Source organism: Acidobacteriota bacterium (assembly GCA_040754075.1).
Taxonomy (GTDB): domain Bacteria; phylum Acidobacteriota; class Blastocatellia; order UBA7656; family UBA7656; genus JBFMDH01.
The window spans coordinates 115344-169534 of the sequence record JBFMDH010000015.1 but is presented as its reverse complement, the minus strand read 5'-3'; the positions used below and the strand labels follow the sequence as shown (position 1 = coordinate 169534).

Annotated in this window: 48 protein-coding genes (1 of these 48 only partly in view); 29 read left to right on the top strand and 19 right to left on the bottom strand. The window is 49.8% G+C overall.

All coding sequences use genetic code 11. The features are described 5' to 3' along the window. The first annotated feature begins 380 nt into the window (after positions 1–380). Positions 381–2456 carry a response regulator gene (locus tag AB1757_17415; GenBank protein MEW6128820.1) on the top strand — a complete coding sequence of 692 codons (2076 nt, stop codon included), beginning with the start codon at positions 381–383 and terminating at the stop codon, positions 2454–2456. A gap of 170 nt (positions 2457–2626) precedes the next feature. Here AB1757_17415 and AB1757_17410 read toward each other — a convergent pair whose 3' ends face one another. After that, positions 2627–3004, bottom strand: coding sequence for a DUF4189 domain-containing protein (locus AB1757_17410; protein MEW6128819.1), 378 nt, complete (start codon positions 3002–3004; stop codon positions 2627–2629). Between the two features lie 304 nt (positions 3005–3308). Between AB1757_17410 and AB1757_17405 the strand changes: the two genes are divergently transcribed. The 8 genes from AB1757_17405 to AB1757_17370 all read left to right on the top strand — a co-directional run bounded on the left by AB1757_17405 (position 3309) and on the right by AB1757_17370 (position 11918). Continuing rightward, positions 3309–5987, top strand: coding sequence for a valine--tRNA ligase (locus AB1757_17405; protein ID MEW6128818.1), 2679 nt, complete (start codon positions 3309–3311; stop codon positions 5985–5987). A 288-nt stretch (positions 5988–6275) separates the two neighbouring features. Beyond that, the gene (gene nadC, locus AB1757_17400) at positions 6276–7127 is read left to right on the top strand and encodes a carboxylating nicotinate-nucleotide diphosphorylase (GenBank protein ID MEW6128817.1); all 852 of its coding nucleotides are present in this window, start codon (positions 6276–6278) and stop codon (positions 7125–7127) included. A 50-nt stretch (positions 7128–7177) separates the two neighbouring features. Next, positions 7178–7582 carry a hypothetical protein gene (locus AB1757_17395; protein MEW6128816.1) on the top strand — a complete coding sequence of 135 codons (405 nt, stop codon included), beginning with the start codon at positions 7178–7180 and terminating at the stop codon, positions 7580–7582. Positions 7583–7591: 9 nt separating this feature from the next. Next, positions 7592–8401: a biotin--[acetyl-CoA-carboxylase] ligase gene (locus AB1757_17390; protein MEW6128815.1), complete on the top strand. Its 810-nt coding sequence runs from the start codon at positions 7592–7594 to the stop codon at positions 8399–8401. A 149-nt stretch (positions 8402–8550) separates the two neighbouring features. After that, on the top strand, positions 8551–9321 hold the full coding sequence (locus tag AB1757_17385) for a type III pantothenate kinase (protein MEW6128814.1): 771 nt from the start codon (positions 8551–8553) through the stop codon (positions 9319–9321). 55 nt (positions 9322–9376) lie between these two features. Then, positions 9377–10060 (top strand): hypothetical protein, encoded by a 684-nt coding sequence (locus tag AB1757_17380; GenBank protein MEW6128813.1) that lies wholly within the window; start codon positions 9377–9379, stop codon positions 10058–10060. Positions 10061–10126: 66 nt separating this feature from the next. Beyond that, complete coding sequence (locus AB1757_17375; protein MEW6128812.1) at positions 10127–10708, top strand: YdeI/OmpD-associated family protein; 582 nt, start codon at positions 10127–10129, stop codon at positions 10706–10708. A 97-nt stretch (positions 10709–10805) separates the two neighbouring features. Continuing rightward, positions 10806–11918, top strand: coding sequence for an aminotransferase class I/II-fold pyridoxal phosphate-dependent enzyme (locus tag AB1757_17370; GenBank protein MEW6128811.1), 1113 nt, complete (start codon positions 10806–10808; stop codon positions 11916–11918). Positions 11919–12047: 129 nt separating this feature from the next. On the opposite strand, the gene AB1757_17365 is transcribed toward AB1757_17370, so the two are convergent. From AB1757_17365 to AB1757_17345, 5 genes are all read right to left on the bottom strand, one after another. Then, a complete protein-coding gene (locus tag AB1757_17365; protein MEW6128810.1) occupies positions 12048–12671 on the bottom strand; it encodes a hypothetical protein in 624 nt (207 codons plus the stop codon). A 341-nt stretch (positions 12672–13012) separates the two neighbouring features. Further along, positions 13013–13282: a hypothetical protein gene (locus AB1757_17360; protein MEW6128809.1), complete on the bottom strand. Its 270-nt coding sequence runs from the start codon at positions 13280–13282 to the stop codon at positions 13013–13015. Positions 13283–13286: 4 nt separating this feature from the next. After that, on the bottom strand, positions 13287–13478 hold the full coding sequence (locus AB1757_17355) for a hypothetical protein (GenBank protein ID MEW6128808.1): 192 nt from the start codon (positions 13476–13478) through the stop codon (positions 13287–13289). An 88-nt stretch (positions 13479–13566) separates the two neighbouring features. After that, positions 13567–14715 carry a hypothetical protein gene (locus tag AB1757_17350; GenBank protein MEW6128807.1) on the bottom strand — a complete coding sequence of 383 codons (1149 nt, stop codon included), beginning with the start codon at positions 14713–14715 and terminating at the stop codon, positions 13567–13569. Next, positions 14715–16106 carry a tetratricopeptide repeat protein gene (locus AB1757_17345; protein MEW6128806.1) on the bottom strand — a complete coding sequence of 464 codons (1392 nt, stop codon included), beginning with the start codon at positions 16104–16106 and terminating at the stop codon, positions 14715–14717. The genes AB1757_17350 and AB1757_17345 overlap by 1 nt, the downstream gene beginning before the upstream one ends. 924 nt (positions 16107–17030) lie before the next feature. On the opposite strand from AB1757_17345, the gene AB1757_17340 reads away from it, so the two are divergent. From AB1757_17340 to AB1757_17290, 11 genes are all read left to right on the top strand, one after another. Next, on the top strand, positions 17031–17945 hold the full coding sequence (locus AB1757_17340; GenBank protein ID MEW6128805.1) for a cytochrome c3 family protein: 915 nt from the start codon (positions 17031–17033) through the stop codon (positions 17943–17945). 4 nt (positions 17946–17949) lie between these two features. Continuing rightward, positions 17950–19038 (top strand): SBBP repeat-containing protein, encoded by a 1089-nt coding sequence (locus AB1757_17335; protein MEW6128804.1) that lies wholly within the window; start codon positions 17950–17952, stop codon positions 19036–19038. Between the two features lie 138 nt (positions 19039–19176). Next, positions 19177–19881, top strand: coding sequence for a cytochrome c3 family protein (locus AB1757_17330; GenBank protein ID MEW6128803.1), 705 nt, complete (start codon positions 19177–19179; stop codon positions 19879–19881). A 70-nt stretch (positions 19882–19951) separates the two neighbouring features. Beyond that, complete coding sequence (locus AB1757_17325) at positions 19952–21082, top strand: peptidylprolyl isomerase (protein ID MEW6128802.1); 1131 nt, start codon at positions 19952–19954, stop codon at positions 21080–21082. Positions 21083–21093: 11 nt separating this feature from the next. Then, positions 21094–23181: a hypothetical protein gene (locus tag AB1757_17320; protein ID MEW6128801.1), complete on the top strand. Its 2088-nt coding sequence runs from the start codon at positions 21094–21096 to the stop codon at positions 23179–23181. A gap of 14 nt (positions 23182–23195) precedes the next feature. Next, positions 23196–24278 (top strand): 6-bladed beta-propeller, encoded by a 1083-nt coding sequence (locus AB1757_17315; protein MEW6128800.1) that lies wholly within the window; start codon positions 23196–23198, stop codon positions 24276–24278. A gap of 9 nt (positions 24279–24287) precedes the next feature. Beyond that, positions 24288–26198, top strand: coding sequence for a cytochrome c3 family protein (locus tag AB1757_17310; GenBank protein ID MEW6128799.1), 1911 nt, complete (start codon positions 24288–24290; stop codon positions 26196–26198). Positions 26199–26234: 36 nt separating this feature from the next. Then, complete coding sequence (locus tag AB1757_17305) at positions 26235–26576, top strand: cytochrome c (GenBank protein ID MEW6128798.1); 342 nt, start codon at positions 26235–26237, stop codon at positions 26574–26576. Positions 26577–26713: 137 nt separating this feature from the next. Further along, a complete protein-coding gene (locus tag AB1757_17300; protein ID MEW6128797.1) occupies positions 26714–27220 on the top strand; it encodes a Rieske (2Fe-2S) protein in 507 nt (168 codons plus the stop codon). Between the two features lie 3 nt (positions 27221–27223). Beyond that, positions 27224–28297: a cytochrome bc complex cytochrome b subunit gene (locus tag AB1757_17295; protein MEW6128796.1), complete on the top strand. Its 1074-nt coding sequence runs from the start codon at positions 27224–27226 to the stop codon at positions 28295–28297. Positions 28298–28305: 8 nt separating this feature from the next. Next, positions 28306–29649 carry a cytochrome c3 family protein gene (locus AB1757_17290; GenBank protein MEW6128795.1) on the top strand — a complete coding sequence of 448 codons (1344 nt, stop codon included), beginning with the start codon at positions 28306–28308 and terminating at the stop codon, positions 29647–29649. Positions 29650–29799: 150 nt separating this feature from the next. On the opposite strand, the gene AB1757_17285 is transcribed toward AB1757_17290, so the two are convergent. Both AB1757_17285 and AB1757_17280 read right to left on the bottom strand, forming a co-directional pair. Continuing rightward, positions 29800–30402 (bottom strand): hypothetical protein, encoded by a 603-nt coding sequence (locus tag AB1757_17285; GenBank protein ID MEW6128794.1) that lies wholly within the window; start codon positions 30400–30402, stop codon positions 29800–29802. A 65-nt stretch (positions 30403–30467) separates the two neighbouring features. Next, on the bottom strand, positions 30468–31643 hold the full coding sequence (locus AB1757_17280; GenBank protein MEW6128793.1) for a phosphopentomutase: 1176 nt from the start codon (positions 31641–31643) through the stop codon (positions 30468–30470). Between the two features lie 339 nt (positions 31644–31982). Between AB1757_17280 and AB1757_17275 the strand changes: the two genes are divergently transcribed. From AB1757_17275 to AB1757_17245, 7 genes are all read left to right on the top strand, one after another. Continuing rightward, on the top strand, positions 31983–33062 hold the full coding sequence (locus tag AB1757_17275; protein MEW6128792.1) for an alpha/beta fold hydrolase: 1080 nt from the start codon (positions 31983–31985) through the stop codon (positions 33060–33062). 100 nt (positions 33063–33162) lie between these two features. Beyond that, complete coding sequence (locus AB1757_17270) at positions 33163–33933, top strand: inositol monophosphatase family protein (GenBank protein ID MEW6128791.1); 771 nt, start codon at positions 33163–33165, stop codon at positions 33931–33933. A gap of 210 nt (positions 33934–34143) precedes the next feature. Next, positions 34144–35088 (top strand): hypothetical protein, encoded by a 945-nt coding sequence (locus tag AB1757_17265; protein MEW6128790.1) that lies wholly within the window; start codon positions 34144–34146, stop codon positions 35086–35088. Between the two features lie 192 nt (positions 35089–35280). Next, on the top strand, positions 35281–36720 hold the full coding sequence (locus AB1757_17260) for a clostripain-related cysteine peptidase (GenBank protein ID MEW6128789.1): 1440 nt from the start codon (positions 35281–35283) through the stop codon (positions 36718–36720). A 98-nt stretch (positions 36721–36818) separates the two neighbouring features. After that, positions 36819–40352 (top strand): CHAT domain-containing protein, encoded by a 3534-nt coding sequence (locus AB1757_17255; GenBank protein ID MEW6128788.1) that lies wholly within the window; start codon positions 36819–36821, stop codon positions 40350–40352. 230 nt (positions 40353–40582) lie between these two features. After that, the gene (locus AB1757_17250) at positions 40583–41275 is read left to right on the top strand and encodes a sigma-70 family RNA polymerase sigma factor (GenBank protein ID MEW6128787.1); all 693 of its coding nucleotides are present in this window, start codon (positions 40583–40585) and stop codon (positions 41273–41275) included. Positions 41276–41316: 41 nt separating this feature from the next. Further along, complete coding sequence (locus tag AB1757_17245) at positions 41317–42243, top strand: hypothetical protein (GenBank protein MEW6128786.1); 927 nt, start codon at positions 41317–41319, stop codon at positions 42241–42243. 215 nt (positions 42244–42458) lie between these two features. Here the strand turns inward: AB1757_17245 and AB1757_17240 are convergent, their stop codons facing one another. After that, complete coding sequence (locus AB1757_17240) at positions 42459–43166, bottom strand: lysophospholipid acyltransferase family protein (GenBank protein ID MEW6128785.1); 708 nt, start codon at positions 43164–43166, stop codon at positions 42459–42461. A gap of 169 nt (positions 43167–43335) precedes the next feature. Here AB1757_17240 and AB1757_17235 point away from each other — a divergent pair, with 169 nt between their 5' ends. Beyond that, entirely contained in the window at positions 43336–43773 is a 438-nt protein-coding gene (locus AB1757_17235) for a peroxiredoxin (protein ID MEW6128784.1), read from the top strand. Between the two features lie 75 nt (positions 43774–43848). Here AB1757_17235 and AB1757_17230 read toward each other — a convergent pair whose 3' ends face one another. The 6 genes from AB1757_17230 to AB1757_17205 all read right to left on the bottom strand — a co-directional run bounded on the left by AB1757_17230 (position 43849) and on the right by AB1757_17205 (position 49646). Continuing rightward, positions 43849–45633: a vanadium-dependent haloperoxidase gene (locus AB1757_17230; protein MEW6128783.1), complete on the bottom strand. Its 1785-nt coding sequence runs from the start codon at positions 45631–45633 to the stop codon at positions 43849–43851. A gap of 188 nt (positions 45634–45821) precedes the next feature. Beyond that, positions 45822–47024: a hypothetical protein gene (locus AB1757_17225; GenBank protein MEW6128782.1), complete on the bottom strand. Its 1203-nt coding sequence runs from the start codon at positions 47022–47024 to the stop codon at positions 45822–45824. A gap of 227 nt (positions 47025–47251) precedes the next feature. Further along, positions 47252–47737 (bottom strand): hypothetical protein, encoded by a 486-nt coding sequence (locus AB1757_17220; GenBank protein ID MEW6128781.1) that lies wholly within the window; start codon positions 47735–47737, stop codon positions 47252–47254. A gap of 205 nt (positions 47738–47942) precedes the next feature. Further along, entirely contained in the window at positions 47943–49016 is a 1074-nt protein-coding gene (locus tag AB1757_17215; GenBank protein ID MEW6128780.1) for a WD40 repeat domain-containing protein, read from the bottom strand. A gap of 112 nt (positions 49017–49128) precedes the next feature. Then, on the bottom strand, positions 49129–49305 hold the full coding sequence (locus tag AB1757_17210) for a hypothetical protein (GenBank protein MEW6128779.1): 177 nt from the start codon (positions 49303–49305) through the stop codon (positions 49129–49131). A gap of 110 nt (positions 49306–49415) precedes the next feature. Next, a complete protein-coding gene (locus tag AB1757_17205) occupies positions 49416–49646 on the bottom strand; it encodes a hypothetical protein (protein MEW6128778.1) in 231 nt (76 codons plus the stop codon). A 215-nt stretch (positions 49647–49861) separates the two neighbouring features. On the opposite strand from AB1757_17205, the gene AB1757_17200 reads away from it, so the two are divergent. Beyond that, a complete protein-coding gene (locus AB1757_17200; protein MEW6128777.1) occupies positions 49862–52120 on the top strand; it encodes a winged helix-turn-helix domain-containing protein in 2259 nt (752 codons plus the stop codon). A 249-nt stretch (positions 52121–52369) separates the two neighbouring features. On the opposite strand, the gene AB1757_17195 is transcribed toward AB1757_17200, so the two are convergent. The 4 genes from AB1757_17195 to AB1757_17180 form a co-directional block, all read right to left on the bottom strand. Further along, a complete protein-coding gene (locus tag AB1757_17195; GenBank protein ID MEW6128776.1) occupies positions 52370–52549 on the bottom strand; it encodes a DUF5678 domain-containing protein in 180 nt (59 codons plus the stop codon). A gap of 245 nt (positions 52550–52794) precedes the next feature. Next, on the bottom strand, positions 52795–53238 hold the full coding sequence (locus AB1757_17190) for a cysteine peptidase family C39 domain-containing protein (protein MEW6128775.1): 444 nt from the start codon (positions 53236–53238) through the stop codon (positions 52795–52797). After that, positions 53195–53530: a hypothetical protein gene (locus AB1757_17185; protein MEW6128774.1), complete on the bottom strand. Its 336-nt coding sequence runs from the start codon at positions 53528–53530 to the stop codon at positions 53195–53197. The genes AB1757_17190 and AB1757_17185 overlap by 44 nt, the downstream gene beginning before the upstream one ends. A 71-nt stretch (positions 53531–53601) precedes the next feature. Beyond that, positions 53602–54191, bottom strand: the final stretch of a protein-coding gene (locus AB1757_17180; protein ID MEW6128773.1) for a M14 family zinc carboxypeptidase. It continues 2407 nt past the right edge of the window; only the last 590 of its 2997 coding nucleotides appear in the window; its start codon lies beyond the right edge, outside the window; the stop codon is at positions 53602–53604.

Here is a 54191-nt window from a genome sequence, read left to right as displayed (position 1 = left end):
CATCGGCTTAGTCATAAGGCAAGGCTTCAAGTACCTGCCGGATGCGAGAAGAAAGTATAGTGCGCAACCGCTTGAAGGGCTCAAGCTCATCTTGCGGCGCTAATTCAGACTTTGTTACAGCCGTGGCAATTCCCATTAAAGTAGAGACATCCATAAAACGTCTATGGTATGATGCCGCGTGGGATTTATCGCAATCATCAAATAAAGTAAATGCCCTTACGATTGATTGGCACTTCTGAGTTGTTAGCCCCTAAGGAAAATTTTATTATTGCGAATTGAGCGAGCGCATCTCGGCTTGACGCAAACGAATCAACAGTCCTTAGGTTTTCAATCTTCGTTCAATTGCATTTGCCTGTAAGGGCACGGAGGGAAAGAGTGTGATGGGAAGCAGAATCTTATTAGCCGACGACAGCATTACGATTCAAAAGGTCGTCAATCTAACCTTTCAAGATGAAGGGATAGAGGTGGTCTCGGTCAGCAATGGCGATATGGCGGAACGGCGTTTAAAAGAGGTTCATCCAGACCTCGTTCTGGCGGACATTTTCATGCCCGGTAAAAACGGTTATGAACTATGCGAAACCATTAAACAAGACCCCGAACTTAATTCCGTTCCGGTGGTTTTGCTGGTCGGCGCTTTTGAGCCGTTTAACGAAGCCGAAGCGCGGCGTGTGCATGCCGATGCACACCTCACCAAACCGTTTGAATCCCGCGTGCTGGTTGAAACCGTCAAATCCTTGATTGACAAACATCCGAAAGCCGCTTCATCGGTCAACCACACCCAACCGGTAACGCCTCAGGCATCGCCATATCAAACCAAACCGGAAATGAATGCCTTTCCCCCTCAGCCAAGCATTCCGGTTCCGCCGTTCAATCTGGATACGGCATTAATGGGCGACCCTTTTCCACCGGCGTTGACGCATCAGGAAGTTCCGCCGCTCGCGCCGCAACCGCTGCCACAGGAAGCGACCTTTACGCCGACCGCCGTCACCAATTTCACCGAAGCCGCGCCGTTGACCGAGGCTTTTCCGCCGGTATTCGTGAATGAACCGATGCAGGAACAGCCGGAATTTTCTCTGACCGCGCCATCACAACCGGCGCAGTGGGAAACCACGAATCAAGCGGAAACCACGTTTCAGATTGATGAGCCTATCAATCTCGACCCGATGCTTTCAACGTTCGCCGAGCAACAGAACTCGGTTGATTCGACGCTTGTGCTTGGCAGCTATATGCCTGAAACCGCAAACATCAATCCAGACACCAACCCGCTTGATGACCGTTCAGCCGATTTCGAGCCGGTTGAAGCTCCGCAACCATCTGCTGCAAACGGCGGGTTTGATTTTGAGGTTGAATATCCACAACCATCGACATCCATTGCCGACACATTCGTTACCGAACCGCTTAACCAGCCGGTTGCGGTTGCCGAATCGAAATTCACCACCAATGAATTGGAACCCACTCCGGTTGAATCTGACGGGCTTCATCACCAAGCCGCAACCCTGCCCGAACCGACATTCACCACCGAAAACGATTTATCTGCGGTTGCGGCGAATTCAGAACTTCTCGCTACGGATGAACCACTCGGCGATATTCTGGATAATCCCCTGCCGGTGGATGCGACACTCAGTGCGTCCTCGCCACTGGAACTCGAAGATGCCTATGTTGAAACGGCATCAGCGCAGATGGATGCGACACCCGAACCGCAAACCGTTCCCGCACCGGTTACTGAAATTGAACTCGGTAATACTCAGGCTACACCGATAGAAATGACGGTTGATGCCGATTCCGTTCAACCTTCGGTTGAGCCAACCACGAAGACGATGCCGGCATTCAATGAATTCAATTTTACAACTCAGGAACCGGAAACTTTTGAATCCGCACCGGCAGCAGGCGAGCCGATTGCAACTGCGGATGCCCTGCAAGATTCGCCAGTGACCACAGCTTATGAAATCGTTCAACCAGCGGACGCGCCGGTTGCTGAATTGCCGCCGCAGGTATTTCAATCCGCAACCGAAGCGGCGGTAGCAGAGAATCATTTGACCGAGACCCCTTCATCCTTTAACGGGCTTGATCAAGCGGTCACCGAACCGGTTGCGATGATGACCGATTTCACGCCGGTCAATCTGGAAACCGCCGCCCCGCTGCAACCGGTAGTAGAAGCGGTCGCGCCGGTCGCAGCGCCCAAAGAAACTCATGTGGTAAATCAGGATGCACCCCAGGCTTTAGCTATTCAGCAAGATTCCGTTCAGGAACTCCCTTCTTCAACCTCACCGAAAGAAGTAACTCATCAAGGAGGAGCAATGTCACAAGAACTGATTGATGAAATTGTCCGTCGCGTCGTCGCTCAATTGAGCGACCGTGTGGTACGCGAAATCGCGTGGGAAGTCGTGCCCGATTGTGTTGAACGCGTCGTCAGTAATTTGACTAAAGAAGGTTTGACCAGCAAATTGGCTAACTAGAGCCGGGCGCTACAAATTATTAAACCGCTTTAGCATAAAAAAAGATGAAGCAAGAATCGCTGGTTCTTGCTTCATCTTTTTTATTTGCAGGGCAATGATTTTTTGTAGAGAAAATCATTGCGCGCTTTTTGCAAATTTTTTATCGGGGGTGAACTCGAAGATGGTTCGCCTCATCTTGAGGTGCAAGCCCATTGCACAATCCGGCAACCGCCGCCGCGTTTACGGCATTCTGCAAGCGCCTTGCCTTCGGCTTCACTTCTTGAAGCGCCAATTGCCCAGCCATATCCTTTGTCGCCTTTTGCCAATGCGCCGCACCCATTGACGAACCAGACGACTGCCTGACAATCGCGCACCCCGCATCTTTCAACCGCCGAATTGATAGCCTGCGCTTCGGTTGCATAGTCGTATGAATAGCCGATTCTTCCTGATGATTTTGAATAAGCAATCGCTCCCCAGTTGTTGCGCCTGCTGCTATGCAAACCGCCGCTTGCCAGAACAACCGATACCCACCACAAAGCCAGAAATACCGCCAAGAGAATTTTTTTCACTTTCACGCTCCCAAAGTTTTGATGCACTGCCGAACTGATTTTTTTCAGTCGGGCGATTGTACCCGATTCATTCAAACTTTTCGCCTCTAATTTTTATCGCACAGGTTTCAAGAGGTTCACATACATTCACCTATCGCTTTTATCAATGAAAATAATTTATCCCCGGATTAAACGGATTGGGCGGATTACTTTGTACGTCTCATCTCTTCAATCCCAAGCGCAAGGTTGACCATCGCTCATTCATCCTTTTTAATTTGAGGTTTAATCATTAAATCACTTTACAGAGAGAATATACTTAAACCATATGATTGAAATTCCGAAAGCTTACGAACCGCATAGCGTTGAACAGAAGTGGTATCCCATCTGGAAAGATAAAGGCTATTTCAAGCCGACGGGCGACGGCAAAACCTACACCATCACCATCCCGCCGCCTAATGTCACGGGATCGCTGCACATCGGGCACGCGCTCTGTTACACGATTCACGACACCTTGATTCGCTGGAAACGCATGCAGGGGTTTAAAACCCTTTGTCTGCCGGGCACCGACCACGCAGGCATCGCCACGCAAAATGTGGTTGAAAGAAAAATCAAAAACGAACAGCACAAATCACGTCACGATTTGGGTCGTGAAAAACTGGTCGAACAAATCTGGGACTGGGTCAACGAATACGGCAATGTCATCATCGAGCAGATGTACAGGCTCGGTTGTTCATTCGATTGGAGCCGTTTGCGCTTCACGCTGGATGACGCTTATGTTGACGCGGTGTTGGAATGTTTCGTTGACTGGTGGAACAAAGGCTACATCTATCGCGGCAACCGCATCACCAACTGGTGCCCGCGATGTATGACCGCTATCTCCGACATCGAAATTGACCGTCAAGACCGCAAAGGTCATCTCTATCACTTGCGTTACCCTTATAAAGACGGCTCTGGGTTCGTCGTGGTCGCCACCACCCGCCCCGAAACCATGCTTGGCGATACAGGCGTTGCGGTAAACCCCAAAGACGAACGCTACGCGGAGCATATCGGCAAAACCCTTATCCTGCCGCTTGTCGGGCGCGAAATTCCTTTGGTCGCCGATGAGTTTGTGGAAAAAGAATTCGGCACCGGCGCAGTGAAAGTCACGCCCGCGCACGACGCCAACGACTACGAGTGCGGATTGCGCCACAATCTCGCGCAGGTTGTGGTGATTGATGAACACGCGAAGATGACCGCAGATGCAGGCGCGGCTTACGCAGGGCTTGACCGTTTCGAGGCGCGCAAAAAAGTCGTGGCTGACCTCGAAGCCCAAGGCTTGGTCGAAAAAATCGAAGATTACACGGTGCCCACGGCGCTTTGCGACCGCTGTAAAACGGTCATCGAACCGCGTCTTTCCGAGCAGTGGTATGTGAAGATGAAAGAACTCGCGCAACCGGCAATCGATTGCGTAAAAGATGGACGTGTGCGTTTTGTGCCTGAACGCTATACGCGCATTTATCTCAACTGGATGGAAAACATCAAAGACTGGTGCATCTCGCGGCAGTTGTGGTGGGGGCATCGCATACCGGTCTGGTACACCGAAGACGGCGAACAATTTGCCGCTAAAAACGAAGCCGAAGCCCGCGAGAAAGCCGGTGGCAAAGCGGTGCGGCAAGATGAAGACGTACTCGACACCTGGTTTTCATCTGCGCTCTGGCCCCATGCGACGCTCGGTTGGCCCGATAAAACCGCCCCTGACCTGAAAGAGTTTTACCCGACCGATGTGTTGATTACGGCGCAGGAGATTCTTTACCTGTGGGTGGCGCGAATGATAATGACCGGGCTTTATTTTGAGCAGCAGATTCCCTTTCAAGACGTTTACATTTACGCGACCGTGCTCGACCACAAAGGCGAACGCATGAGCAAAAACAAAGGCAACGGCGTTGACCCGCTCGAAGTGATTGAACTCTACGGCGCGGATGCTTTGCGTTTTGCTTTGCTGGCGCGTTGCGCCAAAGGTCAGGATATACGCTTTGCGCCGCTTGAACGCGACAAAGAAACCGATAAACCCGTGCGCCATAAACAGGTCGAAGAGGCGCGCAATTTCGCCAATAAAATCTGGAACGCCTCGCGTTTCGTGATGATGAATCTCGGTTCGGGCGCGGGCATCGAAGCCAAATGGATTGCCTCCGATGGGTTGGCTGACCGCTGGATTCTTGACCGTTTGAATGAAACGACTAAAGAAGTGACCGCCGCGCTCGATGATTATCGAATGAATGATGCGGCGCAAACGCTTTATCGTTTCTTCTGGGATGATTTCTGCGATTGGTACATCGAACTCTCGAAGTCGGCAGTCACCTCGCAAGAAGACACCGACGAAGTGCGCGCCGCGCGTTGTCGCATTGTTTATATTCTCGAAAAGAGTTTGCGATTACTGCATCCGTTGATGCCGTTTGTCACCGAAGAAATCTGGCAGCGTCTGCCGCACGAAGGCGAGTCGGTTTCCATCAGCAGTTTCCCGACTGCTGACGCCGCGCACGAAGATGAGGAAGCGCGCGCGCGCATGGGTGTGTTAATCGGCGTGATTAGCAAGTTGCGTAATATTCGTTCGGAGGTCAATATTGCGGCTTCCGCGAAAATCAATGTAACGTTGGCGACCGCAGACGCTGTGACCAAACAGTTAATCAATGGCAACGCTGAAAACATCAAGCGTCTGGTTCGCATTGAAGAATTGACCATTGCCGATGCTTTGCCGGAGATAAAAAATTCGGCGCGGGGGATTGTCGCAAATGTCGATTTGCTCGTTCCGCTCGAAGGTTTGATTGACGTCGAAAAAGAGAAAGACCGCATCAACAAAGAGATTGCCAAACGTGAGAAGGAACTTGGCGGACTGGCAGGTCGTTTAAACAATCCGTCGTTTGTTGAACGCGCCGCCGCCGATGTTGTCCAACAGGCACGCGACCGGCAAGCGGAACTTACGGACGAAATCGAAAAATTACAGGCGAGTTTGAAAAATTTCAGTTAAACATAACGACAACCAATGTCCAGAGATGGAATTGAAAGATGTTTAAAAGCCCCGAAGGGACAATGGCATTAAGTTAAGACTGGGAGCGCGGACATCCACGTCCGCTCCGGTTACTACCGAGACTTGCGGACGTGGACGTCTGCGCTCCCAGTAAGAGATTTTCTTTAACTTAATGCCATTGCCTTTCGGGGTTGAGCGAATTCAGAACTAAATAGTTTCAAACAACTCACTAGACTGACAAAACTCGCTGGACTGGCAAGACTCGCCGGACTCGCTAGACTAGAAAATATGCAACTCGACCAATCAATCATCTACGCTTACGTTTCCGATTTTTTAAAAGAAGACTTGGGGCGCGGCGACATCACTTCGCAAGCCACCGTGCGCGGCGGCACACGCGGGCGCGGAAAGTTTTTAGCCAAACAGGATTTGGTGCTTTGCGGCATCGAACTCGCCGAAGCCGTATTCATCGCGCTCGACCCGGACATTCGCCTGGAATCATTTGCTTTTGATGGCGACACGATTAACAAAGGCACGGTCTTTGCGCAGGTCGAAGGCTTGGCGACCACGCTGCTTGCGGGCGAACGCACGGCACTCAATCTACTGCAACGCTTATCGGGCATTGCAACCTTGACACGCGCTTTTGTTGAAAAAATCGCCGGCACCAGAGCCAGAGTCGCCGATACGCGAAAGACCACGCCGGGGCTTCGTCTGCTTGAAAAATACGCGGTGAGCGTCGGCGGCGGCACTAATCATCGTTTCGGATTGGACGATGGCGTGTTAATCAAAGATAATCACATCGCGCTTGCCGGAGGTGTTCGTCGGGCAATTGAATACGCCAGAGAGACGGCGCATCATTTGCTCAAAATCGAAGTCGAAATTGCTCACCAAACGCAACTCGCGGAGGCGCTCGCGGCACGAGCCGATGTCATCATGCTCGACAACATGAACCCGGATGAATTGCGTGAATGTGTGAAGATGATTCGCGATGCCGCGCCCAATGTTTTGATCGAAGCTTCAGGCGGCGTCAATTTGAACACCGTGCGCGAGATTGCCGAAACCGGCGTGGATTTAATTTCGGTTGGCGCGATGACCCATTCGGCAACCGCGATGGACATCAGTTTAAAAATCGCGCCAATATAAATTTTTGTTTATAGTCCGAGGAAAAAAATCAGGAGAGAAAGTTTTTAACCATGATTAATGGAACCGAAAGACTGCGTTTCGACCATGTAAAGGTTACAGATGAAACGGACAGCGAGTGCCTGATTGAAGTCGGTCTCACCTTTACCAGTCGCGCCATTCAAAAGACCGGCAACAGCAGCAAAGAGGCGATGCAGCAGTTGAAAGTCGTCGCCAGCCTCACGCTCGATGCCGTCAAGGAGGCTGTTGAAAATCGCTTCAATTGCCGCCTCGGCGATTTAGACCACGTTCACGCGCTCGGCAAAAATCTCATCGCCTTACTGGTCGATATTGATTTCGAGAACAAACAGGTGCAGGTCTTCGGCAGTTGTCCGATTACCACCAACGAACTGGATGCCACCGCAAAAGCGGCGCTCAATGCCACCAATCGTTTCGTCGAACTGGCAATGCGAAAATAACTTTCCGGCATGACAACCGAAGTTCCATCCCCTGTAAATATCTCCACGCGCCCGGATCATGAAAAGATTTTAGGCGCAACCACCCTTCATTTTGACACCCTCGATTCGACCAACACCGAGGCGCGCAAACTCGCAAACCAAGGCGCAGCCGAAGGGGTTTGCGTGGTCGCCCGCGAACAGACTGCCGGTAGAGGTCGCCTGGGGCGCAACTGGAATTCACCGGCAGGCGCAGGGCTTTACCTGTCAATCATCCTCAGACCCAACGCATCGCCGGCGCGCGCCGCGTTTATCACGCTCGCCGCCGCCATCGCGGTCGCCGAAACCTTGATACAGGATTTTCACACTCCAGCCGACATCAAATATCCGAATGACATTCTGGTAAACGGCAAAAAAATCTGCGGCATATTGGTCGAATCGTCCATCACCGAAAATAAATTGGAATATGCCATTCTCGGCATCGGCGTAAACATCGCGCAACCGGATTTTCCCGATGAATTAAAAACCATCGCCACATCGCTTCGCATCGAAGCGAACCTCGGCATCACGCCCGACGAGTTTCTTGAACCGTTACTCGTAAAATTAAATCACTGGTACATAGAGGCGCTCGCCAACCCAGCGGCAATCATCGAAGGTTGGCAAACACTTTCAAGTTACGCGCGCGACGCGAAAATCCGCGTCATCTCAAACGATTCGATAATCGAAGGCACGACGCGCGGTTTAACCGCTAGCGGCGCATTACTCGTCGAACTTGACGATGGTCAAATACGCGAGATCGTTTCAGGCGACATCACAATAAGAAGTCTGGAGTCTGGAGTCTGAAGTCTGGAGTCGAAAACGATGAACGATGAAGTAGGAACGATGAACAATAGAGCGTTAGTAATACATACTCTGAACCTCTATTGTTCATCGTTCATCGTACCTACTTCATACTTTCTTACAGACTCCAGACTCTCGACTCATGAGGATTTATGTTACTGGTTCTTGATGTAGGAAATTCCAATACCACACTTGGTTTGTATGACGGCAACACGTTGGCGCAAAGCTGGCGACTCACCAGCGAACGTCAACGCACAGTCGATGAATACGGCATGATGTGCCGGTCGCTTCTGCACCTTTGCGATTTGCCTTCGACAACCATCACCGACATGGCGATTTCATCGGTGGTGCCGCCGCTTGATTTCACGCTGTTCAAGATGGCGGAAAAGTTTTTCAATTTGAAGCCGCTGTTTGTCAACACGGCGAATGCCGGAATGCCGGTGTTGATTGATAACCCATCGGAAGCCGGTTCGGATAGAATCGTCAACGCCGTAGCCGCTTATGAAAAATACGGTGGTCCCTGCATTATCGTTGATTTCGGCACAGGGACGAATTTCGATGTGGTGTCCGGGCAGGGCGAATTCATCGGCGGCGTCATCTGTCCCGGCATACAGATTTCGGCAGACGCGCTCTTTCAACGCGCCGCGCGACTTTATCGTGTAGACATTCGCCATCCCGAAAAAGTCATCGGCACCAGCACGACTGCGTGTTTGCAATCGGGATTGTATTTCGGCAGCATCGGTCTGGTTGACGGCATCCTTGAGCGAATGATTGATGAACTCGGCGAAAAGCCGCATATCCTGGCGACCGGCGGCTTGGCATCGTTAATCGGCAAAGGCTCACGTTTGATTGAAACCATCGATCAGGATTTAACTCTCGAAGGCTTGCGAATGATTTACCAGCGCAATCAATCAGCGGAGTAGTGAAACTACTATGAATCAAGATCAAATTAGTTAGGGTGAATTTTTCATCGGATGGGTGCCGCCAAAAGCTATATTCGATGGCAACGTATCTGATCTCATTGAAATTGCAGATGCCTCAAAAGACCGTATTTTAGGTAACAGAGTGCTCACAAATAAAACTGTGGCGGTTTGTTTTATTGGATTAGCCTCCTACTTTGAAGCTTTCTGCAAACATCAATTTGCTGCAGCCATAAATATATGTCCTCAGATTCTAAGCAACTTCATAAAAAAAAGAGGCGATGACTCTAATTCTCTAAAAGATGTGTTTAAAATCAAAGAGACAATTAATTTTACACTGGGGTCACTTTTATCAGAGAAATATGATTTCGGCTCAGCCAAAGCTATTAACAGCTTATACTTTGATCTTTTAGGTATAACACCTTTTACAAGTACCGAGGTCAAGAAGTATGCCGAGTTTTTAAAAGATAGAAATTTACTTGTTCACGATGGGGGGATTTACACATATAAATACCACGAGCAGAAACTCAATTCAACGCCCCCCAGAGGCTTAGTTCATGCTCAGTCGCTCGGTGTAACGAAAACTGATTTTAATAACTGGGCGGGTTTTCTCCAAAAAATTGCAGAAAAGATGGCGAAAGCAACAAACAAATCAATGAAAGATTTTATCAATCGCCAAAATATTGTATTACATGAGGAACAAGAGCGAGCTATCGAATATATATCTTGGGAATCATCTTAGTTAAGAAACAGCGAGTTTAATCTCTCAAAAATTTTCAACGCAATCCAAGATTACAAATTTATCGCTATGAGCGCAAAGTTTTTTAAAACCTTGGAAGAATTTCGCAAATGGTTGGCAAAGCATCACGCCAGCGAAACCGAATTATGGGTCGGGTATTATAAAAAAGGCACTGGCAAAGCCACACTCACCTGGCAGCAATCCGTGGACGCGGCGCTTTGTTATGGCTGGATTGACGGACTCAAACGCACCGTTGATGAAGCGCGTTATATGATTCGCTTCACGCCGCGAAAAGCGACCAGCGCCTGGAGCGCGATTAACATTGCCCGCGTCGGTGAACTCACGAAAATGGGACTGATGAGGGAGGCGGGACGCAAAGCTTTCGCGGCGCGAAAAGACCATAAATCGGTCATCTATTCTTACGAACAAAAAAATGTCGAACTGCCTATCGAATACGTTGAACAGTTCAAAGCGCGAACGAAAGCCTGGGCGTTTTTTCAATCGCAACCGGCTGCCTATCGCAAAGCGGCAAACTGGTGGGTCGCAAGCGCCAAACGCGAAGAAACACAAGTGAAGCGATTTGAAAAATTGCTGGCGTGTTCGGAAAACTCTGCGAGGCTTCCTCAATTCACGCGCCCCAAAAAGAGATAGTCAAACCTCGAAATCTCGCATAAAATTTTCCCACTTCAAAACCAGCCGGTTCGCAAAGAGAGGAAAATAACAACTCATAATTTCTCAAAGGAAACCGATGAACATTGCACCATTTAAAATCGAACGCTATTTCGCCAAATATGAATTCAACGTCGAGTATCTGTTGTGCAGTTCCGATTGCCAATCAATGACCATCGAAGATTTGCTTGCGTTTGAACCGCAGGCTAAAGATGCCTTGCAAAAACACTGGCTCGGTTATACGGAATCAATGGGCGCGCCCGCTTTGCGCCGCGAAATCTCGCGCATTTATTCCACTATTCAACCCGATGAAGTGCTGGTGCACACTGGCGCGGAAGAAGCGATTTTTTTATTCATGCACGCAACCCTTGAGCGCGGCGACCACCTCATCGTTCACACCCCTTGTTATCAATCGCTCGTTGAAGTGGCGCGCAGCATCGGTTGTGAAATTACCGCGTGGCAGGCGCGGGAAACCAACGGTTGGGCGCTTGATGTTGATGACCTCAAACGCGCCCTGCGTCCGAATACCAAAGCCGTGGTTCTCAACACGCCACACAACCCGACGGGCTTTTTGATGGCGCAGGAAGATTTCCGTGAAGTAAGTCGCCTCACCGAAGAACGTGGCATCATTCTGTTTTCCGATGAAGTCTATCGCGAGAGCGAATATCAAATCAGTGACCGCTTGCCTGCGGCTTGCGACATCAATCAACAGGCGGTGTCGCTTGGCGTGCTCTCGAAAACTTACGGACTTCCGGGACTGAAAATCGGTTGGGTCGCCACGCACAACGCCGAAATCTATAGGCGCATGGCAAAGCTCAAAGATTACACGACGATTTGCAACAGCGCGCCGAGCGAATTTCTTGCTGAACTTGCCTTGCGTCACCGAGAAAAACTTGCAAGGCGCAACCTCGACATCATCGCTCACAATTTGTCGTTGTTAGATGATTTCTTCACTCGCTATCCAGAGCAATTCAACTGGGTGCGCCCCAAGGCAGGACCGATTGCTTTTCCGCGATTGCTTCGTGGAGAGATTGATGCGTTTTGCGAAGAATTGGTAACGAAAGCCGGTGTATTACTCTTACCGGGCAGCGTCTATGACGACCGGGGCAATCATTTCCGAATTGGCTTCGGGCGAAAAAATTTACCGGAAGCTCTCGCTCGCGTCGAAGCGTTTTTGCGAACACCGCGCTAGCGCCATTGCAATCCAATTGACCGAACTGAGGAAGCGACCAACGACCACAATTTAACTAAACGCCACTCCTGGTTTCGGCATTCGCTTCTCCCACCGAAGCACGCCTGATTTTTGCTGGTCAGTATGTTTTTATTTTCGCTCGCTTTCTCCCTGTGGTCCTACCGCTGCGCCGATGACAGTCATTTGCATGCCGCACTGTCCATCGTCTCCGCCATCGCTGTCAAACTTATCAAATTTAATCAGTATCGTGTACATACGACTATCTCCGGGGCCAACCCAGGGACGGTAAATTGCGGTGCTACCGGTAATCGTTTTTGGCGAACTGACCTGCTGGGCATAATTGTATGCCACCAACAATGGGCCGGATGCGGAACCTTGACGGACTTCGAGTTTCAAATCATTCATCTTGCTGCGCCAGATACCCAGCGTTTTAACTCCCGCCACCCTCGCCGTAAACTTCACATTGAAATTGCCCCAGGGAGTGCGAATAGCATTCTTTGACCAGAGGTGTGAAGACGGGCAATCATAAGTAGCGGTACAATCGAAATTCAGCGGCAGTTTGACCACCGTTGATTTGCCGCTGTTTCCGTCCGCCCAGAGAATGGTGCCAAGATCAATGGTGCTTTCGCTGCCACTGTCCGCAATAATTTTGCCGGTAACGGAACTGGTAATGTCACAACTGAAGCTTCCGGCAAAAGCTACGCAAACCGCCAAAAATATCATCGTCATCGTGATGATTAATTTTCTGTACATAGGAGTATCCTCCTTAATTTTTTGCGGATCTAATCGAAGATAGTTAATTCAAACGCAAAAAACATACCAGTCGAGGGGGGTTTGAAACGACGTAATTTTGGCAGATTAAGGTTATTTTTTCAGTTTATCGCAGGAAAAGCATAAGCAAATTTCCTGACCTGCGAATAATTCCCTAGCCTGTGGGAAAATTCGCTTTCAGGGGTTGTCGCCGGAGCATTGTTTTTAAGGATTCAGGTAGCGTAAACCTATGCCGGATTTTTAATGCTTTCTATTCGGTTGAACTACCGGTTTTTTTCAAACCTTCGTTGGCGCCTTTGATGGCGAGTTCGGCTTTACAAAGGTTAATCCATCTCTTTGTCTATCGGAGGCGGGGAAGTCGAAGATAATCGTCGCTCGAATTTAAGCAGTTGATTTTCTAATCGTAATTCTATTTTTTCACGTTCGGCGGTTTCGCGTTCATTGAGGCGTTGGAGTTCAAAAGCAAGGCGTTGAACCGCAACCGTCAAAGTTTTCAATTCCTGGCGAATCGCTTCCAACTCTTTTTCATGCTTATCAACCTTTTGTGTCAGGGCGAAGAGCCTGGACAAAACTTCATAGAGTTTCTTCCACATTCAATCAACCTACCTTTAGCGATTCACAAATTTGCTCAAGCATGGCTTGCGTTTCGACTCGCATGTCGGAAATATGCGCCCAGCGCTTCTCATGCTCTTCATCCAGCTTTCTCAAACTGTTCAGCAGGTTATCAATCGCCGACTCAAAGTTGGCAGCTTCGGATTCGGGAATCTCTAAAGTAATGGTTTTATTCATGGCTGTTCGCTCCACGAAAAGTCTAGCATACCGCTCAGGCGAAACCCATTCTTTCATTAAATTCGCAACCCTATCGAGTTGTTGGCTATCAACTACCGGCTTTTTTCAAACCTTCGTTGGCGCCTTTGATGGCAAGTTCGGCTTTTTCAATGGCGTCGCCGAGGGCTTCCTTTTCTTTATCATTTTTCATTTCGGCTTCGAGGTTATGCAGCATCTTCAAATGCTCTTCGGTGGCGTCGCGTAAAACCTTCAACGCTTTGACAACGAATGAAGCTTTGGGATTGCGTTCATAAGCGTCATCGAGTTTCGCCATTGCTTCATCGACGGTTCGCGCATAATCGTTCAAATAACCGGCGCGCGTGCGTTCAGGGAGTTTGCCCCATTTGCGCTCTTCTTCTTCCGCCTGCTTTTGCGCCTTTTTATCGTCCGTTGTCATGGGCGGTTTGGTAATCGCATTCAAGCGGCGGTCAGCGATTTTCATAAACACCTTCATGCGTAAATCCGGTTGTTGCGCTTCGCGAACATAGCCATCCTCTTCTTCGGTCAGGTAATCGTTGGCAAGTTGGGTCGCATTGATTAAATAATCGCGATTCATCGCGCCTTGACGATGAGCAAAATTTCCCTCGACGCGCATCGGTGAAAAAAAGAAAAAGGCACCGCTATCGGATGGTTTTTTGGGTTTATTTTTTTCCGGGTCGGTGATGACTTCGCCGGCATCGAACGAAGCGTTCAAAGCGTCGGCGCGAATCTGTTTGGCGTGTTTAACCGCGACTTGTGAAAACGGCAGGATTTCACGGGTCGAATAACGTTCAATCAAATCGAGGGTTCGTAATTGTTTTAAAATTGCCTGCTCGACCTTTTTGGCGAGTTTACGTTTTTCACCGGATTGCGAAAAAGCCCGCTCTTTCGCGGCATCCAGCGCTTTGTTGTAAATGTCGAGTTCGCGCAGACTATCTTCATATTTTTCGCCCATCACCGCATTGTAAGCCAGATTGAGGTGCGCATCGCTGATTTTCAAATAAATTTCAACCAGTTTTTTCGCGCTATTCTCTTTATCAATCATCGTCTTTTCGGCAGGCGCGAGCAGTTGCGCGAGCGGCGTGGGGTCAACCGGAATCGGCGGCTCATCCTGCGCCTGCGCCGGCAATCCGAAAATCACCGAAACCAATGCCAGCAATAAAATTTTAATGGCGAGAAATTTCAACAATGTAGCCGGATTGTTTAATCTCTTCTTCATTATGATTTTCCTTTTGCAGGAGATTTGCACTTCCCTTCCTTACTCATTTTTTGCAACAAACTTAAACGCAGATTCGCGTCCTTAATCTCTTCGGCGTTGGTTTTGGCATCGGCGCGACGCGCGAATTCCTGATAGGCGCGCGTCGCCTGTGGACAATCACCGATGCGGTCAAAACAGATGCCCAGGAAAAAATAGCTCGCGGCAATTTCCGGTTTGGTGCTGATTAACCAGATGAATGCCTGCGCGGCTTGCGGATATTGATTCAACTTAAAAAGCGCCGTCGCCAGGCTCGCATGTGCCGGATAATTTTTCGGTTCGCGTTGAATCGCTTCGCTCAAGACCGACAACGCCTCCTGATATTTCATCGAACGCACCAGAGCAGCGCCCAGTTGAACGCGCGCCCGGTTGTTTGCCGCATCGATTTGCAAAGCGCGACGGTAAAACCCTGCGGCTTTTTCCGGTTCGCTTTCAAACAGGTCGCCTGCAACCTCCAGCAATTTCGCGTTGTTTGGCTGCACCTTGAGCAGTTTATCGATTTCCGTTGCCGCCTCATCCGCCTGATTATTTTTCACCAGCGCCTGCGCCAGTTCAATGCGCACATTCAGGTCATCGGGTTTTTCGCGCAGTAAACCGCGATAGATAGTGATGGCTGCTACCATTTGTCCGGCGCGCAGATTCAACCCTGCCATTTGCAGCGCGAGTTCACGTGACGGTTGCAACTGGTAAGCGGCGGAATAATCGGCAAGCGCTTTAGCGAAATCGCCGCGTTTTTCGTAGAGCCGGGCGCGGCCTTCGAGCGCCGTCGGGTGATTGGCTTGCAATTCCAATGCGCGGGAAAAACTCGCAAGCGCCTCGTCCAATTTATTCTGGCGTTCTTCAGCAATGCCGAGCAGCGCATAGGTCAAGGCGGTCGCTTCACCTTGTTCAATGGCGGCGCGAAGCTCAGTCGCAGCGCCGGCAAAATCGTGGGTTTTGATTAAAGCGCTGGCGTACATCATGCGCACCTCGCGCATTTTGGGGTCGAGTTCGACAGCGCGGGCGAACTGGCGCTTGGCATCTTCGTTGCGGTCTTTGTCCAGGTAAATTTGCCCGAGCAAGCGATAGGCGCGGGCAAAATCCGCTTTGAGTTCAATAACTTTTTTTAAGTCGCTTTCGCTTTCATCCGCCCGACCAAGTTGCAGTAAAGCTGTGGCGCGCTGGTAATAGATTTGAAAGACTGCGGGTTCGGCTTTGATGGCTTCGGTATAAAACCGCACCGCCGAAGTGAAATCGCCGCGTTCCTGGGCGTTTTGTCCGTTTTCAAAAGCCTGCGCGGCAATCTGCCGGGAATCTTGCGCGAAGACACCTATGATACATAAAAATAAAATTGCAATGGTTTGGATAGACCGCATGGAGTTTGAGAACCTCTCAGAAATCATAGCATCTGATGGTTAGCTATTCATAGTCTGTTGCACGGGAAGCAAACGCGGATGATTTTACCGCCGGATAGACCAGAGGAAAAGCCTGTACGTCAACTTGCGCAGGTGACGATTCAACGCTCAGTAGTTGCGAGGGAATTTATCTCAGCCGAGAAGAGATGGAATCAAACCCTATATGCAATCCGTCTTTTTTCATCTTGAAAAGTTTTTTCTATAACCTCGACTGGCATAATTTTTTCCTCACCGTGCAAGTAAAAATTCCTCAGTTCAGTAATTCTGCAAGTAAAAATTCCTCAACTTTGAGAAAAATTTACACCCATTTCCTGATAAACCTGTGGGCAGGTGTGAACTGCCATCAGCATGAAAATTTGTCTTCCACAATTTTTTTAATGCCGAATTACTCCCTAAATGATTGGTTGTTTATGAAATTTCGAGAGTTTTTTTCGCACCCCCACATCGGTTTGTAGGGGGGCGCATAGAAGTTGGCATGAGATTTGCAGAAAATCATTTGGCTGGTTGCTTGAGTTATACGGCAACACCAGGAAGTTGCTGCACAAAAAGTTCATTGATTAAAAAAATAATAGAGATCGCGAAGAGCAGAAGTAGAGTGAATGGACGTGCTGTAGTTCGGGGCAGAAGCGTAAGAACAAACATCAGTAGCGCTCCAAAAATTCCTACATTATCACCTCAAAGTTTGGTTGACTCTGCAAAAAAGCGACCGCTCCCTTAAAGCCTTATTCAGCCACAACCTGAAAATTAAGGCACATTACCGAGACAGATTTACCCGCACACGAGCCTGCCGGATGGCAGTAGGTTCGTAGTTTATCCACACCTTATTTCACCAAGAAGGCAATGCCGGATTTTGCCGAGTAAGAAGGGGTGTGTCTAAGAGGGGTTATGTCTGTCTTCAAATATATCAAAGCCACGCTGATTGGCATTTGGTTCATTAGCGCACTGGGGTGGATAACCATCGGTGCGCTGTCAAAAGCCTCTGCCATCAATGCCGCGTCAACCATTCGAGCCTTCGTCCGCGTCGCTGCTACTTCGACTGCTAAACATAAAAAAATCGGCAAAGCTGATTGCCAGGCTTGTCACGCCGCGTTAATCAAACACGCGAATGTTCATCCGGTCGCCGAAGGTTGCGACACCTGTCACGAATTCAAAGAGAATCAGGACACCGCCGAAGTCAAACTCATCGCCGAGGGTAATGAACTCTGTTACACCTGTCACAGCGAACAAAAAGAGGCGCTGGCAAATAAAAAAATCAAACACCTCGCTGCCGAGACCGATTGCCTCAGTTGTCATAATCCGCACGCTTCGGAAAACCCCAGGCTGTTAAACGACAAGAGTCCCGATTTATGCTTCACCTGTCACGCGGATAAACAGGAAGACTTTAGCAAAAAGAAATTTGCCCACGCGCCGATAAACGATTTGGGTTGTCAAATCTGTCACAATCCGCACGCTGCGGATTTTCCGACCTTGTTGAAAACCGATAAAGACGCGCTCTGCGTTGCCTGTCACAAAGCCAATTTCAAACATAAAGCGCAAGCCAACGGCGATTTACTGATTTTCGCAGACACGACGATTAACCCCGATTATCTGAGTAAGGCGAAAAAAATCATGTTGAATAGCGAAGGCAAGGGACACCCTTATATCGGGCATCCGACGATGAATGTCGCTGACCCTTCGCAAAAAGATAAAAAGATGTCCTGCACCAGTTGTCACAATCCGCATTTCGGCAACCATCAGCAAATGTTTCAACAAGACCTGCGCGGGCAACAGCTTTGCGACAAATGTCATAAGGAGAGATGACGAGATGAATCATCGAAATTCTATTTTTCCAAAAGTCGGTTTCTGTGGGCTGAGCGTTTTTCTATCGCTGATTTTTGCGTTCACTCCCCTGGCAGCGCAAAAGAAAGCCGTTGAATCATCAAAGAAAGCCGAGCCTAAAGTCGCAGAGATGGTTTGGCCGCTGCCGCCGGAAAAACCCCGCGTCAAATATCTCGGCGCGATTGCCAGCAACGAAGACGTTGAACCGCCCAAGAAAAAAGGCTGGCTAAAAAAACTCATCAACGAAGAAGAGGCGCGCAATGTCATGGCAATGACCAGACCTTCGGCGATTGCCGTCGATTCCAAAGGGCGCATCTATGTGGTCGATACCCTGAAAGCCTCGGTTTTTATCTTCGATTTGCAAACCAAAAAAATGAACCTGTTGGGCACTCAGGGGCGCGGCAGACTCATAATCCCTTACGGCATTGCCATCGATAAAAACGACAACGTTTATGTCTCAGACACCAAATTGAAACGGGTCATGGTCTATAACCCGGCAGGCGAGTTGATCGGCGCGGTCAGTCGCATCGGTAACGAAACCCTCATCAATCCCGCAGGCTTGGCGATTGATGATATGCGCAATCGTTTGTTCATCGTTGATTCGCAGGGCCACAAAGTTTTTGCCTGCGAATTGAATCAATTGGATAACGGCGTGGCTTTTGGCAAACGCGGCGAAGCGGAAGGCACCTTCAATTTCCCGACCGCCGTCGCTATCGATAAACAAGGTCGCGTCTATGTCACCGATACTTTGAATTTCTGCATAAAAATTTTTGACAAAGATTTCAAGTTCATCAAGCGCATCGGCGAACACGGAACCGGGTACGGAATGTTTGACCGCCCGAAAGGCATCGCGCTCGACAGCGAAGGAAACATTTATGTCGTTGATGCTTCATTCAGCAATTTCCAGATATTCAATAGTGAGGGACAACTGTTGTTGTTTGTCGGCGGCTATGGCGCGGAGCCGGGTTTTTTTCGCTTACCGACGGGGGTTTTCATCGATAAATCCGACCGCATTTATGTCGCCGACAGCATCAATCGCCGGATTCAGATGTTCCAGTTTTTAGGTGGGAAATAAATGCATCGCCCGAATTTTCCGATGCGGATTTGCAACTCAAGAGGAGGTGATGCTTGGAGTTAACCCGAATTCCCGACGATAGCTGATTTTTGTTCCTAGTATTTTTTCAATAATAACCCCCAATCAGGAGGTAATTCTATGAGGGCGAAAAAAGCTCTGTTAGTAGTTTTCATGTTCATGTTCTGCGGATACGTTTACGGACAATTTGCCGGTGACGGGGGCAAACAAACCGTCGTCGGCACCGACCACGATCTGCATACCGAATTCGCAGGGGGCACAGCGGTCTGCGATTATTGCCACGTTCCACATAAATTCAACGTCATTGCCAATCAACCGCCGTTGTTATGGAACGTGCAGGTCAAACCCGGACCTTATGCCACCTACAGCAGTTCATCTTTTGATGGCGCTGGCACGATACGCGACCCCAGCGCCGCCAGCGGCACCAAAGACGCTGCCTACATGACCCTGCTTTGTCTGAGTTGTCACGACGGAACCATTACCCAGGCATCTTTCTATCAGGTTACACCTGCGATGGGAGGAGCCGGTTCGGTTACTGCGCCGGTCATCGGCGGGCCGGGAGGTCTTTCCAATGACCATCCGGTTGATTTCGTTTACAGCGTCACTTTGGCAACCGCAGATGGCGGCTTAAAGTCGCCAACCGAAGGAACCGGCGTGAGAATTCCTTATGTTGGCACCTTGCCGCTGTTCAAAGATCAACCGTCAGATGTCAGCGGACGGTTGGAATGCGCCACCTGTCACAATCCGCACAATGATTCCCGAGGCAAATTTCTGCGTATCACCGATAACGCCAGTTCTTTGTGTCTGACTTGTCACGGATTGTAATCAACCCAAAGAGGCATAAATGCCGTTTGTTTATGCCTCTATTGGCAAACCTGAATTCGGGAGTTTGGTTATGAATAAAATGAAAACCGTTTCAATGATCATCGTGGCGCTAATTTTCGGAATGGTCGGCGCATTCTTTCTGGTAAGCGAAATCACCCGCGCCAAAAGCGAACCGCCTGAAGAAGCCAGTGTCACCAAACCTTTCGCGCCGCGCTCGCCTGATAACCCCGATACCGAAAAATCGGCTTTTTCCTTTCCGGCAAGCAAACGCGAAACCGCCGCGCCAATCGCTGCGCCCTCCAAGATGCTGTCCGAAGGCGAAGCCCAAGCGGTCATTGCGACGGTCAACGGGGTGAGCATTACCGCAGGCGAGCTTGAAGAAGAACTCGACAAAGTTCTGATTTCGCCAACCGCGCATTCAAGCATGAACGGCAAGAAACGCGATGACCTCAGAAACACTGCACTCGATGAATTGATTGTCCGCGAACTCGCTTATCAAAAAGCCAAAGCCCTGGGGTTGCGCGTCGCTAAAAAAGATTTGGCTGAGGCAATCCAGAAAATCAAAACCCGCTATAAAACCGAGAAAAATTTTCAAGAAGCCTTACAAGCCGACCACATCAGCGAAAGCGAATTTACCCAACGCATCGAAAAAGATTTATTGCTTAGAAAAATTCATCAGGTAGCAATCGAAGACAAAGCCAAAGTTGCTGACCTTGAAGTAAAAAAGTATTACGAAGCGAACAAAAACAAATTCACCGTGCCGCCTTCGCTTCATCTCAATGACATCGTCATCAAACATCGTCCGAACAACGAAGCGGCAGCCAAACAGAAAATTGATGAGGCTTACGAATCCATTAAAAGCGGCAAAACCTTTTCCGAAGTCGCTTACAAATATTCAGAAGATGATTACCGCGTCATGGGCGGCGATTACGGGCAAATTCACCGGGGGCAATTGAATGCCGAATTAGAAACTATCGTTTTCGCAGCGCCAGTCGGAGAACTGCTGACGCCGGTATTTATCGCTCAGGAATGGCACCTCATCAAAGTTGAAAACCGCCAGAGTGAACGGTTGCTGAAATTCGATGAAGTGAAAGACAAGATAAGAAATGCCCTCGTTGAAAAACGCCGCAAAGATACGCTGGTGCAATTTATCAACGACCTCAAAGCCGCCGCAAAAATCGAATATGTCAACGAGCAATGAACGAGGTGATTATGCAAAGCCGATTATCCAAAACCTTTTTCATATTTTTAATCTTTGGGATGACCACAACCATTTATGCGCAGGAGCAAAAAGTGGAACTTAGCGGCACGTTGAATTTGAGTTACTCAAAATCCAAGGTTCACGCGCAAACCCAAAATGTCACATCGTCCGACAACGACGTTCGCAATCAATCGCGCGATTTAGGATTCGGGTTGGATTTACATCTCGGCACCTACATTATTGACCCGCGTTTTTTGAAGCTGTCATTCGATGGCGGGTTCACGCGCAACAAAGGCGCGTTCGATGAATTCGATACGCGCTATGGCATCACCGGTCTCGGCGTGAACGTCGATTTTTTGCCGACTTCGCCTTATCCGTTTCGCTTTCATTTCAATAAGCAAGACAGCAACTATCTCGAAAAACAGATTACCAATGCATCATCGGGGCGCAAAAGTATCGGATTCGATTGGCAACTGCGACTAGCGAAATATCCGCGTTTGTTTGTCAATTTTGATGACACCGATTATGACACACGGTTTTTAACCAGTTCGGCATTTAAAAGCCACGCCAGAAATTTCACCACAAACGTAGCCGATAAACTCAAAGGGTGGGATGTCAATTCAAGTTACCATCGCCAGTCTTCGGACGAAGGGATTACCGATTTGCGAACCAATTTGCATTTGTTGCGTTTCGATGCGCGGCGACCGGTGGCAAAAAAATCCAACCTCTATATCAATTCGTCATTTGAAAATCTGCATTTTTTAGAAAACCCGACGCGCCCGAAACAAGGTTTCTCATTTTTCAATATGCAAAGCGATTTACTGACCGCGCATACGGAAAAACTGAGCACCCGAATTTATCATCAGTATTATCGCAACAACAGTTATGCAAGCGCCCTTACCGCAAGCGCGACCATTGCCGAACTTTCTACAGACCGACAAGTTGTCGCAGCCAATCGCGATGCTGCCAAATCGCCGAACCTGTCGCCGATGGAAGCCCAACGCCTTGAACGACAAAAAATCGAAACCAATTTTCTCGAAGCCGAAAGACAACGGGTTATCGAAGAAGGCAGGCGTTTACAACAAGCTTTGCAAAACCGCTTGGATTCACAGTCGACCTTCAGTGCAGCAAATAATTTTCGCGATTTAACGAGCGCCGCGCGTTTGCAACCGACTGAAAACTTCACCAATTCTTTTCATGCGATTGGCACGCAGGCGACCTATCGTCTGCGACCCGAAATTACCGTGAGCGGCGCGACCGGCGCGAGTTTCATTCAATCGCCGCATCCGTTGAATGAATTTGCCACTCGCCTGCTCGATGTTTCAGGAACCGTCAGTTGGAACAAGCGCGTGAAATTCATCGACACCCGCGCCAGCGTGCTCGAAGGCTTGGCATATGCCAAATCGAATTTCAATCATGACCGCAATATTGAATTTCATAATTATTCAGCAGGCGTGAGCGTCGGCGATATGAAATATATTCTGGTTTCCGCCGATTACAACTATTCGTTTCGACCGGACACTTTTCAGATTGGCGGTTTTTTTGCCGACCAGTATCTTAACGGAAAAATCGAAACGCAACCGCGTGGCAGTTTGCGACTCTACGCCACCATCGGCAAAAACACCGTGACCTATTTGACCAATCGCGGGCGCGAAGATTTTCGCAAACTGACCTATTCAGCCGGGCTTGACCATCGAATTTTCACCCTGCTCTATTCGCGCAACCACCATCTAGGATTGCGCGATGTGTTCACTTCAACGCTTGTCGTTGATCCCAGCCGGATGTTCATCGTGTTGCCGACCGATACCTTGATTCGTGACCCGTTTTTGAAAACCTCGGGAACCTTCACCCTGGGGCTTGCTCGTGTCAAACCCGCGCGTGACCTCGATATCGAAGTCCGCTATCTCAAAGATCAGGCATATTTCATCGTCACCAACAATGTTTTCGGCGAGCAGTTGGATGTCATTATCACTTACAAACTCGGCAAATTTACGGTCATGGCAGGGGCGTTGATTCAACAACAGGACACCCAGAATTTATTGATGCGCGACCGCACGTATTACTTTTTCCGGGTCTCGCGTCCGTTCAGAATTTTTTAATTAAAGGCAGGCAGATGAAATTCGATAACGTAAAAAAAGCGAAGGCGCTCATCACGCTGATTTTTCTTGGCGCGCTGCTTTTAATCTTTTTTTCAGGTTCGCTGGCAAATATTGTTGCGGACAACCGCGATAGCAGTGAGTTGTATTGGCCCGCTGCGCCCGATACGCCGCGCATTAAATATTTAAACAGCATCGCTTCACCCAAGGATTTGAAACTCAAACAATCATCGTTTCTCAAACGCCTGGTGAAAAAAATTGTCGGCTTCGAGGAAACCGATGCCTTTCTGGTTTCACCTTACGGAGTCACAACAGACAGTCACAATCGTTTAATCGTCGCTGACCCCAAAGCGCGATGCGTACACGTTTTTGATGCGCAGGAAAAAAAATATTTCTCTATCAAAGAACCCTCCAACAAAGACCCATTTATTTCCGTGGTCGCCGTCGCAATTGACGCCGAAGACAATATCTACGCAGCCGATTCGGCTAGCGGAAAAATTTTCATCTTCAACCGCGACGGCAAATTTCAAAAACGACTTGGCGCAGATGAAGGCATGTTCAACAGACCTTCGGGAATTGCCATCGATAAACAGACCCGGCGGCTCTATGTTGTCGAAACCGTCAAAGGCGAAGTCGATGTCTTGACGCTTGAAGGCACCGGGTTATTCAAATTCGGCAAACGCGGCGCAGGCGAAGGCGAATTCAATTATCCAACTCACATCTGTATCAAAGGCGATAGAGTTTTGATTACCGATACTTTCAATGCCCGCATTCAGATTTTCAATAAAGATGGAAAATTCATTTCGACCCTTGGACGCCGCGGCGACGGTTATGGCGATTTGGATAAACCGAAAGGTGTTGCGATGGACAGCGCAGGGCACATTTATGTCGTCGAAGGCTTGCACGATGTTGTGAATATTTATGACCGGGACGGCAGTTTTCTGATGGCATTTGGCGAGACCGGTTCGCATAGAGGCGAATTCTATTTACCAACCGCCATACACATCGATGCCGACGACAATGTCTATGTTGCGGATTCCTACAATCGCCGCATACAGGTTTTCAAATACTTAAAAGAGAGCAACGCTACGCGAAAATAACCAACGACTATGGAAAAACGAAAATTGCTTCAACTTTGCGTCATACTGAGCGTCGGCGTCGGGCTATTTTTTGCGTTCGACGGAACGGTTCATAGTCAAAACTCGAAATCGCTCATCTTCAATTCCAAACATGATTTTACGGTGCAGAGCGCGGCGACCATTCGTTCGACAACTGAAGACAAAGCCTGCATTTTTTGCCACACGCCGCACAACGCCAATCCGGCAACGCCGTTGTGGAATCACCAGAATTCCAACGTCCCGGCTTATCAACTCTATAGCAGCACGACTTTGCGCGCGACCATGAGTCAGATGACCAATGCCGATTCATCGAAACTCTGTTTAAGCTGTCACGACGGCACGATTGCCATGGGCGACACGATAAATAACGGCTTGATTCCTTTCGTGCAAGGCAGCAACTACACCCTGCCGCCATCTTCGGCGTCCAACATTCACAAAGGCACAGGCTTTGCCGACGATCATCCGTTTTCCTTTACGCCCGTCGTGGGTTCCGAAGTGCAGAACCCGCCGCCAAACGACCGTGTGCGTTTGGACAGACTTGGCAAAGTGCAGTGCTCGTCCTGTCACGACCCGCACGTCGAAAATCTCGATGCAACGATGGGCAAATTTCTGGTTAAAGCCAATCTGCGTTCGGCGCTTTGTCTGAGTTGCCACACCAACACCGGCTGGAACACTTCGTCGCATTATCAACCGGCGAGCGCGCTTGATGACGCGCGATACACCGCAACGCAAGGCGCGCACACCGGCTATACGGGGGTTGCGAATAACGGTTGCGAAAGCTGTCACCGTCCGCACACATCGGCTTTTGCCGGGCGTTTGCAGAAATTCAATGAAGAGAATGCCTGTTACAAATGTCATAACGGCACGGTTGCCGACAGCAACAAAAATATTCAAGCGGAATTTCAGAATAAAATTTATCGCCATCCGGTGAACCTCACGCCATCCGTTCACGATGCTTCCGAAGGGAGAAATTCGGCGAGTTTCCCGCTTCCCGAAACCGCAGCGGGCGCGGCGCGGCACGTCGAATGTGCCGATTGTCACAATTCACATTCGGCAAACGCGCAAACCGCTTCGCCGCCATCGGTGAGCGGCGCTTTATTTAATGTGAAGGGGTTTACGTCATCGGGGCTTGGCACCAACAGCGCGCAGTTCGAGTATGAAATCTGTTTGAAATGCCACGCTGACAGCGCCAACAAACCGCAAGCCATGAGTTCCGACATCGGTTTCGGGCGCGCGCCTGACCGTTTGGTAAATCAAAACAATCCAAGCGTAGCCAATAAACGTCTGGAATTTTTATCAAGCGTCTCTTTTCATCCGGTCATCAATCCGCGAGGACTTTCCACCGGAACCAATGGCGAAGTGCCGAGTTTGCGAACGGCTGTGATTGGCAGCAACGGACAGCCGCTTCCCGGACGACCGCTGTCGCCCGGCAGTTTAATTTATTGTTCGGATTGTCATAACAATAATCTCGGAAGAAATCTCGGAACCGGAACCGCGCCCGCAGGCACGCACGGCTCGAACCTCGTTCATCTGTTGGAGCGCAATTATTCTTACAACACGCCGCCTGCAACGCCCGGCGGCGATTTTCCGAGAATCACTTATTCGACCGCCGCTTATGCGCTTTGCGATAAATGTCATGACTTGAACAGCATCGTCAATGACCGCAGTTTCAGCGAACACCGCAAACACATTGTTGAAGTCGGCGCGTCGTGTTCGGTCTGTCACGATGCCCACGGTATCAATGGCGGCAACACGGTCAACAATTCACATTTGATCAATTTCGATTTGAGCATTGTCGCCCCCAATTCCAGAGGCTTATTGGAATACCGGGCAACCGGATTCAGGAATGGCAGTTGTAGCTTGAACTGTCACGGAGAAAATCACAACGCATTCAGCTATTAAGCAAAACGCCAATTCAAATTTTTCGGAGGAAGTTCAATGAATAAAAAAACGATAGTCACATTCGCAGCCCTACTTGCTTTAACCGTCGACATATTTTTTCCGCATCAATCGCAGGCGGTAAATCCTGTGGTGAGTGAAGGCGCAAGTCTTTTCAAAGCGAAATGCGCCGCCTGTCATGCAGCCGACGGCAGCGGCACCGAAATGGGTAAAAAGATGGGCGCGCATGATTTAGGCGCAGCCGAAGTGCAAAAGCAGAGCGACGCGCAAATCAACACCATCATTGCCAATGGCAAAGCCAAAATGCCGGGGTTCGCTAAAAGTTTAGACGCCGGACAGATTCAACAACTGGTCGCGCATATTCGCACCTTAAAAAAATAATCAGCCGCTATTTTTGAAATTTGGCTAAAGCCTTTGCTTCCCTGCTTCCTCTGGCTTTAGCCAAATTCGAGGCATTCCTCAATGTGAGGTAAGGCGAACACGAGATACCCCTAATATTTTTTCAGGAGCCTATTTGTATGAAAGAAGTTGTACGATTATCCGCTGACATCCACGAAGCGGCGGGTTTATCAGATAACCCGAAAGAGATTGTGCCTTCGTCAAAACAACGACGCAGGTTCATTGACAGTTTATTACTGACCAGTTTCAGCGCAACCTTTGCGTCAATCTTTTATCCGATTATTAAATTTTTGATTCCCCCGCAAGTTGTCGAAGCCAGTCAAGCCAGCGTTGTTGCCGGTAAGCTCAGCGAGTTGAAAGCCAACACCGGCAAGATTTTCAAATTCGGCACCAAACCCGGAATCATCGTCAAAAAAGCCAGCGGCGAAGTCTGCGCTTTTTCAGCCACCTGCACCCATCTGAATTGCACTGTGCAATATCGCGAAGACAGCCAGGAAATCTGGTGCGCCTGTCACAACGGGCGTTATGACCTGAACGGCAAAAACATCGCGGGTCCGCCGCCCAGACCGCTTGAACAATTCGAGGTCAAGGTTCGCGGCGATGAAATCTTTGTCTCAAAGGGGTAACTCATGAAATTAACCTTGCAAAGCGATACGCTCACCTGGCTCGATGACCGCGTCGGCATCGAAACGCTCAAACAACTGGCGCAAAAAAAAGAAGTCCCGCTACATCGCCACACCATCTGGTATTACTTTGGCGGCATGACGCTGTTTCTCTTCGCCGTGCAAATGATTACCGGCGTGCTGTTGCTGTTTTATTACAAACCGGGAGCCGAAACCGCCTTTGAAAGTGTGCAATACATCATGGCGGATGTGCGATTCGGCTGGTTGATTCGCTCGATTCATAGCTGGTCAGCCAATTTGATGATCTTCACCATGTTCGTGCATATGTTCAGCGTCTTTTTGCTGAAAGCCTATCGCGCCCCGCGTGAACTCACCTGGGTGTCGGGCAGTTTGTTGTTTTTTATCATCCTGGGGTTTGGTTTCAGCGGCTACCTGTTGCCCTGGAATAAACTTGCCTATTTCGCCACCAAAGTCGGCACCGAAATCGCCGGAGTGGTTCCCATCATCGGGCAATTGGTTTTGCGGTTTTTGCGCGGCGGTGATGAAGTGACCGGCGCGACGCTCACGCGGTTTTACGGATTGCACGTCTCGGTTCTTCCGGCAATCACGCTTTTGTTGCTGGTCGCACACATCCTGTTCGTGCAACGGCAAGGCATGAGTGTGCCGAAAAAATTCGAGAGCAAAAAGTTGCCGACCATGAAATTCGTGCCCAACTTTTTATTGCGCGATGTGCTCGGCTGGCTGTTGGTATTTGCCGCCTTGATTTCGCTGGCGACGATTTTTCCCTGGGAATTGGGCGAGAAAGCCGACCCCTTTGCGCCCGCGCCGGCGGGCATTAAACCGGAATGGTTTTTTCTGTTCATGTTTCAAACCCTCAAACTGCTTCCGGCAAAAATTGGTTTTATGGACGGCGAAGTTCTCGGCGCACTCGCGTTTGGTATCGGCGGAATGTTTTGGATGCTGGTTCCCTTCCTCGATAGAAAGGCGGTAAACGGCAAAAACCATCGCCTGTTCACCATCCTCGGCGTCATCATTTTGCTTTACATCATCACCATGACAGTTTGGGGTTATCTGGCTTAGGGGGACGCATGAAATCGCATTATCTGGAAAAAATCTTTTATACACAGCAACCATATCGTCGTCTCAAAATCATTGTGATCTTACTGTTTTTGATTTTATTCGCCATCATATGGGCGCTGACTCAGGGCGCAAAGGCTGAAAGCGACACGGCAAATACCACCGCAACCAAAGAGAAAAACAGTTGCGTCGAATGTCACACGCAGATGGGCGAAGCCTTAGCCCATCCCGTCGAAGCCATGCAAAAGGATGTGCATGCGGAGCACAATTTATCTTGCGCCGATTGTCACGGCGGCGATCCGACACAGTTTGCGCCGGAACTGGCAATGAATCCGCGCAAAGGGTTCATTGCCAAACCCAAGCCTAAAGAGATGGCGGCATTTTGCGGCAAATGTCACAGCGATGCCGAGTTCATGAAAAAATTCAATCCGACCATGCGTGTCGATCAGGAACATGAATACGCCACCAGTGTTCACGGCAAACGGGTTCAACAGGGCGATGAAAAACCCGCGACCTGCATTAGTTGTCATGGATTTCACGGCATCAAGGCGGTAAATGACGCGACCTCGCCGGTCTATCCGTTGAATGTCGCTGCCACTTGCAGCGGGTGTCATGCCAATGCCGACTATATGCGCGGGTACGACATTCCGACCAACCAACTGGAAAAATATAATCACAGCGTACACGCCGAAGCTTTGCAGAAAAAACAAGACCTGTCGGCTCCGACCTGCAACGATTGTCACGGCAATCACGGCGCAGCGCCGCCGGGCGTCAGCGCGGTGGCGAATGTTTGCGGGACCTGTCATTCGCGGCAAGCGGAAATGTTTCAGAAAAGCCCACACAACGACGCTTTCGCAAACATGGGCGTAGCCGGATGCGCAGTCTGTCACAGTAACCATGAAATTCAAACGCCAAGCGATGAATTGATTGGCACAAATGACAAATCGGCTTGCGTGAATTGTCACACTCAAGGCGATGCGGGATTTGCGGCGGCGGCAACTATGCGCGGAATGATTAGCGAATTGGATGAACAAATTCATGACGCCGACGGGTTACTGACGAAAGCCGCGAAAGCCGGGATGGAGGTGAGCCGCCCGCAATTTGAATTGCAGGAAACCCGCAATCAATTGGTCAATGCGCGGGTCGTGGTTCATAGCTTTTCGCCGACGACACTGGCAAACGCCGTCAGCCCGGCTATCGAGTCTGCGAAAAAACAGACCGAAGAAGGCAAGCAGGCGCTCGTTGAATTGCGCAATCGCTATAAAGGATTGGGACTGTCGTTAGCGTTTATTTTCCTAGCGGCAATGTCGGTGTATTTGAAGATTCGACAAATCGAAAACGGGAAAAACAAATAGAAAAGCGAACGTTTTTTATGGAGTGCGGTCACTGGTTACGGTTTTGGCGTTCAAACCAAACCGATTCAGGAGTGACGAACCGGCAATGGTTTTTCAACCAACGCAAAAGCGGCGACCAGTCGCCGCACTCCAAAGCAATGTCGCAACCGGCTAAGGCTTTTTCTTATCGTCGGGTTTTTCTTCGGGGGCAAAAGCGAGTCCGGTTTTGCTGACGCGGATGCGCGCTTTGCCGCGTTCCTGCTCGTTGATGTGAAAGATGATTTCGCAGACAAGCGATTCGCCTTCCTGCATTTCGACGGTGAATGGCAAAATCGCGCCCTGTTTTTTAAGCGCGATGGATTGCGGGTCAGTAAGCGGGGCGCGGGTTAGAGGTTTGCCGTTTTGTTCGACGGCGAAGACCTGAATTTTCACCATCTGTTTATCGGCAAACGGGCGCAATTGAAAAGCGATGCTGCTTTCGAGTTTGCCGGTCTTCTCTTGAAAGTTGAATAGCGCCAGATGCAAATCTTTGCCGATGATGCGGGTCACTGAGGGCGCGAGATTTTTTCTCGGCGCAATCGCCGCCCAGGTTTCGACCGCGCCCATGTGTTGCAAACTCAAATCGCCAACCGCCGATGGCGCATTGACCGGAACCGAACGCGGATTAATCGTCGAAGGTCCGCCATTCGTATCCGGTCGCGTCGGCAACTGGGCATTTGCGGTGGCACAAAGCAATAAAAGGAATGCACTCGAAATTACGATATTCAGACGCATAATCAAAACCTCCTTTGGTTTGGTGAAGGTTCGTCAATATAAAAACGACAACTGTACTGCAAACTTCAAATCATTTCTTTCAAAAAACTCTGACCGGCGGCGAGGTGCAAGTGAAAATTTTCGGCTACGGTTTGTCCGATGTCGGCAAGCGACGAACGAATGCCTAAATCAACCCCGTGTTTAATGTGCTTGCCCCAAGCCAGAATCGGCACATATTCGCGGGTGTGGTCGGTCGAAATATCCGCCGGGTCGCAACCGTGATCGGCAGTGATAATCAATAAATCATCACCTTTCATCGCCGCTTGAATTTCCGGCAAGCGTTCATCGAATCGCTCCAGAGCTTTCGCGTAACCTTCCACATCATTGCGATGCCCGTAAAGCATATCGAAATCCACAAGGTTGGTGAAAATCAATCCGCTCGGCGTTTCTTGAAGCGCGTGAAGCGTCTGGTCGATGCTCGCTTCATTGTTGCCCGCCTGCAATTCCTCAGTCGTTCCGCGATGGCAGAATATCGAACCGATTTTGCCAATTGCCGCGACCGGCAAATCGCGCGCTTTAATGATGTCCAACAGCATGGTTTCGGGCGGATCAATCGCATAATCAATGCGCGCTTCGGTGCGGCGAAAATTGCCCGGTTCGCCAACGAACGGGCGGGCGATGACGCGCGCCACCTGGTCTTCACCGGTGAGTTGTTCGCGAGCGATTTCGCACCATTCGTACAGTTGTTTGAGCGGCACGATGTCTTCGTGGGCGGCGATTTGAAAGACGCTGTCGGCGGAGGTGTAAACAATCGGGCTTCCGGTTTTCATATGTTCTTCGCCGAGTTCTTTGATGATTTCGGTTCCCGATGCCGGTTTGTTGCCGAGCACTTGTCGCCCGATGGCTTTCTCGAATTTTTCAATGACGCGCGGCGGAAAACCATGCAAGTAAGTCGGGAAAGGATTGGCGGTGATGATGCCGCTCATTTCCCAATGTCCGGTTGTCGTGTCTTTACCTTTCGACAGCGTTGCGCCGCGCCCGAATACGCCCGTCGGATTTAAGATGCCGGGCACGGCAAGCGGTTTGATGTTCGCTAGTCCCATCTCGCGCAGATGCGGAATGTGAACCGTTCGCGATTGCAAGGTATGACCGATGGTGTCTGCGCCGGCGTCGCCGTAATCCGCAGCGTCAGGCATTTCGCCGATGCCCGCGCTGTCTAAAACAACAAGAATGATGCGATTGAAAGGTTGATTGTCAGGCATTAAATATCTCCAATGGTTTTCGTGAATTCGATTCTAAATCTTATGCCAATTGGCGACAAGCAGCGATTGAAATTGCGCCGCCTGTGGGAATCGGCGATAAAAGCGAACCATCATTAAATCCATTTGGCAAATTTCAGCGAATATATTCGCGCCGTTTCAATCCGTGAAACGGGCAATCGATGACACCAGGAAATTCTGAGCAATGCGGCTGGCAGGTGGCGAATTGGACAAAACTCGGTTGACAGGAGACCGGCATCAAAATGATTGCGATGCGGTACTGACTGTTTTTTGCCTTCCTTGATAGGTTCTTCGCCGCACACTACAATCAAAATTTGTTTTATGAATAAAGCACACATTATCGACCAACTCCAGCGCACACCATTTGTGCCGCATCCGGCTATCAAGAACGGGCACGCGCAAACCATCGTCGGGTCATTCATTCGCCGCCGCACGCCGCTGCTCACAAAGCTCGCGACGCCGCGCTTTTTCGATGTCGCGCCATCAACGCAAGTCCTGGGCGATTGTTCCTGGCAGGAAGATAAAGCCAACCGCCCGACGCTCATTTTATTGCACGGAATGGAAGGTTCGATTGATTCGGGTTATATGCTGGGAACCGCAGAACAGGCTCTGGCAGCCGGTTTCAACGTCATACGCCTCAATCATCGCAACTGCGGCGGCACCGAACACCTGACGCCGACTTTGTATCACGCGGGACTCACGGACGATTTGCGCGCCATCATCAAAGAGTTGATTGAGGTGGACAAGCTCAAAGAAATTTATGTTGTCGGTTATTCGCTTGGCGGCAATATCGTGATGAAGCTTGCGGGCGAATACGGCGCGACGGTTCCAGCCGAAGTCAAAGGCGTCATCGTGGTGTCACCTTCGATTGATTTATCCATCTGCGCCGATGCCATCGAGATGCGCTCGAATTTCATTTATCACCTGCGGTTTATTTACAGTCTCAGGAATCGTATGCGCCGCAAAGCGCGGTTGTTTCCTGAAAAATATGACGAAACGAAATTGGCGGGCGTGTGGACGATTCGCAAATTTGATGATGTCTATACCTCGCGCCACATGGGTTTTCGCGATGTGGCGGATTACTATCAGCGGGCGAGCGCCATCGGTTTCGTCAAAGACATTCGAGTGCCGACGCTCATTATTCATGCCAAAGACGACCCGTTCATTCCCTTTGTGTCGTTTGAAAGTCGCGAGGTCAACGATAACCCCAATGTCATATTGCTCGATACCACGCACGGCGGACACGTCGGTTTCATCACCGGCGACAAAGACCCGACGAATCGTTTCTGGTATGAAAAGAAGATTGTCGAGTTCGTTAGTCTAATAAAGAAGTCTGGAGTCTGGAGTCTGGAGTCAAAAGAGAGAAAGTATGAAGTCGGAACGATGAAGTCGGAACAATGAAACGATTCCTTCAGTTCATCATTCATACTTCATACTTTCTTCATTCTGAATCCTGAATCCTGAATCCTGAATCCTGTATCCTGAGAAGAAAGGAATTTGAATGCTCGAATTTGCCATCAGTGTGGCTAAAGAGGCTGGGGCGTTGTTGCGCGACCGGCTCAATACCAATTTCACTATCTCTCATAAAGGCGAAATCAATCTCGTCACCGAAGTCGATATTGCCAGCGAAAGTTTAATCCGCGAACGTATCGCGACGCGCTTCCCACGCCATCAAGTGCTTGCCGAAGAGAGCGGCTTGGCGGAAACCAGTTCGGATTATCGCTGGGTCATTGACCCTCTGGATGGCACCACCAATTACGCGCACGGCTATCCGATTTTTTGCGTTTCCATTGGGCTTGAACATCAGGGCAAAGCGATTATCGGCGTCGTCTATGACCCGATGCGCGAAGAATTATTTTCCGCAGAACGCGGCAGCGGCGCGTGGCTCAACAATAAAAAAATTCAGGTGTCGGATATTAAAGAATTATCGAAAAGCTTACTGTCCACAGGTTTTCCTTATGACATCAAAACCTCCAAGGTAACGAACCTCGAACACTGGACGAATTTTGCGATGAACGCGCAGGCTTTGAGGCGCGATGGCGCGGCAGCATTGGATTTGTGTTACACGGCTTGCGGACGTTTTGACGGATTCTGGGAACTCAATTTGAGCGCCTGGGATATGGTCGCAGGCAGTTTGATTGTCGAGGAAGCGGGCGGACGTATCACGAATTTCGCGGGCGGCGAATTTTCCGCCTATGTGCCTGAAATTATCGCCAGCAATGGATTGATTCACGAGCAGATGATGGCGATCATCGCCATGAAAGAGCAGTAGGTGATAGGTTAAAGAGAAACGCCTCCGCGATTTGTTCGCCGTTCAATTGGTTTTGTCAGGGTTTCTTGTTTAGCGGTTGCAATTGATATTACCAACGTTGAGGAAGCGGTCGAAGACCGCTTCCTCAACTCTAGTTGATTGTTGTGTCTTCGGTGAATAGAAAGGAAAGCTTGCGTGCGCTCATTGGTTTTTATGTTGATGGTTGTTTCAATGTTCACTCAATGGATGAGCGGCAGCGCGCCTTCTTCGCATCCCGCTTTTCCTCTGGTCAAACAAGACACCGCGCCAGTGTCGCCAAAAGTCAGCGACCCGTTTCAAGCTGAAATCCAGCGACTCTTTGGTGAAGGGCTAACCTTGAAAGAGGCTCTGGAAGCCGATTTGGAGCCGACAGGCGCGCATCATCTGGCGGCAATCTTTGAACGCGGCAAGCATCAAGACCCCAAAGCCGCTTATGAATTTCGCCTGATTGAAAGCGACGGCAAAACCGCGAAGACGATTTTTCGCCGCACCGAATTTTTCTTTTCCTTTGCCGCTTTGAATGAAATGAACCGCTTGAACGCTACGGACATCAACGGCGACGGGCTGAAAGAAATCATTGTCCAGAGTTCAAGCGGCGGCAATTGCTGGGCGTGTAATCCGATTGAGATTTATCAGGTCAAAGCGCATAAAGGGGTGTTGATTGCCGCTGCCCCGATTCAAAAAATTGCTGATTTAAACGGCGATAAAATTTATGAACTCATGGTTGCCGATGCGCGCTGGGAATTTTACGGAGAGTTGTCGCACGCGGCTTCACCGAATGTGAAATTGATTTATAAATGGCTGAACGGGCGTTATGTGAATGCGTCGCGGGAATTCGCGGATTTTTATCAAGCGGAAATTGTCCGTTTAAGACAAGCGATTCAGGAAGCCAAGACCAGCATTACCGATGCTGAAGGGTCGGATGATTTTTACATTGGGTTGATTTTGACGCTGGCGATTACCTACCGGCATGCAGGCGATTTGCGGCGCGGCTTGGATGAGATGGAAGCGATGCTGAAAACGGACACCCGCACTGCCGAACAACTCAAACGCCGGGAAGCGATTATTAAAGATTTCCGCCTCGGCGAGAGTGCTCAGAAAATTTTACAAGTCAAATACGGCGACCCGATTTTGTAAACCGGTTTCTTGCTGAATCTACTCCTCACTCATCATTTCCAACGTTGCCGTCCCCTGAAAGATTCCAATTTGCATATCCAAAAAAAAGAGCATAACCTAATTGCCCCGGTAACAATCCTTTCACATTAAGCGATTGCCAGTTGATTCCCATAGGCGGGTTTGCCTGAATTTGCATCTAGTGAGGGACGGGTGATGAAAAATTGGACAATCATGATTTATATGGCAAGCGATAACGATTTGGGTGACGAAAGCATCGGCGCGCTGAAAGGACTATTCGCAGTTGGCGTCAACGCCAACTTTGCTGTCGTCGTTCAATTTGACCCTTTTGGAAAAGACAACTCACGAAGATATGTCCTCTCGACACCAAGAGGAGAGTTCGCTTTAGATAAAGATGGGGTGTTGGAAAAAAGCGGCGTCAAAAAACGCGTGCCGCCGACTTATACAAAAAAGAAGGGTGCATTAAGGTCTTATCTGGCACAACGAATTCGCGAGTTCTTTGACTTTGCCATTCAGGGTTGTCCGGCAGAAAACTATTTACTGGTTTTAGCGGGTCACGGCAGCGGCGCGGTCGGCGAAGTTTTAATGCTCGATACGTCACCGCTCAGTTTTCTGTCGCTTACGGATGTGCGCGACATCCTGAAAAAAATCTCCCCGACGATAAAAAAAATCAACGGCAAAGACAAAATTGATATTCTGGGTTTTGATTCCTGCGCCATGAGCGCGCTTGAGGTAGGTTACGAATTGAAGGATTATATCCGCTACCTGGTCGCTGCCGAAGGCTTGGAATCCAGTCTTGGCTGGCCCTACTTTCGCCTGACCGCAACTTTGAAAGAAAAAGCCGATTTCACGCCTGAAGAACTAGCCCACTTGCTGGTAAAAACTCATACCGCCTTTTATGCGGACTTTGCCACTTCCGGTATATCGGGCGATTTAGCGGTATGCGATATGCAAAACATCGAGGGCTTGAAAAAGAGCGTTGCCAATCTGGCTAAAGTATTACTCAAAAAAATGAGCGAAGAAGTAAAAAGTCGCGATACGGTTAAGCGGGTAACTCAGGCGATCATCACCGCTCATTGGGAAGCGCAATCCTATAAATTTGAAGAGTACACTGACCTCTGGGATTTTTGTGACCTCCTCGAACACCATTGTGAAGATGAAAAAGTTATCAATGTCTGCCGGGAGGTGAAAAAATCAATCAGCAACGAAAGCAACCAACAGGGCGACCTATATCCGGGTGCAAAGGAAAAAACCAGGTATGTTTTGAAATCCTGTTATGCCGGAGGCTGTTACCAACATTCGCATGGAGTGTCCATTTTTTTCCCCTGGGTTGAAGATGAATTGGGTTGGAAAGGTTACGACAAACTCCGTTTTGTAAAAGACAGTAACTGGAAGGGGTTTTTGAAATCCTATCTCGATTCTACAACGCGCAAACCTCGTCCTTCGGCAAATCCTCGGGCACGTCTCCAGCCGGTCGTTGCCAAAGCAATCGCCACAGGTTTTCGGTATGTGCCGCCTTATACCCGATATGTGCCGCCTTACAGTAAGTATGTGCCACCTTATAGCAAAGGGTTTATGGGAGAAGGAAAAGTAAAAAATCCGCCCCGGAAATATTTTGTAGATGTTTATGAATAAAACCTCCTTGATGGTTTTCTGAGTGATTCAGGAAACGGCGGAGCGTCGGTCATTACCAAAGACCTCCGCGCAATTTTATCAACCGGTGATTGGCGACCATGAGATGCCTATCCAGTAAAAAATCGCCTGGACGCACAGGAAGGCACTGGCGTTTGGCGCTCATCCTCCTGTTTTTTTTCCCAAGCCTGGCATCGTCGCAACCAGCTCAATCGCCGGAAAACCTTCAACTAAGCCCAAACCGTGCTGTCGAAAAAACGATTTCCGGCAACGCGGCACAGAGCTTTGGGTTATCTCTGGAATCAGGGCAATACGTTCGTTTACGACTGGAACAAAGTCAGGCGGAATGCAGTCTTGCCATCTATAATGCGCTCAGGCAAAAACTACAAGAGGTCTTCTACAAAGGGCAGGCGACTGCGCATCTCTCATTTCTGCCGAAAACTTCATCCGATTACACCATTGTGGTCACGCCGGTTCTGATGTTTTCCGACACCGCCAGGTATCGCCTTGCAATTGAAGACCTGCGCGCCGTGAAAGCTCAAGACCATCTGCGCCTGGCGGCTGAAAAAGCCTTATCTGAGGGCGAATATCTGCAAGACAAGGGCGCCATTCGCAAAGCCATCAATCGCTTTGAACAGGCGCTGCAACTCTGGCGCGAACTTGGGGCGTTTACCGAACAGGGCAACGCGCTCATCAAACTCGGCGAGATTTATCAATTAAGCGGAAATTACCAGCGTTCGTTGACCTATTTTCAACAAGCTTTGCGCCTGAGCCGGGAACGGTCGGATAAACAGCTTGAGGCGGAGGCTTTAAATGACTGCGGCTATACCGACCTGTATCTCGGCAATAAAGCAAAAGCTTACGAAGCCATCACCCAGGCTTTAACATTAAGTATGGCGACGGGCAATCCGCGTCTCCGAATTCAGGCGTTTTATCGACTCGGAGAATATTTTGATTTAAGCGGCGATTTCGCGAATGCGCTGGTTCATTACCAGGAGGCTTTGACGCTTGCCCAACAACACAACGACCTGCGCGCCAAGGCACTCATTATTTTTAATATTGGCACGGTCTATTCGGCACTAAATGACAAATCGCCGGGCTTGGAAAATCTCAATGAAGCAGTTTCGCTTGCGCAATTTCTTAAAGACTCCCGCCTGGAAGCCTGGGCGCTGATTAGCATCGGGCATCTCTATTCAAAATTGTCAGAAAAGCAGGAGGCATTAAATTATTATTCTCAAGCGCAACGAATAATCGGCAGCACCGGCGATAGAGTTTGGGAAGCCAGCATTTATAGCGGCTTAGGATATGTTTGGGATGAATTGGGCAACAAAGCAACGGCGTTGAACTATCACAAAAAGGCGCTCGCGATTTATCAAACCACCAATCTGGTCAAAGCCTTGATTCCGGCGCTTTTTACGATTGGCAAACTTTATCAATCTATCAATCAGCAGCAACAGGCAATGGCTTATTTATTGCGCGCCCAACGCGCCAATCAATTGGCGCGTGATCGTGAATTCGAGCCGGTCATCATTCACCAGATGGGCGAACTTTTTGCTTCGATGGGCAACTCGCGACTGGCGATGCAGTATTTTGAAAAAGCCTTAAAGCTTAATCAATTGATTCACCAACCGCGTGAAGAAGCGGTCAATCTCAATGGCATCGGCAATCTGCTCTTTCAGAATAATGAGCCGTTCAAGGCGATTGAGGTATTCAAGCAGGCGTTAAAACTCAGCGAACAGGTAGGCAACAAATTTGAAGCGATAAATACTCTGGTTTTTCTGGCAAAAATCGAAATGTCGCTGAAAAACTGGCAGACCGCGCGCCATCATCTTAACGACGCCATCAGCCTGTCGGAATTCATTCGCCAAAATGTTAAAGGACCGGAACTTCGCACCAGTTATTTTTCCACCGCACAAAAGATTTATGACCTCTACGTAGACCTGTTGATGTTGCTGCATCGACAAAATGCGACGGCGGGATTCGACGCGCTGGCGTTTGCGATGAGTGAACGAGCCAGAGCCAGAACCTTGATTGAATTGTTGCTGGAATCGCAAATTGATATACGCGAAGGCGTGGAGGCATCCTTGCTGGAGCGCGAAAAAGAATTACAGCAAAGGTTCACCGAAAAAGCTGTATTTAAAGACCGCTTGCTGAGTATGCAGCACTCGCCAGCCCAACTCAAAGCCCTGGATGCAGAACTCGAAGAAATTTCCGAAGCATTAAAACGCGCGCGTTCCCACATTCGTGCAGCCAATCCGCACTATGCTGCGTTGTCCGCTTCACAATCGCTGACGACGAGTGAGATTCAAGCGCTGCTTGATGATGACACGGCGCTTTTGGAATACCGGCTTGGCGATGAGCGCAGTTTTTTATGGCTCGTCAGTTCGTCAACCTTGCAAAGTTTTGCGCTTCCCTCACGTGAGGAAATCGAATCTGAGGTGGCGCGTTTTTATCAACTGATTACTGAATCGGAGGGAGCGGTTCGCGGTTCGATTCGCTTACAAAATCAACCAAAGGCACGGAAAGTTTCTGATTTTACTCAATCGGCAACTCGTTTGAGTGAACTGTTGCTCGCGCCGGTGGCGTCACACATCGCTGGCAAACGTCTGGTCATCGTCGCTGATGGCGCGTTGCAATACATTCCGTTTGCCGCTTTGCCGTTAAACGAATCTGCGGTCGGGAGTCGGGAGTCGGAAGTCAACAAACCGCCAACTACCAACCGCCAACCCGAAAGTTCAATATCCGCTGTAGAAAATTTGTCGCGACAAGCCGACTCTCGACTCCCGACTCCCGACGCCCGACTCCCTTTGATCTGCAATCACGAAATCATCAACCTGCCATCTGCTGCCGTGCTCGCCGTGTTGCGACAGGAATTCGGCAAACGACCGACGGCTGAAAAATCTCTGGCTATTTTTGCCGACCCGGTGTTTAACCAGCAGGATGAACGGCTCACGGCATCCGCCGGTTTGAAAAACTCAGCAGCCAGCCATCGAAGGATGAGAACTGTCAGGCAAAGAAGCATCGCAGAATTATTAACCCGCACGGATAAACGCGCCATTGACCGGTTGATGTTTTCCAGCAAAGAGGCGGAGGCGATTTTGCAATTGGTAAACTCAAATGACGCTTTGCAGGCGACAGGCTTTGCCGCAAGCCGCGATACGGTTTTGCAAAGTGAGTTGAGCCGCTATCGGTTCATTCATTTTGCGACTCACGGCTTACTGGATAACCATAACCCGGAAATGTCCAGCATCGTCTTATCGCTTTATGATGAAAGCGGCAAATCGCAAAATGGTTATCTGCGATTCGCCGACATCTGCGATTTAAAATTGAATGCCGAACTGGTGGTGCTCTCAGCCTGCCAGACGGCGCTCGGCAAAGAGTTTCGCGGCGAAGGGTTGATGGGACTAACGCGCGGCTTTATGCAGGCTGGCGCTAAACGTGTGGTCGCGAGCCTCTGGAACGTGAACGACAAAGCCACTGCCGAGTTGATGAAACGATTTTATAAAAAATTACTGGTTGACGGGTTGCGACCATCAGCCGCACTGCGCCAGGCGCAAATCGAGATGTTTCAGAGCAAGCCCTGGAAATCGCCTTATTTCTGGGCAGGATTTACTTTGCAGGGTGAATGGCGTTGATCATTGGGGAATTGCCAGTCCACGCAAGCTTCACTCCCTTCCTGTTTTTTCCCATTGAAAATTGTTATAAAGCGTTTCCTCGGAAACCGAGATTGATGCACAATCAATAACCTGTGGGGTAGGGTCTGACTGCTTAGAGCGATTTGCAGTTGAATGTAGGGGCACTGCCCGGAACGTGATGACCATCATTGGCTTCGCAACATCCGGGCAGCCACCAGGGCTGCCTCTACATGGCTTCTTACATTCATTCGCAAACCGCTATCGAACCAAAATTCAAGTCAGGCGCAACACGCTGGTTGAGGTGGGTTATTCGCAAAATCAAGTGGGAAATAGATGAAGTTGCCTTCAATAAGCTATTGCTGCATTTCGACGCCGATGTGCATCGCGCGGCTCAGTTGTATGAACTCATGCGTGACCAACTCATCCGTTTTTTTGAAAGCCGAGGTTGCAAGAGTGCGCCGGAACTCACCGATGCAACCTTTAACCGGGTCATGCGCAAAATCGCCGAGGGCACAGAGATTGCCGAGACTGCGATTGGCGCTTATCTCTACAGCGTGGCGCGCAATGTTCTTAAAGAATACTGGCACAATGCCGGTCATCAAAATATCGAGTTGAATGAATTGCCGCCCAGCCTGCACCCTGCGGAAAATCCTAACCATACCGAGGAAAGGTTGGAACGACGCCTTGAACGCGAACGAAAGCTTGAGTGTCTCGAATCCTGCGTGCAGAAGCTATCGGAAACCGAACGTAAAATGATTCTCAGCTATTATCAGGGCGAAACCGGTCTTAAAATTGAGAATCGCAAAAAGCTTGCCGAACGTTTCAATCTGACGTTGACCACCCTGCGCACCAGAATCTTTCGCATTCGCGAGCGTCTGGAACGTTGTGTCGAAGATTGTTATGAAAAATTCACCGGTCAGTGAAATGGAATTCACATTTTCTCATTTAGTGTCAGGGGGGAAAATTGTTAAACAAAAATAACAATGTAAGCGCGTTGACCCGGTATCTGCTCGGACAGTTGAGCGAAGCCGAGCAAACTGCAATTGAAGAGAGCTATTTTACCGATGCGGACTATTTTGAGCAGTTGAAAATTGCTGAAGCCGAATTGCTCGACGATTATGTCAACGAGCGTTTGTCGTCTGCCGACCGCCAAGCCTTTGAGAAAACCTATCTCTCATCGCCGAGTCGTCGCCGGCGCGCAACCTTTGCGGCGGTCTGGAAAACCTATGTCGCCAATCAACCCTTAATCGCGGGAGGTAAAGCGCCCGAAGGCGCTTTTTTCCGGAAGATTAAACGACCCTGGATATGGGTTCCGGCAACCGCCGCGTTATTACTGCTCATTGGCGGATTCTGGCTTGGTTTGCAAAACCAAAATTTAAATGTGGAGATTGAAAAAGCCATCGCTCAGGAAAGCGCCAGAATCGATGCCGAAATACAGGAGAAATTCAATGCCGCTCGCGAATTCGATGAACCAATTGCCCGCGAAAACCTGCCGCCGCCATCCCCCGCTCCGCAACCCAAGGATGAAAACCAGAATAATCATCAACTCATTGCCTCAATCGTTCTCAATCCCGGCGGGGTCAGAAGTTCAAGTCGAATGAACACCCTTGAGGTAAGTGCGACGACCAAAACCATCCGTCTCGTCCTGCCATTCAAAAGCGCGGAAAGCTATAAAAATTATGACGCTGTCATCGAAAAGCCCGACGGCGCGCCCGTATTCAGTGAAGGCAATCTCCCTGTGCAAAAAACTGCCGCGCAAAATCAGGTCATCTGGAAGCTTGCGGCAGGCGTCCTCAATGAAGGTGATTATCTGATCACTTTGCGCGGCATCAATGCGGCAAATGAAAGCGAAGATGTCGCCGATTATCAACTTAGAATCCGCAAAAAATAATTCTGCGCTTCGCCCAAATAACCCTCCTCCGAAAAATCCACGTAATATTTTTCGCTTTTCTGCATATACCAGTGAAAGGCGAGTTGCTTTTAAATGAGCGAAGAAACCGGCACAGAGAACGCTGATTTTATGAAATTGAGTTAGACACGCCTTCGACGAGTACGCCGCTTTACCGGTTTACTGGCTGGCAATCAATCAGGTTGGCGTAAGAATCGTCAGAAAGGGGAAGGCGTGTCTTGTTTCATCACCGGTTCAACATCATTTCCGCCAATCAACAACCTCTCCTCTTCAACGGTCGCGTCATCCAGAACACTGGCAACCACGGCGCGAGTACGATTTGCCAGTTCGCGGGCGCGCTGTTTGATTTCCAGTTTGTTCAATTCTTCGGTAAGCGGTTCAACGGCAATCGGCGGATGAAAAGTGATGGTCAATTCGCCGGAGCGCGGAAAGGTTTGATGCACAGGCCAAATCTCATAAGCCCCTTCGTGAATCGTAACCGGCAAAATCGGAATGCCGTGGGTGATGGCTAAGCGAAAAGCTCCGGCTTTAAAGGGCATCAACTTGCCGTTTTTTGAACGCCCACCTTCCGGGAAAATCACCAGCGCATCACCGCGCTTGAGTAACTCAATGGCTTCGCGTTGGGCGTATTTATCGGTGGATTCGAGTTTCACGGGAAAAGCTCCAAAGCTGCGCATAATCAAACCGAGTCCGGGAATTTCAAACATTCGCGCCCACGCCATATAGCGCACCCGCCGGTAAATCGGAATGGTTATCCAGATGGGGTCTGCATAGGTCAGATGATTCGGGGTTACAATGCACGCGCCGGATGGCGGAATATGTTCGACACCATTGAATTGAATTTTGAAAAACCAGCGGCTGAGCCATAACGCAACCGGTCGCAGAACAGTGATTACCAATCTCATCTTTTTCTCTTCAGTCGGTAAATTGAAACCGCGAGTCAATTAAACACTGCGCAAAACAATGAGCGCAAGCAAAGTCCCCGCCAGCGCGGAGTAACTGACAGGTCAAGGGGTTGTGAGCTATAGTTAAAAAGCTGATTCGTACCATAACATTCTCAAAGGAGGATAGCTCATGTTAAACGTTGGCGACCAAGCGCCGAATTTCACTGTCAAAACCCACACAGGAGAGGATGTAACCTTGAGCAATCTCAGAGGCAAAAAGGTTGTGTTGTGGTTTTATCCGAAAGCCGACACCCCTGGATGAACGCTTGAAGGAAAAGGCTTCCGTGATCGAAGCCAGGAATTTGCCCGGAAAAACGCTGAAATATTCGGCGTCAGTTTTGACACTCCCGAAGAAAATCTCGCCTTCGCGCAAAAATTCGACTTCCCTTTCAAATTACTCTGCGATAAGGAAAGAAAAATCGGCATAGCTTACGGGGCTTGTGATACACCCGACGCCGTTTATGCCAAACGCATCTCTTATGTAGTTGATGAGCAGGGCAACATCGCTCACGCCTTCGCGCAAGTCACTCCCGGTACACACCCGGATGAAGTGCTCGCGCTGCTTTAGAACCCATAAAACCCAAAGGGGTATGATAAGCAACTTATCACGCCCCTTTGGGTTTTGAATTCACGCTTGCTTTGCTTAAATGGTAATGCGCGTGCCGTCGAATTTCGTTAAGGAGAAGCCGCCGAAACTTTCGTGATAACAACTCTTGGTATCGCGCAAAATATTGATGGCGACCGCTTCGCCGAGTTTGTTGGCTTCCGTAGCATCGGTGCGCCAGTGTACGCCGGCGATGTTTCTGCCTTGGGAAATATTCGAGGCAATCTTATTCAATTCGCCGCCAACGGTGAGCGGTTCGCCCTCGTAAGGCACCAGCGATTGTCCATCGGCGCTTGGCATCACCGGGTTTTTAATGACTGCCGATTCATCAAAGAAAGCCTTGAGCATGGTTACGCAGGCACCAGCAACGGTCGCGTGTCCCGAACCATAAGAGGTATGAACGGGTGAGCCTTCCGGGAAGACTTGCGGCAACAGATGCGAACCATATTGGCTGAACACCTGATTCAATACACTTGAGCGCGTCAGGTCTGCATGGAACGGATAGGTAGCGCGATTCAATCGTTGAACTTCGACACGCCCACCGAACTCTTCTGGACGCAAACGGCGATGCACCATCCATTTCTGGAACCATTGGGCTTTGAGGGCGCGTGATGACGGTTCACAGACCATCGTAGCGATTGCCGGAGCGCCGAAAGTGCCAAACCCGACTTGCGATATGGACCCCGAAACGCCAACCGGCAAAGCTCTGCCGGCTCCTCCGTCGAGGATTTGCCCGTAAGGATTGCCCGCATCCAGCGGATAACCGCCATTTGCCAACACCAGAAAGGCGACAAAATAGGCTTGGAACAACACGTCTATGTGAACATAGAAACTGAGGTCACGACCATTGCGACAGAAATAGGCGTCGCCATTGGTGAACTGTTGCGTGGGCACAACCCCGTTTTGCACATCGAGCCATTCCTGAAAGGTGGTCATGAAATCAATGCCCGGCACATGGGTTCTCACGCGCTGGTCAATTTCCTGCGCGCCAAAGCCTGCGGGTTGCAAAAGAAATTGCGAAATGTAAGGACCCGTGGTGCAGCCCGCATAAGTATCGCGGAAAAGCATTTGCGGAGTGACGCGCCCACCTGCCTTAGGTCCGTGAAAATCCGACATCGTCGATAAATCATCGGCAGCGGCAGCAGCCAGCGGATGGGTTTCGTATTCTGTGAACGCAACATCGCGAAGCAATGCCATCCAGTAAAGTTCAACCATTTCCCCGGCTTCTTCGGCGCTCGCAAAAGCCGGGGACGGAGGCATCTGCAATTTATAGGAATCCGCGCCTTCGAGATCGAAAGCGTAACCGGATTGCGGATTGACCAGGCGACGGCGACGCGACTGATCAGCGGTGCCGAAATGACCACTGGTGACCAGCGCATCAAAATCAGCGTTTTTGCCGCTGCTCAGCGCATTGATGAACGCCTGATAAGCCGCCGGGTCAACTTCGCCGGTGGTCGGGTGATGTTTCAACGATTTTGTAAAACTGCCGATTTTATTGGCATATCGCGCTTCATCGCCATTGTCTGGATGCCCCGGGTCTGGTACAGCGCGTTGTTGCGCCGCCATTGATACGCGGGTTTGATAAGCGGTTTTTGCGCGTTTATTGCTGCCGAGCGGGCCAAGCACCTGAGTGTCGATCTCTTGCGCTTCCTGCGCCTGCGCAGTTTCGACACCAACGATGCTGACCACACTTGCCGCTACGGTAGCCGCGCCGATTTTCTCCAGGAATTCGCGGCGGTCTGTAGAAGCAGGTTTAGCTGGTGATTGGGATGAGGCATCGGCGCGGGTGTCCGATGCAGATTTTTGCTCGATTCGTTTTCTCATGACTAGCCCCCAATATTATTTTTGGTCAGGATTTTCTATCAAAACCCCAACGAGAGTGCAAATTATTCTGATTTATCACAGGGGCAAGCATCGAAATAATCACTTGATGAGGAACAAAGATTCCGGTCGTTTTTTCGATTACAGCTTTTCTATCGCATAAAGAAAACGAAGTCAACTTGGATAAAAAGTTATTGCAGTTCCCCGAACCGCGCTTCGACCATTGTCGGGGGCTTGGTGGCGAGTAAATGTGGCGGTTCAGTCCATCCGAACGCACACCTTAATAAAGTAAGCTGCGTCTCCTGTTCAATCAACATTCGGGCGAGATTGTCGAACAAATCATAACGCGCGGCATAAAGCGGCAGGTAATTATTTTCACAAAGACCCGCTATGGAAAATCCGCATAGAGATGACGCTTCCATCAACTTCACACGCAAATTGTGAATGGCTTTACCGGGCAAACTCACCCAGCCAACGCCAAGTATCGCTGCCGCAGCGAGTCCGACTGCCGAAGCCGCCAGCGCCTTTCCTGCGCCGCCTTTCTTGATATCGAAATCGTAAAGGTGAATGTCGCCCTGTTGCTGGTAATACGCGGGGTTGCCAAACAAACGACAGAACGCGAAAACCAAATCGTTCAATGATAGTGGACTCAACCACCAACCGTTCATCCTGCCTCTGCCATACAACAGGGTTTTATTGAGCAGCATCACCCGCGAGGTAAAATCTCCGGCAAGTTCGGCTGTCAGCCAGCCTCGCCTGTAGGCTGAGAGCGCCATTTGAAGCGCCTGCACGCATGAGGCATGTCGCGTCAACGATAAAGCCCATTGAGCGCCTGTCGGGTCTTCGGGAGTTGGTTGCACAAGCAGTTGGCTGGGCGGCAAGAGTTGTTCAGGGGGAATTTGATTGAGCGCCGCAAGAAAATTGATTAACGGCTTTTTCATCGGCTCAACGATCAGCGCATCCGGCAGGTGAAAGAGATTCATGAGGTCTTCCAGTAACAGCGCGATTTCCGGTGTCGGTTTACCAAGCGCCGCCGACAACTTCGCCAGAGATTCAGGGCTGGATAAATATTGAAAACACGGCGCTGGATTCAAGAAGTCGAATTGCAAACGAGCCAGGTCGTTGAGTTCGAGATTAAAAAATCTCCGGCGATTATGAAACAACACGCGCCCCGCCAGTCGTCTATCGGTCAGCATGAAAAACATATCGAATTCATCACGATATGAATCATCGCCAAGGGCAATCACCTGTTCGCCAATCGTGTGATCAAGCCCTGCGCCGCTGGCGGCAATCGCCTGATTGACTTTTTCGAGGGTGAGAATATGCGCCAGTTTAATTTTGCGATGTTGCAGATATTGTTGCGCCAAGGAGTAAATGCTTGGGGGTGCCTGCATTATTATCCTCCCTCCTGCTGCTTTGCAGTGAAAATAGATAAGAGTTTACCGGTTAATTTCATGAGGTAAAAAACAAACCACGCTGAGCGTGCCTTCAAATGAAGGTAGGCATTTTCTTACTCACTCCTTTTTTCATGGACGCTGAAGATAGAGACCGCACTGCCGGCATCAGCAATACGGTCATAAAATCCGGATTGAGTAATTCCGGTTAAAACCGGTAATCAAATTCAAGGGATGCAGCCCTGCATGCAGGCAGCTTTCAAAGCTCGTCCTGCAAGCTGTAGATTTGTCCAGATGATATTGAATTTCTCATTGAAATTATCATAGGAACTTTTCAGGCTGGATACCTCCGATGAATAATCCTCGCCCGTCCTTTTCAGCTTATCCTGAAGGTTTTGTAATCTTCCGCTAAAATCGCGAATCGCCTCGATGAACGCCTGCGCCTGATTTGCCAAATCTCGAAGATTTCCATCATTCAAGCGACTGGGCGCATCTTGCGAGAGTCCAGAGATTGCGGCAAGCGCACGTTCTCTTAAATCGTTGCTCGCCTTCAAGGCGCTATCCCGATCTTTTTGCTCGGCGTATTTAACGGTGTCGTCATAGTAACGCTTAAAGTCTGCATAGGGATCGGCGCGCGCGCGGTCAAGTTGAGCCGAAACGGTGATTGCCGAAACCATAAACAGCAACAGTAATTGTAAAGATTTTAAAATCATGTTTACCTCCGTAGGGTGATTAGCCAATACCCGGGTCAATGGAATGGAACCCTGGAAAACGTTCATCCAAGCGTCCCGTGAATAACAAAATAATTGGCAAGTCCCGAGCGAGAAGCTTTTACTCGATCAGGCAATAATGGATTGAAGACTTCGCAGCCCGATTGGAGAGTTCACCAGATTCAATCAGGCAGAATAATCCGGTCTTTTATTGTGGGATTAGACCGGCATCGATGGCTAAGGTGCGAAGCAACCTGCCATCGGGCATTCCCCATATTTTAATGGTGCCGTCAGCACTACTGCTCAGCAAAGTCTTGCCATCGGGGGTGAATGCCAGACAGGTCAAATTCTTGAGGTGGCTTTTGAGCCTGCGGCTTTCTAACCCCGAGGCTACATCCCAGAGGATGGCTTCATTATAAGTAGTGTCAAACCCTCCGCCACTTGCCAGGGTGTTGCCATCCGGGCTAAAGGCGACTGTCCAGACTCGGGTTCCGCTGCCTTTGAGCGGACTGTGTTCCGCGCCGACGCTCAGGTCCCACAGATAAATCGAGGTGTCGCCGCTGGCAGCCGCAAGCATTTTCCCGTCTGCCCGGAAAGCAATGCCATTGACAAAATTTCGATTGATTTTCCCCAGATGCTTGCCGGTCGAAATCTCCCATAGATGAACCCCGAACTGACTGACTTGCCGGTCAATGTTGCCTTCAGCACAACTGGCAGCCAGACTCTTTCCATTCGGGCTGAAGGCAATCGCGCGAAGTTCACTAAACTGACCGTACGCCCCGAGTTCAGTCAACGAACCGAAGGTTTGTACTTCGGTTCCCGTGGAGAGGTCCCAAATTTTTATTCTCTTGGTTTTTTCGGCATAAAACCCTGCCAGAGCCACTATTTTCCCATCGGCGCTTACTGCCATTTGAGTTCCCATTCCGGGATCGCTAATTGTGCGGAGTTCTTTACCCGCAGAAATATCCCAGATAGTGACCGCTTTATCGGCAGTTCCGCTCACCAGCAGTTTGCCATCGCTGCTGAACGCGACTTTAAAGACCCACCCTTGCCGCCCCTGGAATTTCCGCAGTTCTTTTCCCGTTGCCACATCCCACAATCGGACGATGCCATAATCGTACCCACTGGCAACCATCTTGCCATCCGGGCTGACGGCGATTGAATAAACCGGACTTGGCGCAAAAAAACTGCCGGGAAAAGGTTCACCATCGAGAGCGTTCAGGGATTTCGTCGCTGTCACAGAAAAAGCCGCAAAAATCAGCGCCAGAATAACTTTTTTCATACTCTCTCCTTTCTTGAACAGTTCATAATCTATTAAACCGTGAGTTCCCTATAGTGGGATTATTAAGGTTTACAACTTAGTGCAGTTTCAGTGACGGATCGCCGAGTAGAATTCAGGTCATCGGCATATCCGGATTATTGACCGATAGCTTCGCCGGTTGCGGCGCTTCTCCCAACATCAATTTGCTTGCGCTATCGTTGGTTGTGCTCAAGTCGGAGTTTGAATTGGCATTGATGCGTGCCTGCCGCAACCAATCCGCGCCGCTGTTGTTGCTCAAGATCAAGGGCAAAAAACAGCACCGGGGTCAAACCGATAAAGACAGCTTGGTTGGTGACCGTTTTTTTCAAGACCTTATCTCCCGAATTTTGCCGGCAGGTGAATTTTCGCGCGTTGAGGTTTCTACTCAATTTTGCTTTGGGAATCGTCGTCCGCGCTGATTAACGCCGGTTTATCGGTTAAGCGATTGAGGGAATCTCCGGTCAATCGTTTAACCAGTGTGGATATCTCATCGACCAGGTTTTCAGTAACGACAGTCGTTGACGGTTGTGAGGGTGGCTCAGCAATCACCTCTGTACTTGCGAATCGCTGGCAGCGAAAAACCGTAATTTTGATGCGGCGTTTGGTCGTCAACCTTCTTCTCCTTTGGCAGTAGATTTTTGCATGGTGTCGGATTTATAATCACAGCCGCTTGCATCTGGCGGTCTGCACCAGGTTGCTTTCTCGTCTGACTAACGACGCAGAAATTATCAGTTGACCGCAACTAAAGTAATGAAAGTTCAGTGAAAATTTAGTGAAAAAACGCGGAACATTACCTCAACCTCCGATAAAGCCGCTTGAATCCTGTCATGCAGCCGACCACCCCTCGAATTTATTCTTTCGGTGAATTCGCCCTCGACCTGACTCAGGGTTGCCTGCTTCACAATGGCGAACCGGTAAAACTGCGACCAAAAGTTTTTGAAGTGCTGCGTTATCTGGTAGAAAATTCCAACCGCCTGGTGAGTAAAGACGAATTGGTCGAAGTAGTGTGGGCGGATGCCATTGTTACCGATAATTCTCTGGTTCAATGCCTGAAAGAAGCGCGGGCGGCATTGCACGACAACGCGCATAACCTGATCAAAACCGTGCCACGACGCGGCTACATCTTTATTGCCAAGGTAAACGAAGCAAAGCCATCGTCTCCCCATTTAGCATTTGCCGAGCAGTTTGAGGGAATCAAGATTGTCATTGAAGACATCGAAGAACGTGAGTCGGCAAATCCGGTTGCTGAACCGGCATTGACGCAGCCTTCCCGGTCGCTGATGTCAGCGCCGAAACCCTATCGCGCTATTGAGGAGGTGATAAAAACTCCTAAGGCAAGGCTCGCAGTAGGGCTTCTTCCCCTCATCCTGCTTGTCGGAGCCATTGGCTATTATTGGCGGACCGCTAGCCCTTCATCAGCCAACAAACTCAAAGCCATTTCAATCCGTATTACCCAGCCGACAATCTTGACAAACAGTGGCGATGTTTACGGCGCAGCCATTTCGCCGAACGGGCAATATCTGGTCTATATCTGGTTGAGACCTCAGACTCGCAGCCTGCGTGTCCAACACCTGTCGACAGGGAGTACGATAGAAATTCTTCCGCCCATTCCGTCCCACCTTCAGCCGACCTGTAATTATTGGGGGGTGCTTTTCTCAGCCGATAGTAACTATATCTATTATTTGCTGGTCGATGATGGAGAGAATCTCCAGGGCGCGCTCTTTCGTGTACCCGTTCTTGGCGGGCACTCACAAAAGGTAATCAGTCATGTGAATAGTGCGTTTGAGTCGCCCGACGGGAAGCACATTGCCTTCATCCGTACCAATCAAATTCCGGGACTCTCCCGCTTGATGATTTGCAACAGAGACGGCACAAACGAGCAGATTCTCTCGACCATTGATACGAACTCAAGGTTCAATTCGCTCGGTTGGTCGCCGGATGGGACGAACATCCTGTATGTGTTCCGCCAATATACGCCAGAAGGTTACTTCCATTATCTGGCGGAAATTCCCGCTTCAGGTGGCACCGAACATCGCCTGATTCAACCCCGGCGCGAACGCATTATTGCGGCGGCATGGTTGCCGGACAAGAGCGGTCTGATGATGAATGCCGTTGATGCGCAAACCAATCTCCCGCAAATCTATTTTGTCGCTTATCCCGGTGGTGAGGTACAGCAACTGACCAACGACTGGAATAATTACAAAGGACTTACGATCACCGCTGACGGTCGCACGGTCGTTAGTGAAGTATCCGGCGGCACAACCAATCTCTGGTTGATGCCCAAAGACGCCCCCAGACAGGCTGTGTCACTGGCAAGCAGTTCGAGGGGCTGGTATTACGGTTTGTCCTGGACACCCGACAAGCAACTTGTTTATAACGCCTACGAAAACGGCGTTAGTCAAATCTGTAAGATGACAATCGATGGTAGTCATCGCCAACAACTCACTTCCGCACCCGGACACAACGCTGACGCCTCTGTTACCCCTGACGGGCGCTTTATGGTCTTCTATTCAACGCGCTCCGGCAGCGCTCAAATCTGGCGCATGACCGTGAATGGAGACGATCCGGTTCAACTCACTCATTCCCATGTGGGAGTATTCAAGCCGCAAACATCGCCTGATAGTCAATGGGTGTATTACACGGCGGATGTACAGGGAAGTTGGCAGGTGTGGAAGGTGCCGATAACCGGCGGCAAGGAGGAGTTAGTCGAGGCTGCCCCGGTAAAGGTCTGGGCGATTTCGCCTGATGGTAAGATGCTCGCCTACAGTTTCTTCGATGAGCAAAATAAGCAAATGCAGGTCGCCGTGCGGCGACTCGACGAAAACGAGCCATTCCGCTATTTCGACATCGCCGCTGAAGTAAAGTTAGAGTGGACCCGAGACGGTCGGGCGCTGACTTATATTAATTCCCAGTCTACCTCAAAAAACATCTGGGTACAGTTGTTAGATGGTGAGGAGGCGCGACCGCTGACGGCGCTGGGCGCAGACCAGTGGATCGCCGCTTACGCCTGGTCACCCGATGGTGAAGCTTTGGCGTATACCCGTGTTAATACCACCTTTGACGTGGCACTGCTCCAACTGAAATAGCTACATCTCCATATTGGTTGGTGAAAACGGGTTCATTAAAAATCAAAAGAATTCGTCCGGTGTCTGATGTCGCCACATCGGATTGGTCACCGCCTCTTATTCATACCTGCCGAGATAAATTAGTTCCTCGTAATCCAGCAATCCGATTCGCAATCTATCAAGAAATCCCAGCCGCCCAAGTACATTCACAAAAAACTCTGTGGACTCGGAAAAATGAATACCGATGAAAGAAACTGAGGTTGTAATCCATCACAACCAACCTCCTGTATAAGCTCCCTGGTCTTCCTGAATGTGAACAATGAAAGGTCGCTGTACACCTGCTGAACGTATCTTTTCCTTAAAAGCCAACGGATTATCGCCGTGAGCAATCAATCGGTCACCATCCAAGGCAACCCATTGTCCTACATATTCGCTTCGATTTTCGGCAATTCACGCCATTTCTCTTGAACGATCAATGTGCGGCAATCGCGCTTTACGAATTTCCGGTAAGGTCTTTTCCATAATGCACCTCTTTACCGTTGAGTTTAATACAAAGCCGGAATTGCCCAAAATAAAAAGGCGGCAAATTGCAGCCGCCTAGTTGGTACTTCATTTTTTAATTTGATCAATTCTCATCATTGCCGGTGCCGGCTTGCGGACTGCGCGGGCGTTCGGGCGCAAACCCCACGCTTTAGCTATGCAACGATGATGGTCAAAAATTCACTGCCGCTCCAAGCTTGTTCAAAAACCAGCAAGCCTGTGACAAAAGAGCCAAGCAATGGATCATGCACTCTAACCCCGCGGGTCGTTACCGAAACCGCAACTTGAGCGTGCAATCCGAATTGTCCATAAGCTCGCAAATCAATTCCAACAATTGGGAACCGCCCTGAACGCAATTCGTCGCGCAAATCCTGAAGCCGCAACCCATAATCTTCATACGAATGCAAAAAGCCCAGCGCCCGCGCCGCTGCGACTATGGCTGACGAGGTTACAGAGCCTTGCGGTGACCAATCACAAAGTTTTCGCACCTCTTTTTCCGAGAGCATTACGCCTTTAACTGCCAACACCATTCTCAGGCAAGCAGGCAAACAAGAGTTATCTTTTTCCTGTTTGTATAAAGGCGGTCTTAATAGCGGCATGGTGTTTTTTCCTCAAGCGGTCAGCGGCTTCATGAATTTGTTTATGGTTTGTGCAGCTTTTCAATTCAAGCGTGTTTAAGTTGATTATCGCTTCTCCTACTTGCCCCACAACCATGCCGGGAGTCACGAACAAAATAGGCACTCGCCAGTGCTCCTTGATGGCATCGGGTTCAGGTTCTCCTGCACAAAATTGACTGCCGACTTGTGACAGTAATAAACGATTCACCCGCGCTCGCGCCTGCGCTGCATTGAGATTGGTTTTGTAAAGCAGAATATCTTTTTGCCGCTTCATAATGCTCAAAATATAACAGCCCGATTATGTTGCCACAATCAGGCTGTCGGAGTTACGAATTGTCGGTTAGTTTAATTTTCGTCATCATTGCCGGTGCCGGCTTGCGGACTGCGCGGGCGTTCGGGCGCAAGCCCCGCGCCGAGGTGATTGAAATTCAGTGCCGCGTTGAAAATTAAAAAGAACTCGCCCTGTGTTTGATGTCGCCACATCGGATTGGTCGCAAACATCACGACATGACCACGACCTACAGGAAGATCAACCACTGCGGGTTTGCCTGCAAGTTCGCTGCCGCCCGCAAGCATACCGCTCACCAACAAATTCTTTTCATCCTGCGCGAAACGCAAAATCACTCGCGGTCGCATGTTGGCAGGAAGTGGCGCGCCGCCACCGCCGAATCCTTGTCCGCCGCCTTCACCACCGCCGGTCATTGGCGCGGGTTGCGGCATTCCCTGAACAATATCCGGGTCTGTAAGCGTTCCGCGCCCCGAAGGTCTGCCGGTTGCGCCACCGCCAAACTGTCCGCCTCCGCCACCACCGGCAAATCCCCCACCGCCGACTTGCAGGAGCGGCGATTGACTGAAATAGATTTGCAGCGAATCACTGTAGCCATAGGCTATCGGACTTTTGCGGTCAACAAATGAGGCATTCATGATTGAACCGC

Excerpts from the sequence above, each read along its gene's own strand:
- AB1757_17415 (MEW6128820.1), top strand. The coding sequence starts at position 381 with ATGGGAAGCAGAATCTTATTAGCCGACGACAGCATTACGATTCAAAAG.
- AB1757_17405 (MEW6128818.1), top strand. The coding sequence starts at position 3,309 with ATGATTGAAATTCCGAAAGCTTACGAACCGCATAGCGTTGAACAGAAG.
- nadC (MEW6128817.1), top strand. The coding sequence starts at position 6,276 with ATGCAACTCGACCAATCAATCATCTACGCTTACGTTTCCGATTTTTTA.
- AB1757_17395 (MEW6128816.1), top strand. The coding sequence starts at position 7,178 with ATGATTAATGGAACCGAAAGACTGCGTTTCGACCATGTAAAGGTTACA.
- AB1757_17390 (MEW6128815.1), top strand. The coding sequence starts at position 7,592 with ATGACAACCGAAGTTCCATCCCCTGTAAATATCTCCACGCGCCCGGAT.
- AB1757_17385 (MEW6128814.1), top strand. The coding sequence starts at position 8,551 with ATGTTACTGGTTCTTGATGTAGGAAATTCCAATACCACACTTGGTTTG.
- AB1757_17375 (MEW6128812.1), top strand. The coding sequence starts at position 10,127 with ATGAGCGCAAAGTTTTTTAAAACCTTGGAAGAATTTCGCAAATGGTTG.
- AB1757_17370 (MEW6128811.1), top strand. The coding sequence starts at position 10,806 with ATGAACATTGCACCATTTAAAATCGAACGCTATTTCGCCAAATATGAA.
- AB1757_17365 (MEW6128810.1), bottom strand. The coding sequence starts at position 12,671 with ATGTACAGAAAATTAATCATCACGATGACGATGATATTTTTGGCGGTT.
- AB1757_17360 (MEW6128809.1), bottom strand. The coding sequence starts at position 13,282 with ATGTGGAAGAAACTCTATGAAGTTTTGTCCAGGCTCTTCGCCCTGACA.
- AB1757_17355 (MEW6128808.1), bottom strand. The coding sequence starts at position 13,478 with ATGAATAAAACCATTACTTTAGAGATTCCCGAATCCGAAGCTGCCAAC.
- AB1757_17350 (MEW6128807.1), bottom strand. The coding sequence starts at position 14,715 with ATGAAGAAGAGATTAAACAATCCGGCTACATTGTTGAAATTTCTCGCC.
- AB1757_17345 (MEW6128806.1), bottom strand. The coding sequence starts at position 16,106 with ATGCGGTCTATCCAAACCATTGCAATTTTATTTTTATGTATCATAGGT.
- AB1757_17340 (MEW6128805.1), top strand. The coding sequence starts at position 17,031 with ATGTCTGTCTTCAAATATATCAAAGCCACGCTGATTGGCATTTGGTTC.
- AB1757_17335 (MEW6128804.1), top strand. The coding sequence starts at position 17,950 with ATGAATCATCGAAATTCTATTTTTCCAAAAGTCGGTTTCTGTGGGCTG.
- AB1757_17330 (MEW6128803.1), top strand. The coding sequence starts at position 19,177 with ATGAGGGCGAAAAAAGCTCTGTTAGTAGTTTTCATGTTCATGTTCTGC.
- AB1757_17325 (MEW6128802.1), top strand. The coding sequence starts at position 19,952 with ATGAATAAAATGAAAACCGTTTCAATGATCATCGTGGCGCTAATTTTC.
- AB1757_17320 (MEW6128801.1), top strand. The coding sequence starts at position 21,094 with ATGCAAAGCCGATTATCCAAAACCTTTTTCATATTTTTAATCTTTGGG.
- AB1757_17315 (MEW6128800.1), top strand. The coding sequence starts at position 23,196 with ATGAAATTCGATAACGTAAAAAAAGCGAAGGCGCTCATCACGCTGATT.
- AB1757_17310 (MEW6128799.1), top strand. The coding sequence starts at position 24,288 with ATGGAAAAACGAAAATTGCTTCAACTTTGCGTCATACTGAGCGTCGGC.
- AB1757_17305 (MEW6128798.1), top strand. The coding sequence starts at position 26,235 with ATGAATAAAAAAACGATAGTCACATTCGCAGCCCTACTTGCTTTAACC.
- AB1757_17300 (MEW6128797.1), top strand. The coding sequence starts at position 26,714 with ATGAAAGAAGTTGTACGATTATCCGCTGACATCCACGAAGCGGCGGGT.
- AB1757_17295 (MEW6128796.1), top strand. The coding sequence starts at position 27,224 with ATGAAATTAACCTTGCAAAGCGATACGCTCACCTGGCTCGATGACCGC.
- AB1757_17290 (MEW6128795.1), top strand. The coding sequence starts at position 28,306 with ATGAAATCGCATTATCTGGAAAAAATCTTTTATACACAGCAACCATAT.
- AB1757_17285 (MEW6128794.1), bottom strand. The coding sequence starts at position 30,402 with ATGCGTCTGAATATCGTAATTTCGAGTGCATTCCTTTTATTGCTTTGT.
- AB1757_17280 (MEW6128793.1), bottom strand. The coding sequence starts at position 31,643 with ATGCCTGACAATCAACCTTTCAATCGCATCATTCTTGTTGTTTTAGAC.
- AB1757_17275 (MEW6128792.1), top strand. The coding sequence starts at position 31,983 with ATGAATAAAGCACACATTATCGACCAACTCCAGCGCACACCATTTGTG.
- AB1757_17270 (MEW6128791.1), top strand. The coding sequence starts at position 33,163 with ATGCTCGAATTTGCCATCAGTGTGGCTAAAGAGGCTGGGGCGTTGTTG.
- AB1757_17265 (MEW6128790.1), top strand. The coding sequence starts at position 34,144 with ATGTTCACTCAATGGATGAGCGGCAGCGCGCCTTCTTCGCATCCCGCT.
- AB1757_17260 (MEW6128789.1), top strand. The coding sequence starts at position 35,281 with ATGAAAAATTGGACAATCATGATTTATATGGCAAGCGATAACGATTTG.
- AB1757_17255 (MEW6128788.1), top strand. The coding sequence starts at position 36,819 with ATGAGATGCCTATCCAGTAAAAAATCGCCTGGACGCACAGGAAGGCAC.
- AB1757_17250 (MEW6128787.1), top strand. The coding sequence starts at position 40,583 with ATGGCTTCTTACATTCATTCGCAAACCGCTATCGAACCAAAATTCAAG.
- AB1757_17240 (MEW6128785.1), bottom strand. The coding sequence starts at position 43,166 with ATGAGATTGGTAATCACTGTTCTGCGACCGGTTGCGTTATGGCTCAGC.
- AB1757_17230 (MEW6128783.1), bottom strand. The coding sequence starts at position 45,633 with ATGAGAAAACGAATCGAGCAAAAATCTGCATCGGACACCCGCGCCGAT.
- AB1757_17225 (MEW6128782.1), bottom strand. The coding sequence starts at position 47,024 with ATGCAGGCACCCCCAAGCATTTACTCCTTGGCGCAACAATATCTGCAA.
- AB1757_17220 (MEW6128781.1), bottom strand. The coding sequence starts at position 47,737 with ATGATTTTAAAATCTTTACAATTACTGTTGCTGTTTATGGTTTCGGCA.
- AB1757_17215 (MEW6128780.1), bottom strand. The coding sequence starts at position 49,016 with ATGAAAAAAGTTATTCTGGCGCTGATTTTTGCGGCTTTTTCTGTGACA.
- AB1757_17200 (MEW6128777.1), top strand. The coding sequence starts at position 49,862 with ATGCAGCCGACCACCCCTCGAATTTATTCTTTCGGTGAATTCGCCCTC.
- AB1757_17190 (MEW6128775.1), bottom strand. The coding sequence starts at position 53,238 with ATGCCGCTATTAAGACCGCCTTTATACAAACAGGAAAAAGATAACTCT.
- AB1757_17185 (MEW6128774.1), bottom strand. The coding sequence starts at position 53,530 with ATGAAGCGGCAAAAAGATATTCTGCTTTACAAAACCAATCTCAATGCA.